Origin of the sequence: Bradyrhizobium elkanii WSM2783 (assembly GCF_000472865.1) — a bacterium.
Lineage (GTDB): Bacteria > Pseudomonadota > Alphaproteobacteria > Rhizobiales > Xanthobacteraceae > Bradyrhizobium > Bradyrhizobium elkanii_A.
Genome location: NZ_AXAP01000033.1, coordinates 1 through 57,671, shown reverse-complemented (window position 1 = coordinate 57,671; position 57,671 = coordinate 1). Strand labels below are relative to the sequence as shown.

Sequence of the window (57,671 nt, the reverse complement as noted above, 5' to 3'; positions counted from 1 at the left end):
CACTCGACGAAGCTCGCGCTGTTGCGGCCATTCGGCGTATGCGCGAACGCTTCAAGAAACCGGAAATGACACCCGCGGAGCTCTTGCTCGTGATGGAAGCTGCGGGACTGATTGAGACAGTTGACGTGCTAAGGCCACACGTGGAATCCCTTTAGCTTAGTAATCAACCAGACGGGGTTTTGGCAACACGATCTTGATGCAAACTCGACTTCGGATATTCCATAATCTATGTTATGCGAAATCTAGTTTATGAACAATTTGAGGATTGTACGTGGCCTTTATTCCATAATGTTCTTAGAAACAGGCGTGGTGCTCTAGACACCAGCACGCCATCGGTGCTGCTCCGCTCCCCACCTCTTCGAAGGCATCTCTAACATCATCCAATTTGACGCTATCGCGGCCCCTAGACATCGGGTGCTCCGAGTTCAAAGATGAATTGCACCCCTGTGTGTACCGAAAACCTTATCCGGGTTGATAACGTAATGGAATCGCCTAAGCTGGCGGAATGATCGGGCTCCTCTGTTTCGTGCTGGCCGTCTTGGCTTCGCCCCTCAAGTCGAAGAGCCGACTTGAAGCAGAGAATGAGGCGCTCAGACATCAGTTTGATTGTCTTGAGGCGTAAGGTTCTTCATTCAATCGATCAGATCATCGATGGCCTGTCGGTTCCACGAATGCGAGGAGCACGGCTGCTCGAGCCTGGCGACGGCTATGATGTTCGTGAGTCGGCCCATTAGTCATAATTCGTCTTGCTCCGTCCGGGAATTCGGATCAGCGGCCCCGCGCCTCCCCTCCAGCGCCTGCCGCCGAAAGTCAGACCACTGCAAGAGTTCGTGCAGCGCCGGGCACAGCGCCTTGCCTACCTCTGTCATGCTGTACTCGACCCTCGGAGGAACTACCAGATAGACTCTGCGGTTCAGCACGCCGTCGCGCTCCAGCTCTTTCAATTGCTGAACAAGCATTTTCTGGGAGATGCCCGCAATCGCCCGCCGCAGCTCTGAAAAGCGGAGCGCTGGGCCGCCTGTGATCAGATGGAAGATGATCAGCAGCTTCCATCGTCCCTCGAGTACTCCCAAGGCCTCCTCCGCGGACTCCGCGGCCATATTAGCGCGCTCGCGCGGCGGCCCGCGCTGAGCAGCTGTAGCCGCCCACGCAGTAAGATCATGGTCACCTTTTGGTGTGTATGTCACTTTTTCGTCTGTTCTAGCCAACCCAAGAACTATGCGCCATATCCCCGGATGAAGCCAGACCTTCACCTGGGAGGTGCTCTTTATGGACCACAACCGGGCGATCAGCCCTGAAGACATCGCCGACATGATTGAGATCAGTCAGACGCTCTATCGGGGCCTTCGGTATACCGACGAGAAGAAGTGGGAAGAACGCGTGATGTATTTTACCCACGACCTGACGATCGACTTCGGCGGCGTGAAGCCCTCGCAGATCATCAAAGCCTCTGCTTTGATGGATTGGGCCCGCTTGGCTTATGCACTCGTCGACACGATGCACATTTCTACCAATCTGGACGTTCAGCTGCACGGCGAACGCGCGACCTCCTTCTCGTACGGTCATGCCCGACATCAGCGGACCGATACAGCCGACTATTGGCATATTTATGCGCGCTACGAGCACAGCTACGTGCGGACCTAGGAAGGCTGGAAGATTACAGAGATCAAGATGACTCCCGTATTCCAGGAAGGTAACCCGAAGCTACTCGAAGAAAGCTTTGCCGCTGCGAGCATGCAATGAGTGAGATCCGATCACCTGTCGCTTGCGACGCGGTTGCCCAGAACGGCGCTTTCTTGCGGCACTCCGCATAATGCATCATTTGACGGCAGTCGTCACTATCGGCACCCCTTTGATATGCTCCGATAGTGAGTGACGAAATTTGCACTGGCACGCCGACATCATGGATCGATGCCCGATCGCGTAGAGGGCCAGCATTGGTGCTGGCCCTCCATGGAGCATCGTCACAGGCTGGTTGCGTTAATGCCGTGCCTCCCTTTGTCGGTTTTTTCGTAAAACCTCTTGAGAAGACCAGGCACAGTCGGATTGCTGGCCATCAAAGTGTAGGAAGCATAAGCCTCCTTATAAAGCTGGTCATCGAGGGGTCGCCCGATCATGTCGAGCGTGACCTGTTTGGCGGAGCGCACGGATGCCTGATCATTTCTGAGGATTGTTTTCGCCACCGCCTCCGCAGTTTCCATAAGCTTATCATGCGGCACGACCTTCGACACCAAATTGATTTGAAGGGCTCGATGCGCGTCGATCGGCTCGGCGGTGAGAAGCATCTCTAGCGCGATACCCACGCCACAGAAGTTCACAAGCCTAGCAATACCACCGTCGCCGTGGTGAAACCCCCGGCGGGCCTCAAACGAGCCGAACTGCGCTCGCTCAGATGCGATCCGGATATCCGCCGCGAGCGCAGTCTCGAAGCCTCCCGCGAGCGCCCAGCCATTCACTGCAGCGATCACCGGCTTCGAAAAGCGATGCTTGCCGCGGGTGGTTCCGCCGAGGCCTAGCTTAACCCAGTCGGCCACCTTGCCGGGGGATGCGTTCACGTATGACGAAACGTGTGTCTTCAGATCCATTCCACCACAAAACGCGTCACCGGTACCCGTGATGATGACTACATCGATAGATTCGTCGGTTTCGAGGTCATCCCACGCGGCGCACAACGCATTGTGAAGCTCGAGATTGATCGCATTCTTGGCCTCCGGGCGGTTCATCCGCAAATACGCAATCCGATTGCGCTTTTCGATTTCCAGTACTGCCATTGTTCACTCCAGGTCTGTTGACATTGCTGATTACAGTGGTACGTTTACATAACACTGTTACTTACGCAAGTTGAAACTGAGCGAACTATGAATGACGCTAAGCGAGTGCAACGGAAGATGGCGATTGACGGAGTCAAGCGCGAATTAATTCGATCAGCAGCCAAGACATTATTCGCCGAATTTGGATTACAGGGCGCCTCGGTGCGCGAGATAGCAAAAGCGGCCGGCTACACGACCGGCGCCATATATTTTCACTACGCTAACAAGGAAGAGCTCTACGCCGATATCCTTCGCGAGTCGCTTGACCAACTGTTGAAGAAGATTGAGAACTCGCTGCCGAGAAGTGACGATCCAGTCGCGGCTCTTTCTGCAGCCTTCCGAGCGCTTGTCCGCTTTTATGACGAGAACCCTCGAGATCTCGACTTGAGCCTGTACTTGCTCAATGGAGCGCGTCCTCGCGGGCTTACTCCAGAGCTAAATAAGGAACTCAACGCAAAGTTGCGATCAGTGCTGGACATTTACCGAGTACATCTCGAGCGAGCCGGCGTCGAAAAAGCCAATCTTAGTGTCGAAGTGGGCGTGGTGTTTGATGAGATGATCGGCGCGCTCGTGGCAGCTCATACCGGTCGATTGAAGGTCATAGGGACTACGCTCTCGAGCGTCGTTGATCGCCATACCGCAAATATAGCGCGACGACTCTCGAAAACTAGGGCCCGCTAGACGATAGCGCCGCCGCTCCACCGTTCTGCAGAGGAGAGAGAGTACAATGCTGCAGTCAAGCATCAGTTACGTTCATGGCGCGTGCGACGAACCACTCATCGGCGACACGATCGACGCCCGCTTTGATCGCGCCGCAACTGAGTGGCCAACGCGAGAGGCCCTCATCGTCCCCTATCAAGGAATCCGCTGGACTTACGCTGATCTCGCGAAACGAGTGAACGCTCTTGCCTCAGCCTTGCTTGCCCATGGCCTTATACCGGGAGATCGCGTCGGCATTTGGTCGCCGAACAGCTCCGAGTGGGCAATCACTCAGTTCGCAACGGCGAAAATTGGATTGATACTTGTCACCATAAACCCTGCTTACCGCATTGGGGAAGCCGAATACGCACTCAATAAGGTCGGCTGCAAGGCGCTCATTCTCGCAACAGCACATAAAACCAGCAACTATATTGCTATGCTGAACGAGCTGGCGCCTGAGTTGGCGGAATCCGTCCCTGGGCATTTGGTGTCAGAGCGGCTCCCTGAGCTTCGAGTGGTCACTCAGATCGGAGGTTGCACCCCAGGAGCGCTTTCGTTTGACCGGCTGGTAGAGTCTGGTATGGGCTTGGCGCCAGACGAACGCGCTGCCGCCGCGCAGCGCCTAAATTTTGACGACGCGATCAACATTCAGTTCACGAGCGGAACGACCGGTTCGCCAAAAGGCGCTACGCGTACTCACCACAACATCCTCAACAATGCATATTTCAGCGGCAAAGCATTAAGACTTTGCGCCGACGACCGACTCTGTCTACCAGTTCCGCTCTACCATTGTTTCGGAATGGTTCTCGGCAACTTGATGGCCATGCAGTATGGGGCAGCGCTCGTATATCCTAGTGATGCCTTCGATCCGCTTGCTGTCCTGCAGAGCGTCGAGAAAGAACGTTGCACGGTACTTTACGGCGTGCCGACCATGTTCATCGCGGAGATGGAGCATCCCGAATTCCATAATTTCGATCTGAGTTGTTTACGAACGGGTATTATGGCGGGTAGTCCCTGTCCCATCGAGGTGATGCGTCGCGTGATCGATAGTATGCATCTGCAAGAGATTACAATCGGCTACGGCATGACTGAAACAAGTCCGCTGAGCTGCCAAGGCTCACCAGACGATCCTATCGAGCGGCGCGTTGCTACAGTCGGACGAGTGCACCCTCATGTAGAAATCAAAATTGTGTGCAAGGATGGCGAAACAGCTCCGCGCGGAACACCCGGCGAATTACTCGTACGCGGATATTCGGTCATGCAGCGTTACTGGGATGATCCGGCCAAGACGGCGGATGCCATCGATGGCGCTGGCTGGCTGCACACTGGCGATCTCGCTACTCTCGACAAGCAAGGCTACTGTAATATTGTTGGTCGGGTGAAAGACATGGTGATCCGCGGGAGAGAGAACATCTATCCACGCGAGATCGAGGATGCTCTATACGAACACCCGGAAATCGAAGAGGTCCAAGCGTTCGGGGTACCAGATCCGAAGTTCGGCGAGCAGGTTTGCGTCTGGGTCCGCTGCCGCATCGGCGCTCACCTCTCCGAAGAGGATATCCGGCAGCATTGCAGGCAGCGCCTGGCGCACTTCAAGGTTCCTCACTACGTCAAATTCGTCAACACTTTCCCGATGACCGTTACCGGTAAGGTCAGGAAGTTTGAGATGCGCACCCAGGCGAGCCAGGAGCTCGGCCTAAGTGAAATCAAGACTGCCTAAGGACATCGAGGTGATGGCTACTAGCGCATCTGAGCAGCTGAAAGGCGTGGATGAGATCCTGCGCCTATTGGGAAATCCGACAGCGAACCCTTACGGAGTTCGGGTAGAGCGGCTCTCAGCCGGGCTTGCAGAACTTTGCCTGCCGTTTGACAAACCGACGCTTGGCTGCGATGGGACGCATTCGAGATATTCTTTGATTGCAGCGACCGATTTCGCCATGCGCGCGGCAGTTTCGGCGAACACTCGCAGCCACCGACACGGCGAACCGCTCTTGTCCTTACTATGGTAGCGTGAGTGCCTGGCATGGTGGCGGAGGTTCGCTGCGTCGCGGAATCGCCGGAGCCCCCTTTTGTTATTGGCGCAGCCAGAGGCGCAAGACCCGATTTCTGCGAAATGGCGCCCAAAACCTGAAGAGCGACCCATCGCCGACCAGTAGCCTTCAGGCAACGAGCGAGGTAGAATTGGACGCTGGGGGTTGGGGGACGGCAGGGATGTTGGAGGAAGTCGCCTACGAGGCACGGCTTGTCGAAAGCTTTACGCCGCCGCCGCTACGCCTCGCCGCTTCTGGCGCCACGACAGCCGCGGATGGCGACATGGCGCTGCTGTGGCTGGACGTCGTCGGCTTCACACGTATCACCGGCCATCTCGTGGAAACCGGGCCGGCCGGTATCGAACAGATGGCCGTCGTGCTGGAGCGGCATTTCCATAAGCTGCTCGGCAACATCGTTGCCCATGGCGGCGAGCCATTCATGTTTGCGGGTGATGGCCTGCTCTCCGGCTGGCGATGCAGCGAAGGTACGCCACGTGAGGCGGTGTTGCGCGCCGCCGCTTGCGGCCAGGCAATCCTGTCCTCTCCAGGCGCCGCATTGCCTTCGGGCGACACGCTGCAATTACATGCGGTCCTAGCGCTCGGCCCCTCTCGCACGACCGAGGTCGGCCGCGCCTCGGACCGCTTTCACGTGACGGTCGGGGGCGGGCTCGCCGATCTTCAGGCAACGAGCGTTAGGCGTGCCGCCGGCCGTCTGTTGCTATCGCCGGCCGCGCGCGCGGCGCTGGGAGATGCGGCCGAAACAGTGGAGGACGAGACTGGCGCCGTCATCCTCGCCGCGCTGAACAGCGCGCCGGAACCGGTGCCGCTGGTCATACCGCCGCTCTCGCCTTCGAACCGTGAACACTTCGCACCGCTCGTCCCGCTGCCGATCCGTAGTCACCTGGGGGAGCGCTATCTCGATTGGGCGGCCGAGCTTCGCCGCGTCACCGCCGTGTTCATCGCTCTCTCCAACTTCGATCAGGCCTCACCCGACAGCCTGCAACAGCTCGAGTCGGTCGCAGCGACGGTCGGCCCGGTCGTGCGACGGCACGATGGCTTCATGCATCAACTCCGGGTCGATGAGAGCGGCGCGAACCTTTTCGTGCTGTTCGGCATCCCTCCCGTCGCCCATGCCGACGATCCCGTCCGCGCCGTGCGCTGCGCCATCGATCTCAGGGACGCCCTGCGCGGAATGGGCCACCGCTGCAGTCTCGGCGTCGCCACAGGGCGCGTTTTCTGCGGCTTGATCGGCAACGACATATTCCGGGCGTGGACGACCTATGGCGAGGCGATCAACCTCGCGGCGCGGCTGAGAAGTTCTGACATCATCCAGTGCGATCATGCCACCTATCGCGCCGCGCACGAAGCCATCGCCTTCGGCCCGGTCGGCCTGCGCGGCCTGCGCGGTCTGAAGCCTGCCGTTCAGGTGTGGACGCCGCAGCGCTCCTATCGCGCCGAGGCGAGTGTCCCCATGCAAGGCAGGGAGCGGGAGCTCGCCGAGCTGTTGACTGCAATCGATGCCGCCGGTGAAGGCGCCGCGCGGCTTGTGACGGTCGAAGCGGAAAGCGGCATGGGCAAATCCCGCCTTCTCGCCGAATTCCACCAGCGCACGCTCGCCTCGGGCGTCGTCCTGCTCAACGGCTACGCCGATCGGATCGAGCGCGACGTACCCTATCGCGGCTGGCGCGATGTTCTGGCGCGTCTTTTGGATGTTGATCTGGCCGCGTCGGATACGGCGCAGCGTGAAGCCGTGTTGTCCGCTCTCGGCCCGGAGTTCGTGGCACAGGCCGCGCTCCTCAACGTCGTATTTCCGCTCAACCTGCCTGAGACGAGCGATCTGCAGGCGGTCCCGCTTCCACAGCGGGCTCAGTTGCGCCTCGCTTTGCTGGTCGATCTCCTGCGTCGCGCCAGCGCCGGGCGGCCGCTCCTGGTCTCGATCGATGATGCGCACTGGCTGGACGAGGAGAGCTGGCTACTGGTCGAGGCCGCGATCCGCGACGTGCGCGGGCTTTGCCTGGTGCTGGCTATGCAGCCGCTCGAGGACGACAGCCGGCTGGAGCGACTTGCGGATGAGGGAGCGCAGCGGCTTCACCTAAGCGAACTGTCGGACGAGGATCAGGAGCGCCTCGTGCTGGCCCGGCTCGGCGCGGATCGGCTCACCGAGGAACTTTCAGCGCAGGTGCGCAGCCGCGCCCGCGGCCATCCGTTCTTTTGCCTGGAGCTGGCACAGGCACTGCGCGACGATGGGCTGATCGAAGTGGTGGAAGGCATCTGCCACATCGTGCCCAGCGGCAGTACGACCGACCTGCCCATGCCGGACTCGGTCCAGGGCACCGTGATGCGTCGTATCGATCGCCTCGCCCCCGAAAGCCAGGTCACGCTAAAGGTGGCGAGCGCGGCAGGCCTTCGCTTCCCGACCCTGCTCGTCTCCGAAGTCCATCCGACCGCACGTGGCGAGCAGATGACGGTCGCGCGTCATCTCGCGCTGCACGACCGCGTCGGTTTCTTGCTGCCCGAGCAGGTCGACGAGCGGGAGGGCTACGCCTTTCGTCACGGCATCATCCGCGACGTCGCCTACGAGTCGATGCTCTATGCCCAGCGTCGGCAATTGCATCGTGAGATCGCGCTTTGGAACGAGGATGCCTCCGCCTCCAATAGGTCCCGCGTCTATGCGCTGCTGGCCTATCATTGGGAGGCCGCTGGCGAGACCGCACGGGCCACGGACTATCTGCGGCTCGAAGCGGAGCGCGTATTTGGCGCGGGCCTCGTTGGCCAGTCGATCGAGATCGGCTTGCGGGGCGCGCGGCTGCTCGGCAGCGACCTGCCCACCGACAGAGCGGCGCTGCACGCGGCCATCGGCCAGGAATTGGAAACAATCGGAAGATTGCTGGACGGCCGGCGGCCCGATGAGCTGGCTAGACTGCCGCCGCTCACCGATCAGCGGGCTGGTCAGCTCATTCACCTCCTGCTCGTCCTTGCGCCCTTCGCCCATCAAAGCGAGCAGGTCGAGCTGTTTGCGCTGATGGGATGCAGGTGTCTTCGCCTCACCCTCGAATACGGCAACGGCCCGCTCGCCCCCGATGTCTACTCCATGTACTCGGTCGTCTATGGTGCGCTGAGCGGAGACCGCGATACCGCCGCCATCTGGAGCCGTGTCGGACTGGCCTTGTTGAAGGAAGAGCGCGGTGCCGGCTTCGCCCGGTGCAGCTTCATTCATGCATGGTTCCACAACCACTGGGTCGCGCCACTCGGTGAAGGCATCGCATTGGCAGATGCCGGCAGCGAGGCAGGGCTCGGCGACAACGAGGTGATCTACGGCTGCTTCAACCTGTCGGCATCCCTCGTGCTGCTGGCTGCCGCCGGCCGGCCGCTCGCCGAGATCATAGAGCAGGCGCGAATCCGCATCGAGCGCAACGGGCGGCGTGTCCTCAATGCGCATTATCATCTGGTATTCGAGCTGCAATTCGCCAAAGCGCTGGCCGGCTTGACCTCTGCCCTGCCCGTGCTCGGTGATGCCGAATTCGATGAAGTCCGCGATATCGACTCTGTCGCCGACACCAATCTCAGCAACCAGATCGGCTACTATTTCGTCACGAGGATGAAGCTGCACCTGCATGCCTGCGACTGGTCGGGCGCTCTGGAATGGGCGGCGCGCGCGCATCCGATGCTTCCCTATTTCGGCGGACAGGCGGCCGAGTTCGAGCTCTCGCAATATCGCGGCCTCGCCGCGGTGGCCGCCGCAGCATTTGGCGCCGCAAAGGAAGGGACAACGCTCCTCCAGCAGGGACGCGATTGTCTCGAGCAGCTCCGCGGATGGGAAGCGCGCAATCCGGCCGTGTTTCGTCACAAGGCCGATCTGCTCGATGGCCTGGTGCAGGCCGCGATGGGCCGGGAGGGCGATGCCGCGCGCCTGCTCGGCCGAGCGGGCGAAGGCGCTGCCGCCGGAGGCTTTCTTCAGGATGCCGGTCTCGCGCACGAATATCTCGCCCGCTGTCGACGCCTGGTCGCCGACAGGGCCGGCGCTACCGCATCGGCACTCGCGGCGCGCGAGATGTTTCGCTGCTGGGGCGCGGACGCGAAGGTCCGTCTTCTCGAAAAGGAATTCGAACTGCCGCCCACCTAGCTGCCGATTTTTCGCACTTAATTTTCACGCCGGGCACCCGACCTGTGTCATCGACCTGTCTGGATAAGAAAATATTTTGATTGTCGGAACGAACAGGGCTGGTTTCCATAGGGACTTACTTAGTAAACTTAACATAGCCTGAATGACAAATACAATTATTAGTTGTTGACCGGGGACGCGGCTGAACCGCAGAAGCGGGCTCTGCGAAATGGGGGAAACGATGCCAGCATCAACGAAGCCTAGCGTTGCGGATCAGCTCCTGGACTATCTGGCGCTCGAGGACGCCAAGACAATTTTTGGCGTTCCCGGCGCCGGCGTCATGCATCTGCTCAAGCGCATCCATGACCGCGACGAATTCAGATACATCATCACCCGGCACGAGACCGGCGCCGCCTACATGGCGGACGGATACTACCGAGCGACCGGAAAACCCGGCGTGGTGCTGGTCACCAGCGGCCCGGGCGCGACCAACGCGCTGACCGGTACCATGAACGCGCAATTCGACGGCTCGGCCGTGCTGACGCTCACCGGCGAAGTGCCGGAGCAGTTCTTCGGCCGCGGCTATCTGCAGGAAGGCACCGATTGTGGGCTCAATGTGCGCGACATCTATGCCGCCGCCACGCGCTACAGTGCCGATATCCCCGATGCCTCGAGTATGCCGATCCTGGTCGAGCAAGCGCTGCGATCCATGCTGTCGATCCCCCGTCGTGCCGTGCACCTTAGTATCGCCGACAACATTGCCGCCGCCGAAGCTCAAACGGGTCTCTACGTCTCCGCGCGGCCGCCGAAGAGCCCGGAAGCCTATCGTTGCCTGCCGGTAGGCGCGCCCCAGCATGGGGTCCGCCGTGCACTCGAGGTGTTGAGCTCGGCGAAGCGCCCGCTCATTCTGCTTGGCAATGGCTGCTGGGAGGCGCTGCGCGATCCGGCGACCGCGCGGGCGCTGCGGTGCCTGGTCGAATGGTGGAACATCCCGGTCATCACCACCTCGGACGGCAAGGGCGTATTTCCCGAGACGCATCGGCTTTCGCTGCGTGCCTACGGCTTCGCCGGCTGCCTCTGGCCGCAATACTGGATGATCGACTCGGCAACCAACAGCGCGGCGCATGACGCCTTGCTGGTGATCGGCTCCTCCCTCGGCGAACTCGCTACCTACAAATGGAATCCGATGCTGGTGCCCAAAGGGCCGTTCCTGCAGGTCGACCTCGACCAGTCGGTGATCGGCCGGGGCTTTCCAGTCACCGATGGCATCGTTGCGGAAGCAGGCGCCTTCATTCGCGCGCTATGGAATCAAGCTCCGGCCTTCCCGCACGATCCCGCCGCCGTCGCGGCGCGCGGCAAGGAGATCGCGGAGATCAAGAAAAATCATTCGCCGGTCGTTTCACTCCCGGACGCCGCACAGACGCCGGGAACGCTCCATCCGGCGGCGCTCTGTCAGTTGCTGAACGGCCATCTTCTACAAAACGAAGAGCTTCCCGGCGTGATGGTATTCATCGACAGCGGCAACTGTGTCGGTTGGGCGATGCACTACATGGTCGTGCCTGAGGGGCGGGAAATGCATAGCGCACTCGCGATGGGCCCAATGGGCTTTGCGGTCTGCGCTGTGATCGGTGCGCGCTGTGGCAGACCTGATCGGCTCTGTGTCGCACTGGTCGGCGATGGCGCGCTGCTCATGCATCTCGGTGAAATCAGCACAGCCGCTGAGAACAAGATTGGCGCCATCTGGGTCGTGCTCAACGACAACGACCTCAACATGGTTTCCCAGGGCATGAACGCATTCCTTCCTGATCCCGTTCCGTTTTCGTATCCCCTGGGCAACCCCAACCTACGCAAGGTTGCGAAAGGTCTTGGCGCCGACGCGTATGACGTCGAAAAGCCGGCCGATTTTGCGCCGGCCTGGGAAGCGGCGCTGCGCGGTGCCGCTGCCGGACGGCCACAGGTGATCGTCGCGAAAGTGGATCCGAAGGCGGCGCCGCCGTATTGGACCAAGCCTTATTGGCCCACGACGGCGATCATCGATTGAATTTACGGCTTCGAGGGGGCGAACCAAATGCAGCAACAACCGGATCTCGATATTGCGATCGTCGGCGGTGGGGTCGGCGGCATCTATACCGGCTGGCGATTGATGACGTCGACGCTTGGCGACGGCCTGGCGGCGAACTGGGCAAGGGCGCGCGGTGGCACTCTCAAGGTGAAGCTGTTCGAGGGCAGTGATCGCATCGGCGGCCGGCTGCTCTCCGCCCGCTCACCGCATATGCCCGACACCACTGCCGAGATCGGCGGCATGCGCTACGTCAGCCCCGCGCAAACGCGGATGAAAGACCTAGTCGAGAACGTACTCAAGCTGCCGACCCATCAGCAGGTCGTGGACGTCGCAAACAACATTGCGTTCCTGCGCGGCCATCTTCTGCGCACCTCACAGCTTGGCAACCCGGACGTGCTCCCCTACTGGTTCGACCCGGCCGAGGCCAAGTGGCTCGCGGCCCAAACGGGTGCCAGTCCGGCGGAGCTGATCACGCGGGAATTGATCAACCTCATGCCGGAGATCCCCGACAAGCTCAAAAGCGGCCAGCTACGGCAATACCTGCTGGACCAGAAGATCGACGGCCTGCCGCTGTGGCAGCACGCATTCTGGAACCTGCTGGCCAAGTATATCAGTCCGGACGGCTACAACGCTGCGCGCACGACCGTCGGCTATGACTGCCTGGGCGGCAACACCAACGCGCTCGACCTCATCACCGAATATTTCGATTTTGCGCAGGGTGTCGAGTACCGGATGGTGAACGAGGGCTACGAGGCGGTGCCCTGGCGATTGCAGCAGAGATTCCACGACGCCGGAGGCGAAATCGAATGCAACTGCTGGCTGGATGGCTTTGTTGGCGTCGAGCTCGCCGACGGATCGAAGGGCGTACAGCTTGATTTGCGCGATGGCCGCAAAATTACCGCACGCGCCATCGTGCTTGCCATGCCCCGTCGCGCGATCGAATTGTTGCGGCCGGAGGGCGAGGTACTTGACCCAAGGAACACCCAATTCCGACACGACCTCGCCTCGGTCCGCGCGATTCCGCTGTTCAAGTGTTTTCTGCTGTATCCCGAGAGCTGGTGGCAGGCGGCAGGGGTTTCTAGCGGCCGATCGCTCACCGACCTGCCGTTGCGGCAGTGCTATTATTGGCCCGTCGGGTCGGACGGTGATGGCGTGCCCAAGCCCGGCGAGCCCGGCCTCGCGATGGCTTATGATGACCTCCTGAACGTCGACTTCTGGGCTGGCCTCGACACCATCGCGGACGTGCAAAGAGCCGGCCTGCAATTGGGCGCGCCAGTGCTGCGCGCGCTGCCGACATTCAACCGAGCCCCAAGTCCGCTTGCGTCGTCACTTCAGACGGACGAGTTCTCCAAGCGGCTGCAGGCGAATTGGGAGGCGCACAAGGCCACTCAGCCGATGGTGGACGAACTGCACCGCCAGCTCTTGCAGATGCACGGCATCGAGAGCGCGCCGAAGCCGACCGATGCCGCCTATATGGACTGGTCGCGCGATCCGTATGGCGGCGGCGTGCATCTCTGGAACGTGAACTACAACTCGGCAGAGATGCTCGAACACATGACCCAGCCTGTCGCGAACTTTCCCTGTTACATCTGCGGTGAAGCGTACTCGACCAACCAGACATGGGCCGAGGGCGCGCTGGAGACTGCCGATATCGTCCTGCATCGTCTCGGCTTAGCCTGATCCGGAGTGGCCCGCATGACTGAAAACCGCATCGGCATTATCGGCATGGCCCAAAATCTGCCAACTGACATCCGCACCAACGATGACAAGATCTTCGATTGGCTGCGCGAGCACCATCCTGACGGACAGGGGCTATTCACGGGTTATGACAAGCGCCATGTGCTGGCCGAGGGCCAGACCGTGCTCGATATCCTCGTGCCGGCTGCACGCGCAGCGATTGCCGATGCCGGCTTGGACATCAGCCAGATCGACATCGTCATGGGCTGCCTCTCTCCGAATACCTATTTCGTACCGCCGGATCTGTTCGCGCTGACGAGAGATCTGAAGCTCTCGGAAAGGACGCTGACGATTCCGTTGGCGAATGATTTCAGCAATTTCAATGTCGGAGTGGCACTGGCCGACGCCATGATCCGCGCCGGGCGTGCGCGCAACATCCTGGTCGCGATCGGCGGCGGCTGGACAACCATTATGGATTACCACACGCCGCAGTCGGTGAGCGCGGCCGACGGCGCGGCCGCTGCGGTGGTGGGCGTGGCGGCGCCGGGGCAGCAACCGCGCTGGCGTCTGGTGGATACCGAGGTGATCGCCCAGGAGCAGAATTTCGGCGATATGTTTCTGATCGGCGACCGTCGCCAAGTGCGGTTTGAACCCGGTGCTTCGGACCCGAGTCCGCAGGCCCAGAACTGGACCGGTCCCTACTACCACGTCACCGAATCGGGTCTGAAGCATTTTGGCACCTTCGGTGGCCAGACGGCGCCGCACGCCGTGAGCCGCCTCCTGCAACGCCAGGGCATCTCTTCCAAGGACGTTACCCTGACCGGCCACCAGGCCTCGCAGACATTGCTGGATGTCTGGCAAAAGACGCTGGAGCCCGGCGCGACGTTCTTTACGCTCGCCGAAAACGCCAACATGACAGTCGCAAACATCCCCGTGAATCTGTGCCTGATGCGGGGCAAGGTGAGCACACCATGGGTCGTGGCACTCAGCCTCGCCGGCGACATGCACGCCCACGCCATGCTGCTGCGGGCGCCGGAGAAGTGAGACGGTTTCAGAAGGAGTTCGCTCGCTTTCTCCAAGCGCGAAGACGTCGCGTCGCCTAACATGAAAAAGCGCGCCGAGCGCATTCTACGAGCGCCCTGGTTTCCTTGCGCGAGACGCAGAAGAGACAGGAATGCCCCATCCGAAATGGGCAAAGACCATGACCCTGCCAAACCAGCAGCAACATCACAAGCTGATCGAAGATTGACCGGGCTGGCCACAACGTGTGTGGAGGCGCGGTGATACAGCGACTGTGCATCCCGCACTTGCGACCTCAGTCGAGACTCAACTTCTTCGATCAAAATCGACGACGATCGTGATGCTCATCTCCTTTGGCGGCGGATCGAACGGCGCGCTTGCGCGAATGGTTTGCAGCGCGCTCGCGTCGACCTTGGATTGCCCGCTGTTTGTTACAATCTTCAGACTGTCGGGACGAATCCGCCCGTTGGACAGGATGAAGAACGTGACGGTAGCGGAACTGGCGTGCCCGCCGCCAGGATTGACCAGATGGGCTCGCACCTTCTTTGACAACAGTTTGGCGTTGTGTGTACCGAAAACCTTATCCGGGTGATGACGTAATGGAATCGCCTAAGCTGGCGGAATGATCGGGCTGCTCTGTTTCGTACTGGCCGTCTTGGCTTCGCCCCTCAAGTCGAAGAGCCGACTTGAAGCAGAGAATGCGGCGCTCAGACATCAGTTGATTGTCTTGAGGCGTAAGATGCGGGGTCGCGTCCGGCTCACCAACGATGATCGCTGGTTCTTCATTCAGCTGTATCGCTGGTTTCCATCGATCTTGCAGGTCCTCACGATCATCCGGCCCGAGACGGTCGTGCGTTGGCACCGCGCCGGCTTTCGCGGCTATTGGCGTTGGAAGTCGCGCCCGATCGGAGGGGCGGCCGCCGATCGACACGAGGCTGCGCGCGTTGATCCGGCGGATCAGCGTCGAAAATCCGCTTTGGGGCGCGCCACGCATCCACGGCGAACTGCTCAAGCTCGGGTTCGAGGTCGCGCAGTCCAGCGTCGCCAAGTACATGGTGAAGCGACGCGGGCCACCCAGCCAGGGATGGCGGATCTTCTCGCGTAATCACGCGCCGGACATTGCCGCCATGGACTTGTTCGTTGTTCCCACCGTCAGTTTCGATCTGCTCTATGCTTTTGTGATCGTCCGGCTCGACCGCAGAGACCTGGTCTGGATCAACGTCACAGCAAATCCGACGGCGGAACGGGTTGCACGTCAAATCACGGAGGCATTTCCTTGGGATGAGGCTCCGCACTACCTCATCCGCGATCGCGACCGGATCTATGGCAGCGTCGTCACGCGCCGATTGCGCGCCATGGGCATCCGGGACAAGCCTACCGCACCAACCTCGCCTTGGCAGAATGGGTTTGCCGAACGGCTGATCGGATCGATCCGGCGTGAGTGTTTGGACCACGTCATTGTTTTGGGCGAGGCGCATCTGCGTCGGGTCCTGCAATCCTACGCCGACTATTACAATAACGTCAGAACGCATCGATCCTTGAACAAGGACGCGCCGATTTCTCGCCCGGTTCAGCGAACCGGTGCGATCAGTTCACGCCCCATCCTGGGCGGACTTCATCACCACTACGCCCGAGCTTAAGTTTTCGGTACACACAGGTATCTACGTCGTGATTGATGGGCGACGTCGTCGAGACGCGCCAAGGAAACCTCAAGGCCTTCGTTGAAAAGCTGTAGACCGGCCTGATTTTGTAAGGTACCTAGCTAATATGCTAGGTACCGAACAAATGGAATTGCGTATGAGAAAACCAACCCGGCAGGCTGACGCCTTGGGAGCATGGGCCAAGCGGTGTTATTTCGCCGGAAGGGCCGTGATGGACGCGACTCTGCGGCCCTACGATCTGGGCTCCACCCAATGGTACGTCCTGCACCGCCTCGCGAACGAAGGGCCAACTAAGCAGCGAGATCTTGTGAGGATACTCCAGATCGAGAGAGCAACGTTGAGCGGGATCGTGGCGACGCTGCTGCGAAAGCAGCTCGTGGAGCAGACACCAGACGCCGGTGACCAGCGCCAGAAACTCCTCCGACTGACGCCAACGGGTGACAAGCTTTGGAGGGAGTTACCGGACCTTACCTTTATCCGACGTGCCGCCTTTGGCGATCTCGACAGCTCCGACATCGCAACGGCTGTTCGGGTGCTTCAAGCCGCAACAGAGAGGCTTGAGACCATTGCAGCAAGCAAAGGAGTCCGCAAATGACGATCTTGATAACCGGAGCAACCGGTCTGGTGGGAGAGCGCCTCGTCCCGCGCCTTGTGGCGGCTGGAGAAGCCTGCCGTGTCCTTCTTCGCGGCGACGCTCGTGCTGCAGACGGAGTTTCCGCAGTAAATGGCGACCTGCTGGATCGCACGTCCCTTGCCAAAGCGGTCGACGGTGTCTCGGCGATCTTACATCTAGCCGCAACCTTTCGTACGCCAGATACCGATTTGATTTGGAGGGTCAACCTTGAGGGAACGCAGAACCTGATCGCGGCCGCAAAGACATATGCTCCCGGCGCGCGTTTCATTATGGCAAGCACCGGCCACGTTTACGGCACCGACACGCCTCATCCCGGACGCGAAGACGATGTTTCCAACCCACAGCACGCTTACCCGGCAAGCAAGCTCGCAGCAGAAAAGGCCTTGCAGGAGAGCGGGCTCAATTGGACTATTCAGCGTTTCGCTTTCGTGTACGGTGATGGAGATGGACACCTGGAGGCGCTGCCGAAGCACGCAGCCGACGCGTCCTTTCACCCTGCCATGAGAATGAGCATGGTTCATCACCGTGACATTGCGACCGCGATGAAGCTGGCGTTGACTGGTGCCATGGACCGCCGCGTGGTCAACATCGCGGACGACGCGCCCACCTCGCTCTACGAGCTCGCCGGCCTGGTCAATGCGCCCATCTCAGGGTCGGCAGAAGCTCTGGCGACACCTTGGCGCCTCCACATGGATACCACCCTCGCTCGCCAGCTTGGCTTTCAGGCCTCTATCCGAACGGTGCACCAAGCCCTCGCGGAAAAGCTGCTATAGCGTGAGTTGACGTTGCAGGCCGTAGCGAATCTTCGCTTACCCGCATGGAGCGGACTGGTCCCGCATCTCGACCGGCACCTCTGCCACGTACTTTTGGATGGTCTCTGGCGTAAGTCGGAAATGCTCGTGGGATCGAGCCGCGATGAGCCTTCGCATAACCCATCGCGCGAAGCGCTCGGGGCGTAACCGCCCTTCGAAGCTCGCGTATCCGACCCGGTCGCTCGACTGAGAGCCGCGAGCGCCGCCGGCAACATTAGACCGGCGTTGGCGAAATAAGCTTGAAGAAATGCGATCCGCGCGACCTCTAGATCGAGGGCATACGGCATGTCGTCCATGACGTCACCTGCGGCGAACATAAATAGGCCACGCAGGAGGAGAGAACAAACTACGTCGTATCGCATCAGCAGTGCTCATTTAATCTTCAGGCACTATCAACGACAATCGACGCTGGTTTTGGGCCGGGATATTTCCTTTTATTTCGATCACGCTGGCCGATAGCAAGCTGCAATGGGGCCGGCTTAGGCAACTTGAGCGACAGCCGTCGGCCGCGCCTCACGCTCTCCCGCGACACTCGATGCTCGGCAATTCTGAGAGAACCACGCTTCCCGTTTCGCAACTGGAAGAGAGATGATCTGTCGGAGCCCCGTCGGGGATATGTTCTCGATCTGTAGTTTTCCGGCTGACCTTTCTATAATTTCTTTGGCTATTGCCAGTCCCAAGCCTGCGCCAGGCACATGTTGTCTGCGCGCGCAATCAACCCGAAAGAATGGCTCAAAAACACTAGCCATAAGCGTTTCAGGGATTCCGGTGCCGTTATCCTCGATAAAAATAGCGCAATACGAGCCGACGACGTCGACCCGAACCCTCGCGCCCTCGCCATGGGTCGCTGCATTGATGATGAGATTCCGCAAAGCACGCACGAGCGCCAGCGGTGCGACCGACACTTTTGCAGTGTCTGACGGGACCCATTCGACTGCATATTTCAGAGCGGACAAATCGTCGCAAACTCGCTTTACAGCCTCGTCGATTTTAATTGTCTCACGCGGGTCCGCGGAGATTTCTTCTCGAACGAGCTGAATAGCGCTATCTGCGATGCGATCCATCTCTTCCAGGTCGCTCAGCCACTCGGCCCTGTCATTCTCCGGCAGGAATTCGGCGCGCAACCTCATCCTAGTCATCGGCGTCCGCAGATCATGGCTGGCTCCTGCAACAAGCCGCATCCTGCTCTCCACCGCAGCTCTGAGGCTTGCACCGAGTTTGTTTAGCGCCCTCGCGGTCGCTCTGACCTCATCAGGCCCTTCTTCGGGGATATCTTCGAAGGCGCCCCTCGCATTCAGATTGGTGGCTAAACGTTCCAAAATGCTCAGCTTGCGGGTGATATGGTGAGCGGCAACGAGAGCGACAGCCGTCGTACCGATTGTGATGATCGCCATCCACGCGAGCGCGGCATACCAAACAACCGACGGCGGACCATGAGCGGGACCAGGGAACACCAGCCAACCGGGACCCAGATTGATCGATACGGTTGGTTTACTGGTGCCTTCCTGCTGGCTCACCACAACATCGTAACTGATACTTTCTTGAGAAAAAGCTGCCTTCAAGGACGCCGACGCTCCCTGGAGGACCTGCCCCCTTCCCGGCATCGGCGACAGACGAAGTTCGCTTTCAGGCTCGGCCCGCGCGAGGGAAGGCGCGATCATGTGCACCCGATCGATGACGGCCTCGGCAAATTTCTTTTCACCGATCGCGCATAAGGAATAGTGGATAAGGAGCGTCGAAAAACCGACGACACACGCGATCGACAGGATCAACGTCATGGCCATACGGGCGCGCAACGTATTCATTGATTTTCATCCACAGCATCAACTCGCGCAGCGAACATATATCCGCCGTTCCGGATCGTTTTGATCATCCGAAAGTCCTCGCCATCGCCCAGCTTCTTTCGTATGCGGCTCATCAGGACGTCAATGGAGCGGTCGAACACGTCGTCCTGTCCTCGGTTCGTGATCTCGAGCAGCTTGTCACGGGATAGAAGCAAGCCAGGCCGCATCGCCAGCGCGTGAAGCAGATCGAACTCCGCCTCTGTCAGGTCGAGCGGAGTTCCCGTCTCGTCGAGCAGCAGCCGATTGCCCGGTTGTAGAGTAAACCGGCCGAACCGGCTATCACGCGCCTGAGACAGTCGGCGAGCCTGTTCACCCTGCCGCCACAGAACAGCGCGAATCCGTGCCAGGAGCTCGCGTGGATTGAATGGCTTGCCGAGATAGTCGTCGGCGCCGATCTCAAGCCCGATGATGCGGTCCACATCCTCTTTGAGTGCAGTCAGGAGAATGACGGGAATTTGAACGTCCAGCCGTCTCAGATCCCTGCATATGTCAAGTCCGGACCCGTCGGGCAGCATGACATCGAGAACGATCAAGCTTATCTCGTAGACGCCTAAGGCGTCATCCATCGCTTTACGATCCGACGCCAGTGAGACCCGAAAGTCCTGTTCGAGGAGATACCGCCCCAGCAGCTTTCGTATCGCTAAATCATCATCGACTATAAGAATGTGCGGCTTTCGCAACATGGGCTTTTCCAGCTTCGGCGATTAGCTACAAATGGCAGACGTACAATGTCGTAGGTGCGGCCATTTCCTTTTGTGGACCGATCGGCAATCGATGGTGGTATGCGGCGTCTGCAAGATTTCGCCAAGCGTTTGTGCCTGAGGTTATGCGACCCGTCGCACCGTTATCGTCCCTAGAGAGAGCGGGACTTCGATCCGCGTCGGCAATCGCAGCCCGCCCACCCTCTCGGTCTTGGGAAATGCAATCACCGCGATCGTGGGCCGGTCATTGCCGGATGGCTTATGACCTGCAATCGGCTGGTGTACCGCTCTGCATTCGATCTCGTCAGCTTTTGTACTGCCCGCGATGATGTTCACATCAAAGCGACTGGAGCCGGTAAAAACCTGGGTAACGCCGGCGCATGGGCCGTCGCTCCGGGACATGCGTAAGAGCTGCGAGATCAAGGCGCTCATCGGATCTATCACGTTCTTGCGGTGTAAGGCGTCCAGCGGGACGAGCCCGCGCTTCTCGGATTCTGACAGAGCCGGATCGATGATGACGGCGGCGGTCCGATCAGGAGAAAAATTGACGGTCACCGTCCGATCGATCGTTCCCTCGGTCCGAAGGCGCCCGCAGCGTCAAGAGAAAGCCCATCGGACGATGCCTCGAAACGCGCCGAGAACCCCAGCAATGACACGTCGCCTTTTAGAGTCACGGTGTAAGCGCCGGCCATCACGTCACCGCTCAGGTGCGCGGACCCGATCGATATGCCCGTAAGTCTGATCTGATACCTTGCGTTGAACGTCTCCGCTTGCGTCGGGGCGGACTGACCGGTGAGGGCGAACGCGGTCAGCCAAAAAACCGCAAGACCGGAGAACGGCATCGGCCTGCACTTGTTCGAAATCCTGCGCGAGTTCATCATGCCCCCAAGGTGCGCTACTACAAATAAGCGATTGAATCAGGACGGCGATCGGACGCGGAAAGCATCCCTCGACCGTGCCATTCTTGCCGCAATGAAGGCAGCTTTTGGATACGAATGTCTCTCAATTTTGCTGAAGCGCCTGCGTCGGCGTGCCCAGCGTGGCCAAGCGGATGGCCTCAAACGTTGCCGAACACGCCGAATGTCCGCATCAAGACGTATATCGCCGCGCCCGCTGTCGTCTGGGGAACATCTCCCGCCGAGTCCGTATGATGATTGGCCGGGCCAAAAAACCCGGCTCAGGCTCAAACGTCGCTTCCATCAAAGCGACAAACTGTCTCAGTTCGTCGATCGGGACATTGCGCAGCGCCCCGCTAAGATGGTCGAGCATTTCCGGAGAAAGCGACAGACGGCCGTCTTCGTTCGGCATGGGAACCCCTTTCAAGAATTGACCATTTGATTGGGTGGCAGGTTGAATGCGCCGGCTCCCTGGCAAGGTCCGGCCCGCGGCCGGCGTAAGCCGATGCCGGGCGACAAGAGCCGAATTTTTCGATCAGCGTTTGGCAGGCGACGACTTCGAGGCCGTGCCCGAGGGTGCCGCTGGCGCCTTCTGCAGCACCATGGTTTGCCCCATCGCCGGCGCGCCCAAATAGCCACGCAGATGAAGCTTGCCGTCGGCAATCTCGGCTTTTCCGCTATAGGTTCGGCCGGACGACCCGTCATACAGGCTTCCGCCCGTCCATTCTCCGTTTTGATACACGAGGCCGGTTACCATCGTAATTCCCTGGAGGGAGCGCGATCGAAACGCCGGATCCGGGTTGAGGATGTCCTTCTTGAACGTGACGCCATCGCTTTCGACGATGCGGTTTCCCCAGAGGATACGCGCGTTGTATTCGGCGCCAGCCTTGAAGAATTCAAGTTTAACCGTCTCGGACTGCCAGGTCCCCAGGATGTCGTCGGGCTGAGCCGCTTGCGCAAAGCTTGCCGGCACCCCCAGGATAAGGGCGGTTACGATCGCAGCCGCAGAGAAGGTCTTCCAGATCATGAGTGCCTTTCCTTCCGTATGGGCGTGGCTATGCATTGGGCATTCCACAAGGGGACTACGTGGGTATTGCTGGCGATGTTGAGTGCGCGGCTCTCTAAAACGGCGGGTCGCCTGGCGCGCAGAAGGTGTTGCGACCGTCATACGATCGAGCGCGGGGCTTGCTGAAACACGATCTCCGCCTGCTTCGCCCGGCCTTCATCCCGCAGCAGGACGTCATATTGCAACCGGATGTCGGCGTGCGAGGAGTGCAAGTCCAACGCCCGACGGCTGCATTGGAGCGCCAGATGTTCGTGCAGTGCACCTTGGTAAGCGCACCCGAGCTTACGCCAAAGCCAGCAGTCATCAGGCTGCATCGATACCGCTGCGAGAAAGACGTCGACGGCTAGCTCATAATTCTCGGCACGCAGACACATCGCTCCAAATTCGCGGAGTGCCGTGGACAAGCCGCCTGTGCGCAGCTGGAGCGTCAGGAATATCGGATACTCCTTGCCCCACTCAGAAACTTTGCCGATGACATCTCGCAGCTTCATCAACGAAACGTCCTGATCGCCACAAGCGATCTTTGAAGCCTGATCGGCCAGGATCGATTTTTCGGGCTGATTCATCACATCGCCTCCAATCGTTGATCGAGGTATGGGAGCGCCCGGCTCTTCCCCATGGCACGCGGCAGGCGGACCGCCCTGCGGGTGAGCCTGTAGACCGCGGCCGGGGGGACGTTCAGCATTGCCCGATCAACGAGGGTTGCCTTCAAGCCAAGGCGATCGAGGATGGGGCGGCGGACCGGGCATCTCACTCCATATGTGAACTGATAGAACGCTCCTCCCTCTCGCAGCACCGAGAACGCGCTATCGAGAATTGCGATGACCTTCCGCGGCGACATATTGAGAAGCGGCAATCCGCTGACGACCGCTCCGACATCTTTCGCCGCGAAAAGACCGGACGACCCAATCCGCGCGGCATCCATCCAGAGCACGCGCGCGCCCGGGAAACGCAGCTGCAGCGTTTTAATGAACTCGGACCCGTATTCGACGAGGCTAAGGTCAGCGGGGCGGACGCCCCGGTTCAGCAGCTTGTAAGTGAACGTTCCGGTACCAGGCCCAAGTTCGACGACAGGCCCCGTCGCCGATCCGATTTCTCTCGTGATCAGTTCGGCAAGCGCGTCGCCTGAGGGTGCTATTGCGCCAACCCGACCAGGGGCTGCCAGCCACGCGAGGAAGAACGATAGAAGATCATGTGACATCATGTGATCCTGTATTGGTTCTGATCGCCGGGGCTTCATGATACGAATGGCAGGCTTGTTGTAGGTTCGCCTGTCAGGACCAGCAGGGCGTTTGCAACCGCGGGCGCGATCGGGGGCACTCCCGGTTCGCCAACGCCCGATGGATCCCGTCGTGACGGGACGATGTGCGTTTCCACGACCGGCGCATCAGGGTGTCGCAGGACTTCGTATGTATCGAAATTGTTCTGGGCAGGCGTTCCGCCGTCGCCCAGCGTAATCTTGCCACACAGAGCAGCGCTCAAGCCGAAGCAGATGCCGCCCTCCATCTGTGCAGCGATCTGATCCGGAACCACGGCGATTCCGCAATCCACGGCACACACAACCCGGCGGACGCGTGGGCGTCCGTCGAGAATAGCGACTTCGGCGACTTGAGCGACGACGGTGCCGAACGCCTCATGGACAGCCAACCCTCGCGCCCAGCCATCCTGCATCGAGTGGCCCCAACCAGCGCGTTCGCACACCAGCTCCAGGGCGGCGAGCCGCCTTTCGTCCCCTGCTTTGCGGTAGATCGCACGGCGGTACTCGGCCGGGTCGACTCCCCCCATATGGGCGAGTTGATCGATCGTATGCTCCAGGACCATCGCTGTGTGGGAGTTGCCAACCGATCGCCAGAAACCGACAGGCACGCCAACGGTCGGCGTGAAGACGCGGCAATCCGCAACGCTGCAACCCGTGACATAGGAAGACGTTTCAATGCCTTCCACTTCGGTCGAGTTAGGACCGATTGGCAACAAGGATTGAGCGATCGTGTGGTGACGCCACGCGGCGGGAAGGCCGTCGGCGTCCCGGTTGATCCAGAGCCTGTGATGCGCCATCGGGCGGTAGAAGCCGCTGATTGTGTCGTCTTCACGCGTCCAGACAAGCTTGACAGGCTTTCCCCCACCGACGTGGCGGGCAATCCGCACGCATTCCACGATATAGTCGGAGGAGAAAAGCCCGCGGCGACCAAATGAACCGCCAGTAGGGAGCGTCTCGATCTGCACCGAGCCCGGGAGTGTAATGGCTGCGAGAGCTGTGTTTATCTGGTCGATCGTCTGGAGCTGCGAGGCGACTGTCAACTTGACTTGGCGGCCATCGACCTGCGCGACGCAGTTCATCGGCTCCATGGGCGCATGTGCAAGATACGGAAAATCGTAACTCGCCTGAAATTCGGCCTCATTGAACGCCTTCGCCGGATCGCCCTTGGAGAAATAAGACCTGCCGCTATCATTGGTTTTAAGCTCTCCGATCTGCTGGAAGAGCTGTCGGAGCTCGACCGACGACCGCTTCTCGACGGCTTCTTCGTCCCAGCTGACCGATAGTGCGTCCCTGCCCTTCCGCGCCGACCAAGTGTCCTGCGCGACGACCGCGACACCGCTCGGGACTGCAAATACATCCACGACGCCCTTGATGCTTCGCGCCGCGGCGGCATCGAAGTCGCGCATCTTGGCGCCAAACCGAGGCGGATGCGCCACCATCGCGACAAGCATACCCGGGAGTTGAACGTCCTGCGTATAGATCGGCCCGCCGGTCACCTTCGAAACGCCGTCCTTGCGTCCGATCCGCCGCGAACCCACGAGCTCGAATTTGTCAGGAGATTTGAGGAGCGGAGCCGCTGGCGCCTGCTGCTTCGCCGCGAGCGTGAGTAGACTGCCGAAGCTCTCCTGAAGTTTCGACGCGGTATCGATGACCATTCCGTTCCGAACGGTGATCGTACCAGCCTGCACGCCCCATTTCTGGGCCGCGGCCTGCACGAACATCTCGCGCGCGGCCGCACCCGCAGTCCGCAGCCGATGCCAGGCACCAGCGATCGCGCTGGATCCGGCAGTTACCTGCATGCCCATGGCACCGTTCTTGTACACGGCCGTGTTTGCCGGGGCGGCTACGACCCTGATCTTGCCCCAGTCTGCGTCGAGTTCTTCCGCGACGATGGCGGCAATGCCTGCATGCACGCCCTGCCCCATCTCCTGAAAGGCGTTGACCACGGTGACCCAGCCATCGGCGTCAATCCTGATGAAAGGGCCGAAAGGGCTTGCGGCCGGCTGTTCGGCGCCGATGCTGAGGGCGCCAGCTGCGACGGAGCCAAAATTCATGGCGGTGTAACCTATGATCAGAGCACCTCCAACGAGGCTGCCTCCGAGCACCAATTTGCGCCGCGTAAGACTGAGTGGTCCGGCCTTCCCATTGCGCGACTTCATCACACCGCCCCCGCTGCTTCTTTGATTGCCGCTTTGATCCGCTGGTAGGTGCCGCAGCGGCAGATATTGCCGGCCATCGCGAGTTCGATGTCCTCTTCAGTCGGCTTTGGATTTGCCGCAAGCAAAGCCGCGGCCTGCATGATCTGCCCGGACTGGCAATATCCGCATTGGGCGACCTGGAGTTTGAGCCACGCGACCTGGAGCGGGTGATCTCCGCCCAAACCTTCAATCCTGGTGATTTGGGAACCTTGGGCGTCCGCAACCGACATCGAGCAGGAGCGGACGGCGTGACCATCCACAAGAACAGTACAGGCGCCGCATTGAGCGATGCCGCACCCGTACTTGGTGCCCGGTAGGTGAAGATGGTCGCGGATCGCCCACAGCAGGGGCATGTCGGGATCAACATCAGCCATCCGGCCTTTGCCGTTGACATTGAGCTTCATGGATACCTTCTAACTTCAGGCGGCGCTCGCATAATATCCGCACTGGGTGTAATTTTTATTCGCACTCAGTGTAGATTTTCAAGCGCTCTGTCAGTGTCATTCTGTCGCGGTGGGAGAAACCGGAGATGCACGGCCGTCACCGTGGCGATGACCGCGAGCACGCGCTTTTTCTTGGGTCTGGCGGCATTGTGATGTCCCGAATATTTCCGAGTTTGTCTTTGATCGTTCGGGACAGTGAAGTTCAGGGCCGCTTGCGCGGTGCGACCAGTTCGAGAGGACGCCGTCGGACGATCGCGATCGCATCGGCCCAGGTCGCGTTCGCCTTAGACTGACCTTACGAGCGCCTCGCCTTATCGATCGCGGAGCTATGGCCGGGACGTTCCGAAGGTAAGGCCTGCCAACCGCTCAGACACGTCAAACAGGCGCGTCGCATTCTCCTGGTTTAGCGCTTGCTGCGGGACTTTCGCGGGCGCGGTGTCGCCGCGCACCTCACCCAATCTGCTGGGCCCATAATAACCTCCAGGCTTGGCGGATGGCGAGTTGGCCGCAAACAGAACGTGTCGCGCGCCCTGAGCCGGAGATTGAGAGAGAGGCAACATCAGCTGCCGCAATACGAAGGCGACACTGACCTTGCCGGCGCCGTTTGGAATCAGATCCGTGCGCGCCAAGCCGGGATGAGCAGCGATACTCGCAAGGCCCCACCCCCCAGCAAGGCTCCTGCGCTGCAATTCGAAAGCGAACACGAGCTGCGCGAGCTTCGACTGACCATACGCCTCAAACGCCTTGTACGCCGTTTCGCTCTGCAGATCTCCAAAGTTCAGAGCTGCGCTGCGGTTTGCGATGCTGGAGACGTTCACCACTCGTGGTTCAGTTCCTCTGCGCAGCGGAGGAAGCATATGTGATGTAAGCGCAAAATGTCCGAGATAGTTGACGCCGAATTGCAGTTCAAAGCCGTCGGCGGTGACGCGGCGGCGGGGCGGCGTCATGACCGCGGCGTTGTTTATCAAGACGTCAAAGCCAGCGTAGGAGCTGTTCATACGGCGGCCGAACGCTTCGATAGAGAGCAAGCTGGCAAGATCGACTTTCTCGAACGCAACAGTTGCCCGCGCCACCTGGTCCTGGATTTTCCGGACCGCGCGCCCCCTTCTCTACATCCCGCCCTGCGATAACCACCTGCCAGCCCATCCTCGACAGGGCGAGCGCGGTCTCGAACCCCAGTCCGCCGGTTCCCGTGACCACCGCCCGGCGCGAGTGTTTCGATTCGCCTGCCTCGACGCTCATATGACCTCATTGCATAAGATTACACTCTGTGTAACAATTAATATTACACTCAGTGCAGAATTACAAGCGGGGCCGCCGGAAGCGCGATGATTAAAAACGACACCAAAGAGACCGGCCTGCGCGAGCGGAAACGTCTTGAAACGATGGCTCGCATTGCCGAGACCGGCCTCCGATTGTTCATTACGAAGGGATATGAGAGCACGACGCTAGAGGAAATCGCTGAAGAAGCAGGCATCTCACGGCGAACATTCTTTTATTATTTCAAGTCTAAAGAAGACATCATCCTGGTCTGGCAAAGCAACTTTACGGATCTTATCCGCGCGGCTGTGATCGCGGAGCCGACCGGCCAAAAACCAATCGAAGCGGTCAAAAACGCCCTGGTAAGTCTGACCAGCAAGTATCATTCGGATCAAAGCATCGTGCTTGATCGGGTGATCCGCTCAAGCGCTGCTCTGATGGCTGCGAGCCATGCGAAGTATATCGCTCAAGAACAGGCGATATTCGAGGCGCTCTGTACAAAATGGCCTCAGGCCAAGCTTCGAAAGTCGTTGAGAATCGTCGCAATGGTGACGGTCGGCGCGTTTCGTCTCGCAGTTGAAGCTTGGAGCAACGACGGCGGGAAGCGTCCCCCTTCCGCTTATCTCCGAGAGACGTTTGCCAGCCTTGAGAACTCGCTCTAAAGCGCAGGTCAGACTTTTCGGCGATCTTGGGCTGACCTCTACCGGGCGCCGCATCGCAACTCGAAATGCTCGGCCATCACTTGCGCCCTGTCGTCTCGTGGTCTGGTCGGCTACCGGGTTTTCGCTGCTGACCGCGTGCACCGACAAGGAGATCCGCAGCCTGTGCACGCGCACCAACGCGGAAGCCGCCCTCGACATATCGCGCATCGACATCAATCAGGTGCTCGAGAACGTCGAGCGCACGCGCCGTGACGGNTTCTTCTTCTCGGCGGGTCTGGTCACCCCTGGCGCCGGGTCGATTGCCGTGCCGTTACCCGAGGGTATCGACGGATGGAACCGCGCGCTTGCCGTCGCGGTATCGGGTCCTTTCCACGATATCACGCGGCGACGGACGGAGATCGTCGCGCTGCTCAACGATGTCGTGCAGCGCTATCTTCGTCCGTCGTCCTCGACCTAGACGGCGCCGGCGGTTGCCGGTCGGTCGACGAGCAGCGGTTTCCGGCGTGGACTGACGATAGGGCTATAGCCGGGAATGCCTGCCTAACACACTCGTTGTCAGGTATTGGAGGGGTGAGACACGAAAGACTGCAGCAAAGAAGTTCGCCAATGGCGCTGGCACGAGTGGCGAGAGGCGTAGTCCGAGCAAAGTCAGCCAAATCTTGACAGCGGAGTAGTGATCTAAGCGAGCGCTGAGACGTTGCTGAATCTGCTTCCGGTAAAACAAAAACGCGCTCAAACCGCCAAAGGTACTGCCGAGCAACACCGTTGCACCTCCGGCGAATCCATCCATGTAAAAGCCTGCCGCCAGGTAAACCACTCCGCAAACGGGCGCTGGATGAACCGCTGGGCGCCCCACGCCGTCAGGATCAAAGCAAGCAGGGCGCTCATGACAATTCGTACCTCGCGCAGGCGCCGTCGAGACATCGCACGCGCCGTCGACCCCTGGCCGTTGCTCACCAGTTCGCATCCAATCCAAGCAGCCCCAGAATGTTGCTCGGTAACTCCGCCAGCTTGGGATCGCCGCGATGCCTGGGGAAGGGACGATCGACCGTCACGTCGGCCTTGATACGCGCGGGGCGATCGCTGAATACGATGACGCGGTTCGCCATGAAGACCGCCTCTTCAACATCGTGCGTCACCATCAGCGCGGTGAAGCCGCTGCGCTGCCAGAGCCTGGCGATTTCCGCCTGCATGGAGATGCGTGTCAGCGAATCGAGCTTGCCGAGCGGCTCATCCAGAATAAGTATTCTGGGCTTGTTCACCAGCGCTCGTGCCAGCGCGACGCGCTGGGCCATTCCTCCCGAAAGCTGATGCGGGTAGGCGTTGCGAAACGCAGAAAGTCCGACGAGGTCGAGCGCCGCATCGACGCGGGGGCGTTGGCCCTTTAAGACACCCTGGGCTTCGAGCCCGAGCGCAACGTTTTTCCAAACGGTTCGCCACGGAAACAGCGTCGGGTCCTGAAACACCACCACCCGCGAGGGGAATGGCCGTTTGATCGGACGACCATCTTCGAACAACGCGCCCGATCGCGGCGGTTCAAGCCCAGCCACCAGACGCAGCAAGGTCGATTTTCCGCATCCCGAGGGACCGAGCAGCGCGACGAATTCGTCCGGTCTTACGTTGAAGCTAACGTCATTCAGTACCGGCAGCGCGGCGCCATCGATGTCAAAGGCGTGGCTGACGCCCTCGACATTCAGCGACGCGCCGACGGCAGCCGGCCGATCAGTTTCAGCGATAGCAACCGCTACCATTTGATGACGGCTTTCTGCCAGACCAGCAGCCGGTCGCGCGTCCTGAACAGCAGAGTGATCGCGCCGGAGCACAACAACGACATCACGATCAGCGCGGCATACATGTTTGCGTAAGCGGCCCAGCCCTGCGCCCATTGCAAATACCACCCGAGCCTGGCCTTGACGCCGATCATTTCGGCAACGACCAGAACGGCAAAGGACGATCCAAGACCCATAAACAGGCCTACGAACACGTGCGGCAGCGCCGCCGGAATCGCGACCTTATCGGTCTTGCCCATAGCGATGCACTCCAGAAGCTGGTCGGTCGGTGAGCTCATATTGATGCACATGCGGTAGCCGCGTCTTTCGGCATCTTCGATCAACCGGTCACGTCGACGACCACGCGGTTGGCGAGCTTTTGGGGATCCGTACTCTGCCTGATGATCGACGCCCGTTTGAGGTCGCTCGTGATCTTGACGACTTCCCGACGCAACGCATCGCGGTCGGGATGGTGTCCATGCGTGTGGCTGCGCAGCATCGCCGCAAGGTCTGCGACCGGCACTTTCGGTGTGTATGGTGCGAAGACCTCAGCGGCGTCATCGGGGTTGGTGGCGACATGGACCGCCGCATCGTGGATGGCATTCGTCAAGGCGGCGACAGTCGCGGGATCTTTTGCCCACAGAGAAGCACGGACGCCCATTGTGCAGCAGGACAGGTTAGCGTAGTCGCCGGAAAGATTCGAGGCGATCTCCACCAGCTCGCCGTTGCTGCGTTGCTGTATTAGCCCCGCTGTCGGATCGGCGTCGGCGATCGCCTGGACTTCTCCGCGCTTTAGCGCGATCGGCAGCAGGTCCGCCGGAAACTCGCGCCATTGAATGTCGCTTTCCGGGTTGATGCCATTGTCTGACAGCAAGATCGCGAAGAAATTGCGCGGCGAGCCCGGAAATGCTGGACACGCAGATGTCCGGCCTTTTGAGTTTCGTGATATCGGTGATGCCCGATGTGTTCCCGGCGAACAGGCGCGTGCAGCGACGTTGCGCGGGTGTGAAGCGGCGCTCGATCGCGTCGATCGTGAAAGTAAACGCCAACTCCAGCGACCCGGGCCGCATCGACACGACGCAACAGCGCTGTAAGCCGACGCGACCACGGTGACGATCAAGCAAAAAATGTGCGCTCTCGGCTTATTGAAACAGTACCAAGATTGATCATTCCAATTGCACCATACCCTGTTGCGCTGGCCCCGACGCACGATGTCGTGATGCGGCACTGCGTGGTCGACATTTGGGCAGACGCGATCTGCCTGGGCTTGCAATCGCCCGAGGAACGACCCGCGCCGCGCGAGACGGAGTGAACCGCTCGACCAGCGATGTCCGCAGTGGGCGAAGTCGAAACTTTCAAGTTCGAAAGTCTGCAGCCGATCTGCGTCACCTCCGCTTTGCTATAGACTCACGATCGCGCGCTTCCGCAAGATTTGATTGTGCGAACCCGTTGAAACAGTTCGGACTGTTGTCTTCTCTCGAAGCCTCAAACCACAGTCTGAAAGGATCTAGGCGACGATGCGAAGTGCTGCTCTTCTCAGGTCACCGGAGTTGAATTACGAACAGTGGCGGGATCTGTTGCGCCCGCTCTTTGGGCTGTACACGGTAGACGATCCTAAAGTCTTTGCCGGCAGAGTTCGGTCGCGGAGCATCTTCGGATTCAATGCGTCGGAAATCAGCAACAATATTCGCCATCGTGAACGGACACACCGTTGCGAACGGACACAAAGGGATATTCGCCTTGATGGCGTTGATCACTGCTATGCCGTATTTCAGGTCGATGGGCGATCAACAATCATTCAGAATGACCAGGCCGTAGAGCTGGCGGTGGGAGATGTCGCATTCATAGATTCTAGCCGCCCAGTGACGTACATTAATGATGGCCACGAAGAGTGGCTTTCTCTGCAGTTGCCTCGCCAGTTTCTGATCTCCGCCCTCGGATTCGAGCCACGCGGTGGCATTCGTGGCCACTCGGGAACGCGTGCATCACGCCTGCTGTACCAACTCGTTCTGGACGCCGTCGACGACGAGCAACCTATGCCAACGTCGGCTGCCAACCATATGCAGTTGGCGGTTTACGATCTGCTCGGAGCAGTATTCGCGCCGGCGGCTCCAGCTCCAGGCTTTCTTCATTCGGATCGGTTGTTTAAGCGCATCTGCGATGTCATCAAGGATCGCTTTGCCGATCCAGATGTCGGTCCGTGTGAGATTGCTGCCGAGGTCGGTATTTCGCTACGTTATCTGCAAAAATTGTTCACGAACCGCGGTCGTACCTGCAGCGGCTTCATTCAATCAGTGCGCCTGGATCAAGCTGCGCGCGCTATCAAACGCGGGGGGTCGACGAAGTCGGGCCAGCCTCTGAGCGCGATAGCCTACGCGTGCGGGTACCGCGATTACACTAATTTCGCCCGTGCATTCCGCCAACGGTTCGGTCACGCACCCAGCGTTCATGTGCAGGGCGACAACATTCAACCCGTGCGTGACGTAAGGCACGAAAGGGCGCGTTAGGCCCACGACGCCGCTTGCTCAGTGGCCTAGCTTTAATGGCACGCTGCCGACAGCTGCATCGCGAGATTTGTCGCCAGCGTGAACCCGCCGGCAGATTCCATTCTGCTCAGCTCACGTCCCCGTGCGCATCATTTGTCTAGGAGTAGCAATGCAAAACATCGTTGGGCTGGTGGCGTTGATCGCCGTCGGCGCGTTATTGACCTGGTCTGGTTTCCGCACTTGGCGTGTGAAAGACCGCATCATCAAGTGGGGGGGCACAGGCCTGTTGGCGCTGCTGTCCGCTGCGGTGTTATCGATCAGCGCGCTCACGTCGCTCGGAATGATCAAGCAGCACAGCCGCTCGGCGCCCGTTCCGGACATCAAGATTGCGGCAACCCCCGAACTCGTTGCGCGTGGCAGGGATATCTCCGACGGTCTGTGTGGCGCCTGCCATTCGCACACTGGCACGCTCACCGGCGGCTACGATCTCGCCGTAGAACTCCAGGTTCCAATTGGGTCCTTCGTGGCTGCCAATCTTACTCCAGCCGGACCGTTGAAGCACTGGTCCGATGGCGAGATCTTCCGCGCCATTCGCAACGGCGTTGACGCGGAGGGTCGGTGGCTGACAATGATGTCCTACGTCAATGCCGGCCGACTGAGCGACGACGACATCAAGGCCGTGATCGCGTATATTCGTAGTGTACCAGCGGCAGGGGATCCGACCCCGGATCCGCCCGATCAGCTCAATATGCTCGGGCTCGCCATGCTTGGCGCAGGCATGCTGTCAACCGGCAAGCCGATCGTCACCGAACACGTCTCAGGGCCATTGAAAGGGCCGACCTTTGAGTTTGGCGAATACATCCTGGCGTATCAGGACTGCCGTGAGTGCCACGGCAAGAACCTGAGCGGTGGCGTGCCTGGACAGTTGGCGCCGCTCGGACCAGACCTGAATCTGGTCAAGGACTGGACGCTGGCCGGCTTCATTGCAGCCATGCGCACCGGCATCGATCCCAACGGTCATCAGATCAGCGAACAAATGCCGTGGCGTTCTGTCGGAAAAATGGATGATGACGAGTTGGCCGCGATTTATCAGTATCTGACGCATATGCCTAACTCATAATGCCGCTTGTATTTGCGAGCATCAGCACACTGCAGCGCGCCGACGGAATCTCGGCCCGCGATCGCGCGGCCGGGCGCATTCATAAGCGCCGTTCTCGACCTGCAGCGCTCTGGATCGAAGCGCTTTCGCCAGCCGGATGCTGACTTGATGATCGTTGCGGGACGTGCAGATAAAGAGAATCGCGCCGCGGCGGCATGACAGAACACCCACCTGTCTTCTCCGAATCGCTCGATAAGGCTTCCCGCAGCTGCTACTCGTGGTTGGCGAGCCCTGTTAATCGTGCATAGCCGCCAACGATGTCAGCGAGCTCTGCGGACGTGATCACGTCTTCCAGGCGGTTGAAGCCGTTCGGTGCGCGCTCGGCCACCAGGTCCAGCACACGCTCGGGCCCGCCTCTACGATTATTGCGCACGACCTCGGCAGTCTTCGGTAGTCTCTCGGCCTCATAAGCGCTGAGCGCCACCTCAGGTGCCAGTTCGGACAGGAGCTTCGCCAGGCACCGCGCATCGAGAACGGCCTGGGCTGAGCCGTTCGAGCCGGTGGGATACATGGGATGCGCCGCATCGCCCAGCAGTGTCACGCGGCCTTGGGTCCACCAGGGAAGCGGATCGCGATCGCACTCCGGGTACTCAAAAAAACGCGGCGTAGCCCGGATCAGCGCCTCGACGTCGAGAAAGGGCAACCGCAGGCGCGTCGCGAAGGGCAGCACCTCCTCAAGCTTGCCGGGGCAAGACCAGTTTTCACGCTGGGGCGGCGGTGATGCGCCATTCGCCACCTTGCCGTTCATCACCCAGTTGGTCAGCCGCGTTCCCGCCGATCCGCCCTGGGCGATCGGATAGACGGTCAGCTTGGCCATCTGGTCGGCGGCGATCAGCATGACATTGCCGCCCTCGAAGACCGGCCAATCCACTACTCCCCGCCATAGCTGACTGCCTTGCCAGCAGATGCCGCCGTCCGCCGGATGCAGCAGAGCGCGTAACGCTGAGTGGATGCCATCAGCACCTACCAGCACGTCGCCCCGCTCCTCCGCTTCGGTGCCGTCGGCCAGCGTGAAGCGTGCCGTGACGCCGTCGTTATCTTGACTGAAATCCTGCAGGCGATGGCCGTTGCGCAAACTGCCGGTTGGCAAGCGGGCCTGCGCCGTTCCCCACAGAATGCGGTGCAACTTGCCACGATGAATAGAGAGCTGGGGCATATCGTGCCCGGCCCAGAGGCCACACGCGCTAGTCCATATCTGTTGTCCGAGATGATTCAGATACCGCAGTTCGCGGGTGCGGATGGCGATATCGTCGAGGTCTCCTAACAAGCCGAGCGACATGAGCACGCGGGCGCTGTGCGGAAGGATGTTGATGCCCACGCCGAGCTCCCCGACTTCCGTAGCCGCCTCGAAGATAGCGCAAGGAACGCCCAACTGATGCAGCGACAATGCCAGCGTCAGTCCGCCGATCCCTCCTCCCGCAATAAGAACGCGCCGGCTGAGAGATCCATCCCGGCACTTGTTTTGCAGGCTGCTGGTCGATGGCTCATGATTCTTGTTCATCGGCATCGTCTTTCACCACAGAATTTGCCGAGCTGTCGCAGCTCGGCCGCCGCCGGCGTATTGCGGATGCAGCAGTTCGATTGCCGACATTGACATCCGATTTAGTCGCGGCCGGCCTCTAGGATGGCCCTCGCTATCCGGTCCGGATGTGTGAAGCATATTTCATGAGACCCCGGAATCTGGATGAGGCGGAAGAGTCCAAGCTTCTCCGAAAGTCTCGGATGCCATGGATGGCTGTGCGACCCCGCAATATCCTCGGTACAGTTAATGTAGGACTTTCCAACGTCCATGTCGGCCGGATTGGTGGATAGACGGATCTTGTCCCTGAAGGTTTGCATCGGGTGCGGATTGAGCACGTTGTAGGCTTTTTGCGCTGTCTCAAGGTCACCATCATTGATGAAAGCTTCACGAAACACAGCGAACGGCAATAGGACCGAGCCATCATTCCGTTCTGCTGCGAGCGCCTCCATCGCGGCGACATGATGTGGTAAAGTCATATCGAGGACAGACTCTCCATCGTTGGGAACGTAGGCATTCCAATAGACCAGGCGCCGGATCCGGTGTAGGACGCGATCGGCCACTCCCGTGATCACCATCCCACCGTAGCTGTGCCCGACGAGTATTGTATCCTCACTGCCGGTCTCTTCCAGATATTCGACGATGGATTCTATGGCTTCTGACAAGCCGACCGCCTTCGAGTTACCCGGTCGATTGCCTTTTATTGTAGGGGTATGGACATCATGTCCCATGGCCTGAATCAGGGAAGCCACAGTTTGGAGGGTGGCACCTGAGTGCCAGGCGCCATGTATAAGCACGTAGTTCGCCATGCAGTTTGCCTTTTCACGATCAAATACTTTTGCACGCCACACCAGTTTGATCGCATTCCGAGGAGAACTATCAACCGTTCAAGGATCGATGGTTACGGTGGATCAGCATCGACCGGTGCTACCGATCACCAAATAGGGCGACGCCTGATCTGGAACAGAACCAAGATTAGCGAATCTCGATGTACCGTTGAGCGATGGTTGCTTTGTATCTACGTTCATTCGCATTGGAATGGCCCTTCTCGAGCTTTCCGCAGAAGCTCAACTGGTTGGACGACGCGGCCACTGATGCTCCGCGTGGCGTTGGCTTTCGAGATGCAATCACCAATCGTCCTGTGACGCCATTCAGCCGCGGAAAGATGGAAGCGGAACGCCTTTGCCGCAACACGTGAGCTCAGTTTCTCCAGGTTTCGTGATAAAAGGTAAAGCCGTAGCCGCGTTCGCGATGTTTGCGGCGATATCACAATCGTTTGCCAGTGATGTTGCCGGTCAAGCCAGCGTCATCGACGGCGAGACGCTATAAATTCACCGGACACGCATACGCTATGAGGAATCGATGCGCCCGAGTCCGATCGGCTTTGCCGGACCAAAAGGTCTGACATCTCTTCAAATCCTTCATTTGGATATCGGAGACCAGATCGCCGATGTGCCGCCCCAAATCGGTGCTGCCGTGGCAAATGTGACGACGCCCCCAGGCTGGCGACGCTCGCCAAGGCCGGTCAGGTCGGTACCGTGGCGGTGTGGCCGAGCGCGCCCAACCGAACCAGACGTCTGCCAAACGAACGCGCCATGCCAGGCGCCGTGAACGAGAAACGGCACGGTGTGCAGCATTCATCGTGATCTCTACCCCAATGGCGACGTGGTCAGTGGACATGCAAGCCTCGCGGCTTGTCGGCTCGCGGCTTCAGTTTTTGGTCTTATTTCTATCAGTGTGATGCGGCCGGGCTACACATCCGCTGTTTCGCGCGGTTGGGCCGACGCTCGGTGGATGATCCGGAGATGAGCCAACTCAGCCATAACAAGCGCAACGACTATTGACGCCGAACCGACCAGACTTAGATAGTGCACGTCGATAACGAGAATGGCGATGCCGCCCAGCAAGCCTGAGCAGGCAAGCCCTGCATATAGTGCGGTGTTGTTGAGGGCCAGCAACAGGGGCGCGACGTGCGGCGCAAGCGTTACCAGCCGGTGTTGCTGCGGAACGTTCAGCCCCCAGCCGGAGATGCCCCAGATCGCGACGCTGACTAGTGCCGTCCCCATATGCGCGGAGGTCCACGGCAGAGCCGCGAAGTTGATCGCAGCGACGATAAGCGCGCCGTTGATGATCTCACGACTACCAAAACGGTCGACAAGCCTGCCTGACAGAAGATTGCCCGCGGTTGCCGCAACGCCCCAAAGAAACAGCATTCCGGCCAGAACACGGATGTCGCCCTTGGTGACGTGATCGAGCGTTAGCCCAATATAGGTGTAGACCATCAACAATCCGCCATAAGCAAACAGAGTGGTCAGCAATGTCAGAGCAATGCGGCTATCATGGAGCGGACGGAGCCTTTCACGCAGGGTGATAGGCGGAGGCGTCGGGATGGCCCGAAGCATTAGTGAGACGCCGATCATCGCTATCAGGCCAAGCCCAGCGACGGACCAGAGTGTGCCACGCCACCCGCCCAGGCCTCCAATAAACGTGCCGATCGGCGCTCCCAGTGCGGTTGCACCGGCAAGTCCCGCTGTGACGATTGCAAGGGCGCGGCCTCTTTTTTCATGCGCAACAAGCGAGGTCGCTGCGCCGAGCGCTGTGGGGGCAAACATCGCCGCGCCGAGTCCGGCCAGCGCGCGGCTGATAAGGACGGTATTGAGGTCGGTCGCAACCGCGCTAAGCGCGTTGCCGACAACAAAGATTCCGAGCGCTGACAGTAGCAAGAATTTGCGTGACCATCCGCCCGCGACAGCGGCGACGACTGGGGCCAGAACTGCGAATGACAACGCGTAAATCGACACCATTTGTCCCGCAGCACTGGCGGAAGTGTTCAGTGAGGTCGAAATGCTTGGTAATATACCAGCGACAACAAAATTGTCCGTTCCTACAGCGAACATTCCAACGGCGAGAACAAGTAGTCGACGATCCATGGTTGGCCTTCTTAGTTTGTTAGCGCCTTGGCATCCCGGCGCAGCGCCGATGCTTCTAGACGCTGCACACGTGGCAAACGGTTATGCTCGTGAGGCAGTTCAGAGCTTTGGACGGATACTCAGTGTTTCCAGTGGGAGCCCATAAAACTGTGGCACAGGCTTGCGCGCCGAAAGTTCGGTTCATCCAAAGCAACAATATCATCGTAGAAGGTGCCAAACGTGCTGTCGGGTCTATGCTTCACGCCCTGATGGAATTCCTCGATGATCTCGCGCTTGAAGTCTTTGCTGGTTGGATAGGCGGCGGTCACTGCCTCGCGTTGCTCGCTCGGGAAATGGTCGGAGCCCCGGCCCACAACATCCATTTCATCTCCTTGCTGAAGCAGGGCGATCTCGGGATGCATGTATTCCGGGATGTCCAAAGTCGTGTGAAGGGCCACAGCTGTCCAAACTTTCTGGATATCTCTTTTGGAGATACTATAGTTCTGAAGAAATTCGCGCGCGGCATTCGCGCCGTCCACTTCAAAGGGAAGCTGGCTCTCCCGATAGCTCTCGGTAAGGCCGATGTCGTGGAACATAGCTGCTGTGTAGAGAAGTTCCGGATCAAACGTTAGGCGCTTCCGCCTCCCAATCAGTGCGCCCCAAAAATAAACCCGAGTGGAATGGTAAAACAGAAGGTCGCCCTCTGCGTTGCGAATGAGCTGCGTTACTTCGCGCGCCATTTTGCTGTCGGGAATCTTTACGCCGAAAATCTTTTTAGTCATCTGCGTTCTCCTCAGGAAGCATCGAGGCTCGGCCGAGCGGCGCCTTCCGCTTTGGACAATGCTGCCACGAGAGATTGAAGCTGCATCGGAGCGGCTCAGGCCGGAGGTCATGGCGAGGAGATGCGCACGGTCCGAGCCATAAAGCAGCACCATGATTTGCAATTCTGAGTGTACCATCGCGCGATCGCCGCGCTCCCCATCGACCGCGTTTTATGGCGCGGCCGCCGCGGCTCAGCGCCGGGAATGGTTGAACAGACCTACGCGGGCTGCCTCATGCCGCCGCAGGAACCATCAACTGCATTATGCGATCACTGCCCCAGGATCCTGAGACTCTCCGTGCGAGTGTCGATCCGCGCGAACGACTTGGGTCAATGAGCGATGCACCCGCATGATAGCTCTGTATATCGAGGACGCGCCTAACCGCATTTCGCGGCGCCTGCATCGTTCGCGCGCTCGTCTCACATTGATCCCGACCCGCGACCATACCAAACGCGCGTTTACGTCGGCCTTGTCTTCAGTCCCGCGGAGACCAGACATTGGACTTTCTATTCAGTAGAGAGACAATTCGGCGCACGGACCCGGATACGCGATCGGCGCTGCCGCAGCAGCACAGCACGGTGCAATCAGAATTGGCAATCTTGGTACTGTCAAACGATCTGACGGGCCACATCTCTCTCCTTGATGGCGCTTCTGCATCGCGGCGCGGCGTTGAGATGTTTCCGGCTCCCGCTCCTGCCGAGAACCAGATCGGCTCTTACTGTTAGAGTTCTCCAAACGAGAAACGTCATGCAGAGAGACATATGGACGGTCAATGGATCAAATCAGCAACCGCTCGGAGATTGGAAGGTCACTCGGCTCCTCGACCACGCAACGATGGTGGAAGTTCTTGAGCACAGGCGCGGCTCTTGTAGCCCTAGCGCTCGGATACTTCGCATCTTCTCGCTACAAAGATGATCACGCGGCGCCGCGGCAAGCGGGAGCACTTCCGGTAACAGTAAGCGAACCCTTGCGGCGAGACGTAGATTCCCGGCTCGGATTTCTTGGACAGTTCTCGGCCATCGACCGCGTGGAGTTGCGCGCTCAGGTTGGAGGTGTCCTCACCGAAATTCATTTCAAAGATGGGCAAATCGTACACAAGGGCGACCTGCTTTTCGTGATCGACCCGCGTCCATACGAAATCAGACTTGCGCAGGCGAATGCGCAGCTCCACACCGCAGTGGCGCGCCTCGCACTGGCGAACAATCAGCTCTCACGCTCACAATCGCTCCGGCGCGATGACTTTGCGACCCAGGAAACGGTCGACCAACGCACCAATGAGCAGCATGCCTCCGAGGCAGCGGTGGAAGACGCCAGAGCCCGCATTCGAGATGCTCAGCTCGACCTCGAATACTGCCGGGTCACGGCGCCTTTTACCGGACGAATCGGCGCCCGCCAGGTTTCAATCGGCGACCTGATCGCCGGCAGCCGAGCGGCCGTCAGCCCGACCACATTGCTCGCAACGCTGGTTTCGCTCGATCCGCTCTATCTCGATTTTGACATGAGTGAATCCGACTACCTGGCGTTTTCACGCGAACGTGCGCACATTGCCGGCCCACTCGCCGACACGATCGCGTTTGGCCTGAGCGACGAGACCAATTTAAAAAGGCACGGCACCCTCGATTTCGTCGACAACGCTCTTGATCGCTCGAGCGGAACGATCCACGCCCGAGCTACCGTGCCAAATCCGGATCTGTTTCTCGCGCCTGGCCAATTCGCGCGGCTTCGTGTGGCTGTTGCGGCGCCGACGCCGGCTCTCCTGCTGCCCGATTCGGCGCTGGTGCTCGATCAGTCGCAACATCTGGCCATGACGGTTTCTCCGGACGCGACCGTGGTACCGAAGATTGTGCAACCGGGAGATCTTAGAGGCGGCCTCCGGGTGATCCGATCGGGCCTTGAACCGAACGACCGGGTCGTCATCGACGGACTGGTGCGGGCTAGGCCAGGCACGAAAGTCGTGCCGCAGCATGGTGCGATCCATTACGACCCAGCCGCCGATGGCCAAGACTGAGCAAAAGCTGCGACTGGAACGATCCCATGCGCCTCGCACACATTTTCATCGATAGGCCCATATTCGCGACCGTACTGAGCGTCTTCGTCAGTTTGATCGGGCTTGGCGCGCTCGCCATTTTGCCTGTCGCTCAATATCCGGAGATCGTGCCTCCCACGGTTCAGGTAACGACCACCTATCCGGGCGCTTCCGCGGAGACGGTCTCGCGGACCGTTGCGACGCCGCTTGAGCAACAAATCAACGGCGTCGAGAACATGCTCTACTTGACTAGCCAATCGACCGGTGACGGCAAACTCACCGTAACCGTGACGTTCCGGATTGGGACCGACCTCAACGTCGCGCAGATGCTGACGCAAAATCGCGTTCAGGACACCCTCCCTCGGTTGCCGGAAGACGTCCAACGACTTGGGGTGCAGGTGAGAAAGGCGACGCCCAACATTCTTTTGGCAGTTCACCTCTATTCGCCGGACAGTTCGCGTGACACCCTGTATTTGTCGAACTATGCGACGCTGCACGTAAAGGACGTGCTGGCGCGGCTATCCGGCGTGGGCGACGTGCAATTCCACGGCGCGCGCGAATACGCGATGCGCATTTGGCTCGATCCGGACAAGGTCGCAGTTCACAATTTGAGCGCGGGCGAAGTCCTTGCGGCTTTGCGAGCGCAGAACATTCAGGTCTCGGCCGGCATCCTCAACCAGCCGCCGGTCGCCTCAGACCAGGCGTATCAGCTCAACGTGCAGACGCTAGGGCGGCTCGCTACGCCGGAGCAATTCGGCGCCATTGTGCTCAAAGCTGATCATGAGGGGCGCGTTACCCGCATCCGCGACGTAGGCCGTGTTGAAGTCGGTGCGGCGGACTATGGCTCTACGGCCTTCTTGGACCGCGGACCGGGCCTGCCGCTGCTCATTTTCGCCCAGCCTGGCGCCAATTCTCTGACGGTGGAGCACGAGGTCCTATCGAGCATGGAGTCGCTTTCGAAGGAGTTTCCGCCCGGCGTCGCCTATAAAGTTATCTACGATCCGACCATATTTGTCGGCAAATCCGTCGACGAAGTCATCACCACCATCTTCGTTGCGATCCTCTTGGTTGTAGGCGTGGTCTTCCTCTTTCTCCAGAGCTGGCGAGCCGCGATTATTCCGGTGATTGCGATCCCGGTGTCTCTCGTCGGCACCTTCACGGTTCTCTACGCGGTTGGGATCTCCCTCAACAATCTTTCGCTGTTCGGGCTGGTGCTTGCGGTTGGCATCGTCGTCGACGACGCCATTGTTGTGGTCGAAAACGTTGAAAGGAATCTGGAACGCGGGATGACGCCTTCAAAGGCAGCCTATGTCACGATGGACGAGGTGGGCGGCGCGTTGATTTCAATTGCACTGACACTTTGCGCCGTGTTCGTGCCGTCAGCATTCCTGTCGGGCATTTCCGGCCTGTTCTTCCGCCAGTTTGCGGTGACGATCGCCGCGTCGACGTTGATCTCCTGCTTCGTCTCACTGACCTTGAGCCCAGCGCTCTGCGCGGTTCTGTTTAAGGCGCAGGAGCCGGGCCAAAAGGTTCGTCCGTCCGGCATTCGCCGCTTGGTGCGGGCAGGATTTGACATGTTCAATTTTGGATTCGAGTGGCTATCGACGAGGTATGGGCGCGTGACGGGTCGCCTCGTCCAAGTGACCGGCGTAGTACTGTTGGCTTATGCTGCGCTGATCGGTATCGCCGGCGTCCAATTTGCCCGTGCGCCGACGGGGTTCATTCCGGAGCAAGATCAAGGCTATCTGATTTCCGTCGTGCAACTACCGCCGGGTGCGACGCTGGATCGCACCGAAGCTGTCCTTAAGAAGGCGATCGACATCATCTTGACAACGCCAGGCATCGAACATGTCGCGCCTTTTGCCGGGCTGGACGCGACGACCTTCACCGTTGCCTCAAATGCCGGGACGATTTTTTCGGGGTTGCCGTCCCTATATAGCCATCATATCGATGGCGTCACTGCGAGGACCGTTCTGGACGACCTGCGCAAACGCCTTTCCGCGATACAGAATGCCCATGTACTGACCATCCCGCCGCCTCCGGTACAGGGCCTCGGCACTGCCGGCGGTTTCAAGATGATGCTTCAGGATCGCGCGGGGCTTGGTTCTGAGGCACTCGCCCGCGCAGCGCAGGCGCTCGTCGGGGCGGCCAACAAGGATCCGAGCTTCGCGGGGGTCTTTACCTTGTTCGGCACCGGTGCCCCATCGATCTACGCGGATATCGATCGCGAGAGAGCCGAGAAAGTCGGCCTGACCCCGACGGACGTGTTTTCGACGCTGCAGGTTTATCTCGGTTCTCAATACGTCAACGACTTCAATTATCTTGGCAGAACATATGAGGTGATTGCGCAGGCCGACGGAAGCTTTAGACGAGATCCGCAGGATATCGCACGGCTCAAAGCGCGGAACACGTCGGGCGAAATGGTACCCATTGGGACAGTGGCTAGATTCAAATACGAGAACGTTCCGTACCGAGTGCCGCGGTACAATCTTTTCCCCGCGGCCGAAATCATGGGAGTAGCCGGGCCGGGCGTGGCGACAGGCACGGCGCTGCAGAGGATGGAAGAGCTTGCGCGGCAGGTTCTGCCGCCCGGCATCGGGTTCGAGTGGACCGAACTGGCCTTCCAGCAACAGCAACCTGGAACGTCATCTCTGCTCATTTTCGGTGCGGCAGCCCTGTTTGTCTTTCTGGTGCTGGCGGCTCAATATGAGAACTGGAAATTGCCACTCGCAGTGGTCATGATCGTGCCAATGTGCCTGCTCGCATCAGTTACAGGCTTGGCAGCACGTGGCTTGCCCATCGACATCCTGGCGCAGATCGGTTTCGTTGTTTTGGTGGGCCTCGCGGCCAAGAACGCGATTCTGATCGTAGAATTTGCACGACAGGCAGAAGAGCACGGTGCCACCCCAGGTGACGCGGCGGTCAGCGCCGCGCGGACCAGGCTCCGGCCTATTCTTATGACATCGCTCGCATTTATTCTCGGCGTCGCTCCGCTCGTTGTTGCGACCGGCGCAGGCGCAGAGATGCGGCAGTCGCTAGGGACCGCCGTTTTCTCGGGCATGCTGGGCGTAACGGGGTTCGGTCTTCTGTTTACGCCGGCGTTCTACGCCGTGGTTCGCGGGTCTGCTCGAAAAGCAAGCCAACCGGCGGACGTCGTCCATGCGCCAAAGTGAACCGTGGTGTTTTTCGTCGCCTCGCTCCGTTCGGTAGCCGAAGTGTCACTTGCTTTCGCTCGGACGAGATCCGGCCACGGGAAGCGCACCCAAAGCGGGCGCGGTTCATCTGGCCGCGATTGAACCAGCACTCCGAAGAACGGGTTTTAACCCCATGCGTCTAGCTGTTTCCGCAGGGGCAATGATGGTGCGGAGCGCGATCAGTCTTATGAAATTATACCAGCGCGCGAGCCGACTGCGGCTGAGCAGAAGCGGCCCGGCCCAAGGTCGATTGTTTGAGCCGCTCAGATTGCGCAGTCGATCAGCTTCTTCAGCAATCGTTTAAGCTCGCTGACTGAACTAGTGCCGCATCTCTGCACGATCTGCGCTTCCTGACTCATCGCCAGCAAATCGAGTTGGTGACATAGGATCCTGCCGCGGTCGGAGCAGAACATCAGCACTTTTCGACGATCGTTGGGATCCGAGGCCCGACACACCAGAGTATCCGATACCATGCGGTCAATGATTTTCGTCAGCGTTGGATGATTGAGCAGCACAACTTCGGCAAGGTCGCTCATAGAGCGTCCGTTTCCGTCCGAAAGCACCTTCAGAATGCACCATTGCTCAACCAGCATGCCTTCGTTGGCAAGGCGTGATTTAAGCTGCCGGTTGATCGCCCGATTTGCCTGCGCGAGCCGATAGACGAGATATTCGGTGATGGGGGTTTCCTGACCGGACTGCTTGGCCATGGGGCGACAATTTTCAAGCCTTTAATTCGACCGGAACACGAGACTTGGCGCGCCATGGGAGGCCATGCATCATCCGATCACCACACCTTCCCGACTGACGCGCCCGTGGCGCTGCCGAGATAGATGGTCAACCGAACCAGCAGCCCTTTCATTCTCGATGTGCAGCGGGAGAATGGATGCTGTACTGGCGTCATTCACCGGGTCAATCGTTAAATGACTCAACTGCTCCACGGAGCATCATGGATGCGAGCGCATACGCTTGGCTTACGGAATGTAGGATCACGATGTTCGATAAATTCGAAATTGACGGTACCGAACGTCGTTTTAGGCTTCCTTAAGGCCGAGCAAGTCTGAACTTCAATAAACTCTCTCTTGAAATCGCCGCGAGGAAAGGCGGCTATCACCTGGTCCCGTTGCTCTGGCGTGTACTCGTCATATCCTCTGCCGACGACGTCCATGAGGACGCCCGCGTTGGTAAGAGCGATTTCTGGTCGCATGTACTCGGGGATGCCGGGTGTCGTATGCAGGGCGATCGCCTCCCACACCAGATCCGCCTTCGGTTTTGGGATGCCATGGCTTCGGAGAAATTCGCGCGCCGCATCGGCGCCGTCGACTTCAAAGCGCTTATCCTGGGTTTGGTAAGCATCGGCAAGACCCAAGTCATGAAACAGCGCGGCGATGTACAGCAGTTCAGAGTCGAACTTTAGGTTCTGGCGGATTCCCTTCATCGCACCGAACACAAACACGCGAACCGAGTGGTTGAACAGCATCTCGGTTTCATGTTGCCGCACGAGTTCGGCGGCTTCGCGCGCGATCTTGCTATCGGGGATCTTAACGTCAAAAGCAAAATCAGCCATTATCGAACTCCTATCTTCGTTGCTGCAATCTGCGCTGCCTGGGTTGACTTGGCTCCCACGGCGCTGATCCATCGGCATCGCTGCTAGTGGCGAATAGATGCGTTGCGCTTGTTTACTGAACAGTACCAAGTTTGCCGATTCGGACTGTACCATCCTGGGATGATTGCTTTTCCCGTGCACTTGGTGCGCTCGCGCGGACTCGCCTAAAGATTGATGCTGTCCCGTTTTTCGCGACGTTGCCGTTTCACAGTGAATTCCTCGGTCGCGAATTCCACGCGCTTTACGCGATGCACCTCGATACTTTCGGGGACGATGCGAAGACTAGCTTCGCGCCAATCGACGTCCCGCGGGTCAAGAGGCATTGCTTCCGCAATTGCAGTGAAGTCCAGGCGTTCCGGCTCTCGTTCGCTTTTTTGAGTCTCCTTATGCAACGGTGCAATTTTCTCAACCACCTCGTAATCTTCCACCCAGCCATCCTCTGCCCAATAGCCCGTGCTCGCGCTAATCTCTGTTCCCTCCGGAACACTCAGGGCCTCCACACGGGCTGCCTTGTGAAAAAGGACGACGTAAAGATCGTTTCCGACGGCCTGCACTGATGGAGAAATGATGCCGTCAATCGGCACCGAAGCTTCCGTCGCTAGAAAATCGGCTATAGCCTGCGTTGCGAGGCATTCAAACGGATCATCATCGGACATTACCGGCCGCACGATACGCCCACTCAGCAACCGCAGGAACACGGCGCCTTCCATCCTTCCAGCTAACCCGAAATCAGCAAGGCTTTCGGTGACCCGAACGTCACTGAGGGCGGTCAAATCGAGTAGTCGCAGCTTTCTGATGATCTCGAATTGGGCCACCGCGATTTGGCTACCAAGAGGTGGGCGCACCTCGGCAATAGCCGCTTTCTGATTGCTTGCGCCGTAGAAAACCGAGCTATTACGCGCGTTCATGCGACCGGCCGCCGCAAAGGGTGCTGGCGGCACGCCGAGGTGGAGGTCCGGCCTGCCGAGCGCAGCTTCGAGTCTCTCGTCTGATTGAAAGACCCGAGCGCGATAGAGGGTATGAAAATCCGTTCCCGGACCCGCATCCACCACGAGTGGACGGCCCTCGCGCGTTTGCAGCTCGCCCATGCCATGGAAGATTGATGCGAGATGATTTGCTGCCGTCCGATTGAAAAAGCGCGTCTCGGCTTTGGGTGAATTCCCGAAGTTGCGCCAATCCGTACCTTGAGTCACTTAGCGTTCTCCTTGTGAGGCACCAAGCCTCGGCTGAGAAGGCCTTCTTTGGACAACTCTGCCACAAAAGATTGAGTTGCATCGAAGCCGCTTAGGCCGTTGGTCATAGCGAATAGATCGGTTTGCCCCGATCATAAAACAGTACCAAGATCGCCAATTTTGACTGTACCATCGCGCCATGGCTGTCTTCCCCATCCAACTTGATCGTGCCAGAAGGACCCCGCTGGCTGCCCAGATCTATTGCGCGATCCGAGACGGCATCGAGAACGGGCGGCTCGCCTCGGGCGCGCGGTTGCCCTCGTGGCGCGATCTCGCCGCTCAGCTCGGCGTCTCCCGCGGCACCGTGCGTGTGGCCTACGAACGTCTCATCACGGAGCAATTCGCGATCGGTCTCGGGCCGGCAGGCACTCGTGTGGCCGAGCGCCCTTCCCGATCCTCAATGCCCGACGGGTCGCAGGAAGTCCCGCTTCTACCGGACCTGTTCTACGAGTTTGGAAGCGCACCGCGGGCATTTCAGATGGGCGTCCCCTCTCAGGACGCCTTCCCGTTCAAGCTGTGGTCGCGCATCCTGACTCGTCAGACCCGACTGGTTGCGGCAGCGCCGGTGACGTATCCGGATCCGCGTGGCGATCCGGAGCTGCGCAAGCAGGTCGCGGCTTACCTGGGGCTGGCCCGCGGCATTCGGTGCAGTGCCTCCCAGGTGCTCATAACGGGCGGATTCTCCGGCGCGCTCGGCCTGGCGATCCAAGGGCTTCAGCTTGGAAGGACGGGAGCTTGGATCGAGGATCCCGGTTTTCCGCTCACTCGCACTGCGCTGGTCCTGGCTGGCATGTCTGTAGCAGCTGTCCCGGTCGATGCGGAAGGACTGGATGTTGCCGCTGGTGTTCGGACTGCGCCGGGCGCGACACTGGCAGTCGTGACACCGGGCCAGCAGGCGCCGCTCGGAATGACGATGTCGCTGCAGCGGCGGCTCGCGCTGATCGCCTGGGCTCGGCAGAACGGCGCCTGGATCATCGAGGACGATTACCTGAGCGAACTGCAACTGAAAGGACGGGCCGCTCCGGCCCTTGCATCCCTCGATCATGCGGGACGGGTGCTGCACATCGGCAGTTTCAGCAAGACGATCAGTCCGGCGCTGCGCCTTGGTTTCATGGTCGTGCCGCAGGAACTGAGTGGTCCATTCGGTGAGCTCGCCGCTTGCTTGGCGCCCGCGCCGGCTGCGGCCGTGCAGCGCGCGGTGGCGGAATTCCTGCGGGAAGGGTGTTATCTTCGCCATCTGCGCCGCACGAAGCGACTTTACGCCGCCCGACGGGAGACCCTGCTTCGTTGCCTGGGAGAGATGGCGTCTGACCCGGTAGAGGTGCAAGCAACCGCCGGTCTGGCAGTGATTCTGTCACTTCCCGATCTTGCGTCAGACGTGGACATCGCTTCGCGCGCCCTACAGTTCGGCTTGGCGCCCGCACCGCTGTCCCCGTGGTACATGCAGCCTTCCCGACAGAAGGGATTATTGCTCGGCGTGACCAATCTCAATGAACGGCGGCTGCCGGCGGACTGTCGCCGGCTATTGGAGTTGGCGCGATAGCACTGCAACTGAACATCGATGCCAACTCTCTTGATGGTACATTGAGAGTTGCCAATCTTGGTACTGCTTCCGGTCAGGCTGCTCCCTATCTCCCGTGAGTAGCACCCACTTGACGCGGATCCACCGCCACCATCGATTCGGACAATGTCTCTTCTGCGCAATCGTTCCGCTTTCGACTGCCCAACCCGCTACCTGGACGGCTAAGGAAAGTCGAACCTGTTAGGGAGGACGTGATGCGAACTTTCTCGGCATTGGCACTATTCGGTGCAGCACTCGTGTTAGCAGCGGTCGAAGTGTCGGCTGCAGGTGCGCAGGAGGACGAAACCGTAAAGCCGGTCTTTCAGCATGCGATTCCAAATATCCCCGGCAAGAATTTGGTCGCCGTTGTCGTGAGCTACCCACCGGGCGGAAAATCCGTGCCGCATCGCCACGCGAAGTCGGCCTTCATCTACGCTTATGTGCTCACCGGCGCCATTCGAAGCGTGGTGGGGAACGAGCCCGCTAAGGTCTACCAGGCGGGCGAGAGCTTCCACGAGGAACCCGGAGCGCATCATAGGGTCAGCGAGAATGCCAGCGCGACTGAACCTGCCACCCTTTTGGCCGTGTTCATCGTCGATGCCGCGGACGAGCCATTGACGATACCGGACTAGAGTTCAGAGTCGCGACAAAGCCTGCGAAGCCGATCATCCTCGTAGGATGTGCGTGGCTTGCGGGAAACGGTCAAGCGCAGGCGCAGTGTTTGAACTCGGCGAGGACCAGAAACTGACTCATGTCCTAGCAAGGAGCCCAGCATGGCAAATACTCCTGTTGGCAATGCGACCCAAGGCCTAGCTCCCCCCTCCATGTTGGCGTGGCGAGTACACGAATTCGGACCGCCGGAAGCGATGATTCTGGAGAAGGTGCCCAGGCCGGTTCCTGGCCCGGGTAAAGTCCTGATCGAAGTTCACGCTGCGGGAGTTGGTCCCTGGGACGGCTGGATCAGGGGCGGCAAAAGTGCGTTGCCGCAGCCTCTTCCGCTTACGCTGGGCTCTGATCTGTCCGGAACAGTCGCGGCTCTGGGCTCGGGTGTTTCCGATATCGCTCTTGGAGAGCAGGTTTTCGGTGTGACCAATAGCCAGTTCGTTGGCGCCTACGCAGAGTACGCGGTGGCCTCTGCTGGGATGCTCGCGAAGAAGCCAAGCTCGCTGACCTACGCGGAAGCGGCTTCAGTTCCCGTTGTCGCAGTCACGGCGTGGCAGGCTTTATTCGATCATGCGCGCCTCCAAGCGGGTCAGACGGTCGTCATTCACGGAGCTGGGGGAAACGTCGGCGCCTACGCGGTTCAGCTCGCTCGTCGCGCTCGGCTGCGCTCCATTGCGACGGCGGGGACCAAAGACATCGAGTATGTACGGTCTCTCGGTGCGGACAAGATATTGGACTATCATGCCCAACGTTTCGAAGATGCGGTGAAGGATGCCGACGCGGTACTCGATCTGGTTGGGGGTGAGACGCAAGACCGTTCATTTCAGGTCCTTCGCCCGGGCGGCAAGCTGATTTCTGCGGTATCCCAGCCTGACCAAGCCCGCGCAAAACACCACGGTGTCAGCGCAGCGTTTTTTCTCGTAGAAGTGACCACCGAGCGGCTGCGTGGCATTGCCGACCTTATCGATCGCGGTGAACTGAAGACCCATGTCGGTATGGTTCTTCCTTTTGCCGGTGCGCGAGACGCTCACATGATGTTGGAAGGTCAGCTGCGGCCGCCAAAAGGGAAGATCATCCTCAACGTAGAAGCGGCAGGCGACGTCCCCGCGTCCGCTTGAATTTGGCTTAACATGAGCTTGGCCGGCAAGCAGGCGTGAAGGCCGCCGGGGGGCCCCACGCAGGTCGGGAATACATGTCCCAAGGAGCGCGGATCCGAACGTCACGCACTTCGTCTGTCAGGATCAAAGCATCGCCTCGGATAGATTGGCGCGACGACTGCGTTCGGCAGTAGTCCAAGCAAGCCATAAGCGAGATGCGGTTTAATATCGGCTTGGTGCCGCTTCTTTTTGAACGAAGCTAAGCTAACTCGCTGCGGTCTGGCAGTGATCGTTTCGCTTCCCGAGTTTTGCGTCGGACGTGGATCTCGCGTTCCGCGCCAGTGCCCCTGTTACCATGGCACATGCAGCCGCCCCGGCAACAGGGATTGCCGCTCGGCGTGAAATGCGCCGATATTTTCGTCCCTGCCTAATCATCGCCTTTCTGCAGCACAGAACGCAGACTTTGAGCTAGCTCGGATCGGCTGAACGGCTTTTGAATAATTGGAAACTCTTCGACCGCTGCGTGACGATCGAGCACATCTTCCGCGTAGCCCGAAGTAAGCAGTACCTTGATCTCGCTGCTCCGTCGCTTTGCTTCGCGGGCGAGCTCAACACCATTCGGCCCGTTCGGCATTACGATATCGCTGAAGAGTAGGTCAAATTCCTGGCCACTCTCGATAATCCGGATGGCTTCGGTGCTATTCCGGGCACAGAGAACCCGATAGCCGAAGGTGGTCAGCGTTGCTGATGTGACCTCCAATAGATCGTCATCGTCGTCGACCAAGAGAATTCGCTCGGAGCCTCCGCACACGCGTTGAGATTGATCGGTTTCCACCTCGGCATGATGCACTTGTGGGGCTTTCGGCAGGTACAGCGCGATCGTGGTGCCGACATTGGGCGCGCTTTCGACGGTAACATACCCGTTGGATTGCCGAACAAAGCCATAGACCATGCTAAGACCGAGGCCGGTGCCTTTGCCGACTTCCTTGGTCGTGAAGAAAGGCTCAAAAATCCGCTCCCGAATTTCGGGAGCCATCCCGTGGCCAGTGTCGGCGACCGCCAGCCTCACATATGGTCCGGGTGGGCACCCGGCTACGGCTCCCTCATCGAGGACAACGTTCCGCGTCTCGATCTCGAGCACGCCCCCATCCGGCATCGCATCGCGACCGTTTAGCGCGAGATTCAGGAGGGCTGTCTCCAGCAGGGACGGATCGACCTGGCACAGCCATAACTGTTTATCAGTCCGCATTCTGACCTCGCATCCTCCTCCGACCGCCTGACGGACGAGCCCCTGGAATTCAGAGATCAGTTCGTTCGCGTTTACCAGTTTGGGCTTGAGTTTTTGCCGGCGTGAGAAGGCGAGGAGCTGTGCGGTGAGCTTCGCTCCCCGATCACTGGCGCGCCGCGCGGTTGCGGCGAACCGACGGATATTGCCGTCATCCGCCGCGCCCTCGATGAGCTCGAGGCTTCCCGATACGACCGCAAGCAGGTTGTTGAAGTCGTGAGCAACTCCGCCCGTGAGTTGTCCGACGGACTCCATCTTCTGACTCTGATGCAGTTGCTCCTCAATGAGCTTGCGCGCTTCCACAGCATGCTTCTCCTCCGTGATATCTCGGAAGAAGATCGCGAGACCCTCGCCCGAAGGGAACGCGTTGACTGCATACCATAAGCCCCGCCGAGAGCAGAGTACTTCGAACGAAACCGGACAGCGGCCCGACATGGCGTCTCGAAACTGCCTGAGGATTTCGGTGTTGGAGGCATCCAAAAGGACCTCCTGTAACTTCATGCCGATGAGTTCCCGCCCTTCGGCGATCTGTGTCCAGGCCCTTTGGTTGAAGAAGCTGATGCGCCAGTCGCGATCGAGGATGACGACGCTGTCGCTCGTGCTTTCGAAGACCGCCGCGAGCCGGGCCGCGGCGTCTTCCGCTCTCTCCTTCGCGTCTGACAATTCCCGCTCACGATGTTCCAGTGCGTCGGCCATGGTATTAAAAGCTTTGGCGACCCGCGAGATTTCGGACTTGTCGCGGATGTTCACGCGCCGGGCGTAGTCGCCGAGCCGCCATTGGTTCGCGGCGTCGACCAATAATCCAAGCGGGCGATGAATGAACTGCCGGGCCCCAAGCAGGGTCAGAACTAACACCATCACCGCACTTAAGGTGATGAGCAGGATATCGTGTCGCGTGCGACGCTGGATCTCGGCAAACGCCTTCATCTTGTCGAGCCCAAAGCTGACGCGCAGTCCTTCGGTGTCGGGCCCGAGAGCGGAGAAACCAACAATCCGCTCGACGCCGTCGACGTCAATCAAATCCGCGGTGGGACCGTGGCCCAGCATCGGTTCTTTCTTGCCAACAAAGCTTCCGTTATCGGGATAACGGGCAAGGTATGTGCCGTTGCGATCGGTGACGGCCAGCGCATCTCCCGCTGGAACATCCATCTGTGCAATGTAGTCTGCCAGCCAATCAAGGCCGAGCGGTGCGATAACAACGCCACCTATTCGACCGTCATCTCCATAGAAGGGCAGCGCAAAATGAATGAGCTTCCGGTGAATTGAAAGACCGGTGGAGAATTCTCCGACAGTAAACGCACCGGTTTTCAACGCGTCCGCGAAGTAGGACCGCCCGGAGACATTGACCGGCTCGCGATCACGGTCTGTATCGCAGAACGGTTGGCCATTCTGGTCGGTAACCAGGAAAGTGAGGAACGCCGGAAACCGCGATTTCATCCCTCCCAGCGCCGCATTGCATGCTTTGCTGTCCTTCGCCTTGATCGCGGGAAGTTCGGACAACGCAATTAACACTTGCCGAATGCCCTGAACGATCTGCAGCTGCTCCTTGGCGGCGAGCCGTGCCAAGTTGAGCGCCTGGTTCTGTACTTCGAGCTGTCGCGCGCGGCGCAGCTCAACTTCGTTGTACGCCTGGATCGCGATCGCGGGCAACAATGCGACCGCAACAAGCGTCAATAGGCGCGAAAAGATTGTCATTCGAGGACATCCCGATGAAAGCCAGGATGCGGACGCATTGGCCATCCTGCGAATTGGTCGGTGCAACTCAACCGCGCGAAACACTCACCAGCGAGAAGTTCAGGACTGCGTACTCCCGGCTCAGTGGCACCGGCACCTGGCTTCGATGCCGGGCATGCGGGTTGCTATGAGGGCGGCGAACACTGCGGCGAAACCGGATGAAACGGTTGCCGGCAAGTTGATGTGGACGTCGAACAGTCCTGCGGTAGCTGGACGCGCCCGCTTTGACAACGAAGTGCGTGTGGTTCATCGCCTCCGCCCACACGCGCGATGCGATCGGGGCTGAACCGATGCGATTTGGCTTGCCGGAGAGCCGAAGCCGGGAATCGAAGGCCTGGCATTGTGGACTGCGTCCTCCACACATCCGCCATCGCCTGCGGCGTCACGGTTTCGCCGACGCCGTGGACAGCGGCGGGATTTGTAATGGTAACGGCACAGGTGCAACGGCTTCACCCATCATAGATCGCATTTTCATGACAGCGTTCTCCTTGCTGCGTCCCCTGGCCCGGATAAATGCCCTCGCTGTGGTTCGAAAAGCACCAAGAACATACAAACGTCGTGTACCGTCGAGGCCGCCAGATTCAAATCCACTAGCGCTTCTCAGCTTGCACCGCGGGAATTGCTTTGGTCGAGCGCCGTCGCAGCCAATCCGCCCGCAGCCGATAGCCCTCCAAGGGCCGTGCTGCGAGGATAGGTTCGACATGATAGGTGGTCCGCTCGTTCGGACTTATCACCGGCTACAAAAATGGATCTCGGGCCTAAGCGCGAACTACGGCGCGGACGTCCTCGAATTCGACGGGGTATCCCAGCGACAACACGGATTCCGTCAACGCGCGGGATATGCTCTGGATGCACCTCCTCCAGGCGGGGCTGGTTGTGTAAAGCTGCCAATCAAGATTGAGGAAGGCGATTATTGGCCGGGAGAAGTCCGACCGAGCTCGCACGTCAGGCGAGCGCGCGAACCATAATCGTCGGAACTTCCCGCCAACTTCGGGCTGTAGATTGGCCGCGAAGTGCTCGCCTCGTGGGATTTGTCAGCATCTCGCCGTGTGAAACTCCGAGCCCTCTTCGAACTGAAACCGCTCCGTGTTGGAGTACCGACCGCTGACGGGGCCCTTCGGCAATTCTCCAGTAGCTCAGCGCGACTTCCGCATCAGGTCGCTGAAGTTCCTACGACGGAAACTAGGGTCCTTGTAGGCCATCACATCAGCCAAACCGGTGCCTTGGGTGGTCTCAGGACGGTGCTTGAGGCTGTCGTAAAGGGCTTGGAGGAAACCTTCCGCGAATTGTGGTGGACGCGGATAGGCTGCCTCGACAGCGCTCCGCTGCGCTGCGGTGAAGTCCTCATAGCCGGCGCCGACAAGATCCATGTTGGCTCCTTCGGTAAGAAGTAAAGCGATTGGGTACAGATGCGGAGAAATTCCATTTGTGGTATGCAGTGCGATCGCAAGCCAGACTCTCTGGTCATCAGCTTCCGGAACGCCGTGACTCCGCAAAAAATCGCGCGCGGCGTTCGCGCCATCGACTTCATAGCGCAGGTGACCTGCCCCATAACCTGCCGTCAAGCCATAATCATGGAACATTATCATGGAACATGGCCGCTACGTAGAGAAGTTCCGGGTCAAAGGTCAGACCCTTGCGTTTTCCTGCCAGGGCAGCCGAATAGTAAACGCGCATGGAATGCTGAAACAGCAAGTCGCCTTCGGTATGGCAAACGACCTGAGCTGCGTTGCGCGCCAATTTGCTCTCGGGAACTCTTATCCCGAATCCTCATCGATCGCGTTTGGAATCGCTTCATCGACTTTAGGCGTGACCCGTTTCGGTGCCTGACCATTTTGTGCCAAGGCGGATCCGTCGACCACTAATGCGAGCGCCGCCCAGGTAAGAGTGGTCTGAATCTTCATGGCGTTCTCCCTCTCTAGCCGGAGATGGTGCTTATTGGGCCGGATGTGGCCGAAGCCCCTCTCGTTATGGAGAAGCACTGCAGCTGTCTCCTCGAACAGCTGATGCAGCCTGTTCAACTAGCCCCACAACGGCGTCGGCGTGCGACATCATGACTGCGTGTGAGGCACCTTCAATCGTGACAGTCTTCTTCGATCCGGCGCGTTCGGCCATAAATACCAGCAGGTTAGCGGGAATGCTGTTGTCGAGCGTTCCAAAGATGAACCAAGAGGGGATCGCTTTCCAGGCGGCGCCATGGGACACCTCCGTCATGGCGCGTTCCGCCATCGGGCGCTGTGTCAGGGCCAGCAGCCTCGCTTCAGTTTCGGAGAGGTCAGCCGCATATTGTGCTCTGAACTTGTCAGGTTGAAAGTACAGGTCCCGGGTACCGTCCGGCAGCAGAATAGGGTCCGCCGTGTTCGCCTCGACGGTGCTGCCGGGAAAGCGGCGCAACAGCGTGGCCACGCTCTCTCCTGTATCCGGCGCAAAGGCCGCCACATACACGAGCGCTTTCACCCGTTGGTTGCCGTTGGCCGCGTTGGTGATGACCGCGCCGCCGTAGGAATGACCGACGAGAATGATAGGGCCGTCAATCGTATTGAGAAAGGAAGATACGTAGGCGGCATCGTTGCTCACCCCGCGCAATGGGTTCGGGGCTGCGACCACNTTGTATCCCTTGGCGAGCAGCAATTCGAGGACAGATTTCCAGTTGGACAGCGACTCAGCGAATGCGCCATGCACGAGAACTATGGTCGTCATCCGCTGTTCGGCCATGGATTGGGCTCCGTCGACCGGTTGACGTCCGCCTCCGACTACACGATGCACCGGGCGTAGATCGCCGCAGTATCAGTTTTGCTGTGGGAGTTTTTTAACCCCACGGAATATCGCACGGATTCCGCGCCTTAACGCCACCGCCCTTTGCTCGTTCCAAAGACGCGCATTATTTTTGTAAGGGCCGCATCCCTGTGTGTACCGAAAACCTTGTCCGAGTTGATGATGTGACGGATTCGGCCAAGTTGGCGGGATAATCGGGCTCCTTTGTTTCGTGCGGGCCGTCGTACCTCGCCGTTCAAGTCGAGGTTGCAGCTTTAAGCTGAGAACGCGGCGCTTCGACATCAGTTGATGGTCTTGCGGCGGAGGCTGCAGGGTCGCGTCCGGCTCACGAACCATGATCGCTGGTTCTTTGTCCAGCTGTATCGCTGGTTTCCATCAATCTCGTCCGTTCTCTCCATCGTCCGGCCCGAGACCCTCGTGCGTTGGCACAGGACTGGTTTTCGCTGCTACTGGCGTTGGAAATCACGATCTTCGGGAGGCCGACCGCAGATCGACACCGAGCTGCGCGTGTTGATCCGGCGGAGCAGCATCGAAAATCCGCTTTGGGGCGCGCCGCGCATCCACGGCGAACCGCTAAAGCTCGGGTTTGAGGTCGCGCAGTCGAGCGTCGCTAAGTACATGATCAGGCGACGCCGGCCGCCCAGCCAGGGATGGCGGACGTTCTTGCGCAGCCACGCGCCGGACATTGCCGCCATGGACTTGTACGTCGTTCCAACGATCGGTTTCGAGCTGCTCTATGCTCTCGTCATCGTCCGGCTCGATCGCAGAACCCTCGTTTGGATCAACGTCACAGCACATCCGACGGCCGAATGGGTTGCACGTCAAATCACGAAGGCATTTCCCTGGGATGAGGCTCCGCGCTACCTCATCCGGGATCACGACCGGATCTATGGCAGCGTCGTCACGCGCCGAATGCGCGCCATGGGCATCCGCGACAGGCCTACTGCACCGGCCCCGCCGTGACAGAATGGAGTTGCCGAACGGTTGATCGGATCGATCCGCCGCGAGTGTTTGGACCACGTCATTTTTTTGGGCGAGGCGCATCTGCGTCGGGTTCTGCAATCCTACGTCGACTATTACAATAACGTCAGAACGCATCGATCCTTCAACAAGGACGCGCCGATTTCTCGCCCGGTTCGGCGAACCGGTGCGATCAGTTCACGCCCCATCCTGGGCGGACCTCATCACCACTACGCCAGAGCTTAAGTTTTCGGTACACACAGCCCGACTGAACCATATAGCGCCTCAAAGCCGTCCCGAGATCCGCCCATGAGGCCCCGAGGCAGCGCTGGACCAGTTCGGCCGGATAGACCGGCGGTCGCTTTAATACGTCTGCGAAAGATACTCGACGATCTTGCCGACGTCCGCTTCGTCGATCGGTGCGCCGTACACCTTGATCATCTTCATGACCTCGGCCTGCCAGAAATCCTTCTTGAACTTTGGGCCCTGTGGCTGAGTTTTGATGTAGTCGGCCGAATGACACGCGGTGCAATTGCCTTGCACCACCTCAAGGTTTGGCCCCGGCTTGAACGCGGCGGTTTCCGGAGGGAGCTCGTAAGAGACCGGTTTNGCCCGAACTGCGACGCNGATGCCAGCGATCGCAGCAACACTCGCCATCATCGATACTGCTCTCAACGCANTCCNGTGCAAGGTCATGACCAGGCTCCTCAGGCTGCTGTAACAGACGTTGTTTCAATCACGTTGCGCATGTAGCCGGGNGGATTCCATGTTGCGGTTTCGGGCTGTGTCTGCCCGGCCTGGTTGGTGGCNCGAACCTTGAGGTCATGCGCGCCGGGCGGCAACCGGACCGAGAGCTGCCATTCACGGAACGAATACTTGCCAAGGTCCTTGCCGAGCTTGGCCGCCTGCCAGGTCTTGCCGCCNTCGGGCGACAGGCTGACGTCCTTGATACCAGTTCCGCCATCGAAGGCGATGCCTTTGACAATTGTCGGGCCGCCGGCCTTCACCTTGGCGCCGTTGGTCAGGTTGGTGATGAAAGAACG

49 protein-coding genes and 4 pseudogenes (1 of these 53 running past the window's edge) are annotated in these 57,671 nt (G+C 59.6%); 22 read left to right on the top strand and 31 right to left on the bottom strand.

Annotation, left to right across the window (positions count from 1 at the left end):
• Positions 1 to 155, top strand: the 3' end of a protein-coding gene (locus tag YY7_RS0126030) for a PIN domain-containing protein (RefSeq protein ID WP_028165791.1). 436 nt of this gene lie to the left of the window's left edge; 155 of the gene's 591 nt are visible here — the last part of the coding sequence; its start codon lies beyond the left edge, outside the window; its stop codon occupies positions 153 to 155.
• A gap of 579 nt (positions 156 to 734) precedes the next feature.
• On the opposite strand, the gene YY7_RS63405 is transcribed toward YY7_RS0126030, so the two are convergent.
• Positions 735 to 1,073, bottom strand: a complete 339-nt coding sequence (locus YY7_RS63405) for a winged helix-turn-helix transcriptional regulator (protein WP_349642680.1) — start codon at positions 1,071 to 1,073, stop codon at positions 735 to 737.
• A 196-nt stretch (positions 1,074 to 1,269) separates the two neighbouring features.
• On the opposite strand from YY7_RS63405, the gene YY7_RS0126010 reads away from it, so the two are divergent.
• Positions 1,270 to 1,644 carry a nuclear transport factor 2 family protein gene (locus YY7_RS0126010; RefSeq protein ID WP_080663848.1) on the top strand — a complete coding sequence of 125 codons (375 nt, stop codon included), beginning with the start codon at positions 1,270 to 1,272 and terminating at the stop codon, positions 1,642 to 1,644.
• Positions 1,645 to 1,964: 320 nt separating this feature from the next.
• Here YY7_RS0126010 and YY7_RS52800 read toward each other — a convergent pair whose 3' ends face one another.
• Entirely contained in the window at positions 1,965 to 2,771 is an 807-nt protein-coding gene (locus tag YY7_RS52800; RefSeq protein ID WP_063623402.1) for an enoyl-CoA hydratase/isomerase family protein, read from the bottom strand.
• Positions 2,772 to 2,858: 87 nt separating this feature from the next.
• Between YY7_RS52800 and YY7_RS0126000 the strand changes: the two genes are divergently transcribed.
• The 6 genes from YY7_RS0126000 (at position 2,859) to YY7_RS0125975 (ending at position 14,424) form a co-directional block, all read left to right on the top strand.
• Positions 2,859 to 3,491, top strand: a complete 633-nt coding sequence (locus YY7_RS0126000) for a TetR/AcrR family transcriptional regulator (RefSeq protein WP_063623401.1) — start codon at positions 2,859 to 2,861, stop codon at positions 3,489 to 3,491.
• Positions 3,492 to 3,537: 46 nt separating this feature from the next.
• A complete protein-coding gene (locus tag YY7_RS0125995; RefSeq protein ID WP_028165788.1) occupies positions 3,538 to 5,229 on the top strand; it encodes an AMP-binding protein in 1,692 nt (563 codons plus the stop codon).
• A gap of 491 nt (positions 5,230 to 5,720) precedes the next feature.
• Positions 5,721 to 9,662 (top strand): AAA and adenylate/guanylate cyclase domain-containing protein, encoded by a 3,942-nt coding sequence (locus tag YY7_RS0125990; RefSeq protein ID WP_028165787.1) that lies wholly within the window; start codon positions 5,721 to 5,723, stop codon positions 9,660 to 9,662.
• Positions 9,663 to 9,882: 220 nt separating this feature from the next.
• Entirely contained in the window at positions 9,883 to 11,682 is a 1,800-nt protein-coding gene (locus tag YY7_RS0125985) for a thiamine pyrophosphate-binding protein (protein ID WP_028165786.1), read from the top strand.
• Between the two features lie 27 nt (positions 11,683 to 11,709).
• Positions 11,710 to 13,383: a flavin monoamine oxidase family protein gene (locus YY7_RS0125980; protein WP_028165785.1), complete on the top strand. Its 1,674-nt coding sequence runs from the start codon at positions 11,710 to 11,712 to the stop codon at positions 13,381 to 13,383.
• 15 nt (positions 13,384 to 13,398) lie between these two features.
• Complete coding sequence (locus YY7_RS0125975) at positions 13,399 to 14,424, top strand: hypothetical protein (RefSeq protein ID WP_028165784.1); 1,026 nt, start codon at positions 13,399 to 13,401, stop codon at positions 14,422 to 14,424.
• 282 nt (positions 14,425 to 14,706) lie between these two features.
• Here YY7_RS0125975 and YY7_RS65150 read toward each other — a convergent pair whose 3' ends face one another.
• On the bottom strand, positions 14,707 to 14,940 hold the full coding sequence (locus YY7_RS65150; RefSeq protein ID WP_433994527.1) for an energy transducer TonB family protein: 234 nt from the start codon (positions 14,938 to 14,940) through the stop codon (positions 14,707 to 14,709).
• 404 nt (positions 14,941 to 15,344) lie between these two features.
• On the opposite strand from YY7_RS65150, the gene YY7_RS62575 reads away from it, so the two are divergent.
• The 3 genes from YY7_RS62575 (at position 15,345) to YY7_RS0125955 (ending at position 17,468) form a co-directional block, all read left to right on the top strand.
• The gene (locus YY7_RS62575; RefSeq protein ID WP_245287399.1) at positions 15,345 to 16,040 is read left to right on the top strand and encodes an integrase core domain-containing protein; all 696 of its coding nucleotides are present in this window, start codon (positions 15,345 to 15,347) and stop codon (positions 16,038 to 16,040) included.
• A 232-nt stretch (positions 16,041 to 16,272) separates the two neighbouring features.
• Positions 16,273 to 16,656: a MarR family winged helix-turn-helix transcriptional regulator gene (locus YY7_RS0125960; protein ID WP_210164710.1), complete on the top strand. Its 384-nt coding sequence runs from the start codon at positions 16,273 to 16,275 to the stop codon at positions 16,654 to 16,656.
• Positions 16,653 to 17,468, top strand: coding sequence for an NAD-dependent epimerase/dehydratase family protein (locus YY7_RS0125955; protein ID WP_028165780.1), 816 nt, complete (start codon positions 16,653 to 16,655; stop codon positions 17,466 to 17,468). Before YY7_RS0125960 ends, YY7_RS0125955 begins: the two co-directional genes overlap by 4 nt.
• A gap of 518 nt (positions 17,469 to 17,986) precedes the next feature.
• Here YY7_RS0125955 and YY7_RS52795 read toward each other — a convergent pair.
• The 11 genes from YY7_RS52795 to YY7_RS52780 all read right to left on the bottom strand — a co-directional run bounded on the left by YY7_RS52795 (position 17,987) and on the right by YY7_RS52780 (position 26,986).
• Positions 17,987 to 19,312: a sensor histidine kinase gene (locus YY7_RS52795; RefSeq protein ID WP_051396914.1), complete on the bottom strand. Its 1,326-nt coding sequence runs from the start codon at positions 19,310 to 19,312 to the stop codon at positions 17,987 to 17,989.
• Positions 19,309 to 20,034 carry a response regulator gene (locus YY7_RS0125945; RefSeq protein WP_028165779.1) on the bottom strand — a complete coding sequence of 242 codons (726 nt, stop codon included), beginning with the start codon at positions 20,032 to 20,034 and terminating at the stop codon, positions 19,309 to 19,311. The genes YY7_RS52795 and YY7_RS0125945 overlap by 4 nt, the downstream gene beginning before the upstream one ends.
• A gap of 141 nt (positions 20,035 to 20,175) precedes the next feature.
• Positions 20,176 to 20,607 carry a hypothetical protein gene (locus YY7_RS0125940; protein WP_028165778.1) on the bottom strand — a complete coding sequence of 144 codons (432 nt, stop codon included), beginning with the start codon at positions 20,605 to 20,607 and terminating at the stop codon, positions 20,176 to 20,178.
• Positions 20,604 to 20,894, bottom strand: coding sequence for a hypothetical protein (locus tag YY7_RS0125935; RefSeq protein WP_155255318.1), 291 nt, complete (start codon positions 20,892 to 20,894; stop codon positions 20,604 to 20,606). The genes YY7_RS0125940 and YY7_RS0125935 overlap by 4 nt, the downstream gene beginning before the upstream one ends.
• A 247-nt stretch (positions 20,895 to 21,141) precedes the next feature.
• Positions 21,142 to 21,360 (bottom strand): hypothetical protein, encoded by a 219-nt coding sequence (locus YY7_RS0125930; protein WP_028165776.1) that lies wholly within the window; start codon positions 21,358 to 21,360, stop codon positions 21,142 to 21,144.
• Positions 21,361 to 21,483: 123 nt separating this feature from the next.
• The gene (locus tag YY7_RS52790; protein ID WP_051396913.1) at positions 21,484 to 21,975 is read right to left on the bottom strand and encodes a DUF2147 domain-containing protein; all 492 of its coding nucleotides are present in this window, start codon (positions 21,973 to 21,975) and stop codon (positions 21,484 to 21,486) included.
• Positions 21,976 to 22,112: 137 nt separating this feature from the next.
• Entirely contained in the window at positions 22,113 to 22,580 is a 468-nt protein-coding gene (locus YY7_RS0125920; RefSeq protein ID WP_028165775.1) for a tetratricopeptide repeat protein, read from the bottom strand.
• Positions 22,580 to 23,215, bottom strand: coding sequence for a class I SAM-dependent methyltransferase (locus tag YY7_RS52785; protein ID WP_051396922.1), 636 nt, complete (start codon positions 23,213 to 23,215; stop codon positions 22,580 to 22,582). The genes YY7_RS0125920 and YY7_RS52785 overlap by 1 nt, the downstream gene beginning before the upstream one ends.
• Before the next feature lie 35 nt (positions 23,216 to 23,250).
• Positions 23,251 to 25,326: a xanthine dehydrogenase family protein molybdopterin-binding subunit gene (locus YY7_RS0125910; protein WP_245287398.1), complete on the bottom strand. Its 2,076-nt coding sequence runs from the start codon at positions 25,324 to 25,326 to the stop codon at positions 23,251 to 23,253.
• Positions 25,327 to 25,430: 104 nt separating this feature from the next.
• A complete protein-coding gene (locus tag YY7_RS0125905) occupies positions 25,431 to 25,874 on the bottom strand; it encodes a (2Fe-2S)-binding protein (RefSeq protein ID WP_028165773.1) in 444 nt (147 codons plus the stop codon).
• 365 nt (positions 25,875 to 26,239) lie between these two features.
• Positions 26,240 to 26,986 (bottom strand): SDR family NAD(P)-dependent oxidoreductase, encoded by a 747-nt coding sequence (locus tag YY7_RS52780; RefSeq protein WP_349642679.1) that lies wholly within the window; start codon positions 26,984 to 26,986, stop codon positions 26,240 to 26,242.
• A 255-nt stretch (positions 26,987 to 27,241) separates the two neighbouring features.
• On the opposite strand from YY7_RS52780, the gene YY7_RS0125895 reads away from it, so the two are divergent.
• Positions 27,242 to 27,835: a TetR/AcrR family transcriptional regulator gene (locus YY7_RS0125895; RefSeq protein ID WP_028165772.1), complete on the top strand. Its 594-nt coding sequence runs from the start codon at positions 27,242 to 27,244 to the stop codon at positions 27,833 to 27,835.
• Positions 27,836 to 28,355: 520 nt separating this feature from the next.
• Here the strand turns inward: YY7_RS0125895 and YY7_RS65145 are convergent.
• The 4 genes and pseudogenes from YY7_RS65145 to YY7_RS62010 form a co-directional block, all read right to left on the bottom strand.
• On the bottom strand, positions 28,356 to 28,802 hold the full coding sequence (locus YY7_RS65145; RefSeq protein WP_080663845.1) for a TVP38/TMEM64 family protein: 447 nt from the start codon (positions 28,800 to 28,802) through the stop codon (positions 28,356 to 28,358).
• The gene (locus YY7_RS0125880; protein WP_028165771.1) at positions 28,789 to 29,586 is read right to left on the bottom strand and encodes an ABC transporter ATP-binding protein; all 798 of its coding nucleotides are present in this window, start codon (positions 29,584 to 29,586) and stop codon (positions 28,789 to 28,791) included. The genes YY7_RS65145 and YY7_RS0125880 overlap by 14 nt, the downstream gene beginning before the upstream one ends.
• Positions 29,580 to 29,849 (bottom strand): annotated as a pseudogene (locus YY7_RS0125875) (ABC transporter permease subunit); the annotation flags it as partial. The pseudogene YY7_RS0125875 and the gene YY7_RS0125880, both read right to left, overlap by 7 nt.
• A 95-nt stretch (positions 29,850 to 29,944) precedes the next feature.
• Positions 29,945 to 30,478, bottom strand: coding sequence for an ABC transporter substrate-binding protein (locus YY7_RS62010; protein WP_051396912.1), 534 nt, complete (start codon positions 30,476 to 30,478; stop codon positions 29,945 to 29,947).
• Positions 30,479 to 30,510: 32 nt separating this feature from the next.
• Between YY7_RS62010 and YY7_RS62005 the strand changes: the two genes are divergently transcribed.
• The 3 genes from YY7_RS62005 (at position 30,511) to YY7_RS0125860 (ending at position 33,210) form a co-directional block, all read left to right on the top strand.
• Positions 30,511 to 30,717 carry a hypothetical protein gene (locus YY7_RS62005; protein WP_051396911.1) on the top strand — a complete coding sequence of 69 codons (207 nt, stop codon included), beginning with the start codon at positions 30,511 to 30,513 and terminating at the stop codon, positions 30,715 to 30,717.
• Between the two features lie 437 nt (positions 30,718 to 31,154).
• Positions 31,155 to 32,111, top strand: a complete 957-nt coding sequence (locus YY7_RS0125865) for a helix-turn-helix domain-containing protein (RefSeq protein ID WP_196237323.1) — start codon at positions 31,155 to 31,157, stop codon at positions 32,109 to 32,111.
• A 148-nt stretch (positions 32,112 to 32,259) separates the two neighbouring features.
• Positions 32,260 to 33,210, top strand: a complete 951-nt coding sequence (locus tag YY7_RS0125860; protein WP_028165768.1) for a c-type cytochrome — start codon at positions 32,260 to 32,262, stop codon at positions 33,208 to 33,210.
• Between the two features lie 250 nt (positions 33,211 to 33,460).
• Here the strand turns inward: YY7_RS0125860 and YY7_RS0125850 are convergent, their stop codons facing one another.
• The 4 genes from YY7_RS0125850 to YY7_RS0125830 form a co-directional block, all read right to left on the bottom strand.
• Positions 33,461 to 34,756, bottom strand: a complete 1,296-nt coding sequence (locus YY7_RS0125850) for a flavin-dependent oxidoreductase (protein ID WP_245287397.1) — start codon at positions 34,754 to 34,756, stop codon at positions 33,461 to 33,463.
• 95 nt (positions 34,757 to 34,851) lie between these two features.
• The gene (locus tag YY7_RS0125845) at positions 34,852 to 35,577 is read right to left on the bottom strand and encodes an alpha/beta hydrolase (RefSeq protein ID WP_028165766.1); all 726 of its coding nucleotides are present in this window, start codon (positions 35,575 to 35,577) and stop codon (positions 34,852 to 34,854) included.
• A gap of 942 nt (positions 35,578 to 36,519) precedes the next feature.
• Entirely contained in the window at positions 36,520 to 37,698 is a 1,179-nt protein-coding gene (locus tag YY7_RS52760) for an MFS transporter (protein WP_035690898.1), read from the bottom strand.
• A 119-nt stretch (positions 37,699 to 37,817) separates the two neighbouring features.
• Positions 37,818 to 38,459: an HD domain-containing protein gene (locus tag YY7_RS0125830; protein WP_028165764.1), complete on the bottom strand. Its 642-nt coding sequence runs from the start codon at positions 38,457 to 38,459 to the stop codon at positions 37,818 to 37,820.
• 811 nt (positions 38,460 to 39,270) lie between these two features.
• Here YY7_RS0125830 and YY7_RS0125825 point away from each other — a divergent pair.
• Both YY7_RS0125825 and YY7_RS0125820 read left to right on the top strand, forming a co-directional pair.
• Entirely contained in the window at positions 39,271 to 40,506 is a 1,236-nt protein-coding gene (locus tag YY7_RS0125825; RefSeq protein WP_028165763.1) for an efflux RND transporter periplasmic adaptor subunit, read from the top strand.
• 26 nt (positions 40,507 to 40,532) lie between these two features.
• Positions 40,533 to 43,697, top strand: a complete 3,165-nt coding sequence (locus YY7_RS0125820) for an efflux RND transporter permease subunit (protein WP_028165762.1) — start codon at positions 40,533 to 40,535, stop codon at positions 43,695 to 43,697.
• 284 nt (positions 43,698 to 43,981) lie between these two features.
• Here YY7_RS0125820 and YY7_RS0125815 read toward each other — a convergent pair whose 3' ends face one another.
• The 3 genes from YY7_RS0125815 to YY7_RS52755 all read right to left on the bottom strand — a co-directional run bounded on the left by YY7_RS0125815 (position 43,982) and on the right by YY7_RS52755 (position 46,514).
• Positions 43,982 to 44,425, bottom strand: a complete 444-nt coding sequence (locus YY7_RS0125815) for a MarR family winged helix-turn-helix transcriptional regulator (RefSeq protein ID WP_028165761.1) — start codon at positions 44,423 to 44,425, stop codon at positions 43,982 to 43,984.
• A gap of 218 nt (positions 44,426 to 44,643) precedes the next feature.
• A complete protein-coding gene (locus YY7_RS0125810; protein ID WP_035690895.1) occupies positions 44,644 to 45,282 on the bottom strand; it encodes an HD domain-containing protein in 639 nt (212 codons plus the stop codon).
• Between the two features lie 203 nt (positions 45,283 to 45,485).
• Positions 45,486 to 46,514, bottom strand: a complete 1,029-nt coding sequence (locus YY7_RS52755; protein ID WP_155255317.1) for an RES family NAD+ phosphorylase — start codon at positions 46,512 to 46,514, stop codon at positions 45,486 to 45,488.
• A 178-nt stretch (positions 46,515 to 46,692) separates the two neighbouring features.
• Here YY7_RS52755 and YY7_RS0125800 point away from each other — a divergent pair, with 178 nt between their 5' ends.
• The 3 genes from YY7_RS0125800 (at position 46,693) to YY7_RS0125790 (ending at position 49,895) form a co-directional block, all read left to right on the top strand.
• Positions 46,693 to 48,096: a PLP-dependent aminotransferase family protein gene (locus YY7_RS0125800; protein WP_028165759.1), complete on the top strand. Its 1,404-nt coding sequence runs from the start codon at positions 46,693 to 46,695 to the stop codon at positions 48,094 to 48,096.
• A 233-nt stretch (positions 48,097 to 48,329) separates the two neighbouring features.
• On the top strand, positions 48,330 to 48,746 hold the full coding sequence (locus YY7_RS0125795) for a cupin domain-containing protein (protein ID WP_028165758.1): 417 nt from the start codon (positions 48,330 to 48,332) through the stop codon (positions 48,744 to 48,746).
• A gap of 192 nt (positions 48,747 to 48,938) precedes the next feature.
• Positions 48,939 to 49,895: an NADP-dependent oxidoreductase gene (locus YY7_RS0125790; RefSeq protein WP_028165757.1), complete on the top strand. Its 957-nt coding sequence runs from the start codon at positions 48,939 to 48,941 to the stop codon at positions 49,893 to 49,895.
• Positions 49,896 to 50,301: 406 nt separating this feature from the next.
• Here the strand turns inward: YY7_RS0125790 and YY7_RS0125785 are convergent, their stop codons facing one another.
• The 4 genes and pseudogenes from YY7_RS0125785 to YY7_RS52745 all read right to left on the bottom strand — a co-directional run bounded on the left by YY7_RS0125785 (position 50,302) and on the right by YY7_RS52745 (position 55,593).
• Positions 50,302 to 52,854 (bottom strand): ATP-binding protein, encoded by a 2,553-nt coding sequence (locus tag YY7_RS0125785; protein WP_028165756.1) that lies wholly within the window; start codon positions 52,852 to 52,854, stop codon positions 50,302 to 50,304.
• Positions 52,855 to 54,029: 1,175 nt separating this feature from the next.
• Positions 54,030 to 54,654, bottom strand: a pseudogene (locus YY7_RS52750) (HD domain-containing protein).
• On the bottom strand, positions 54,651 to 54,797 hold the full coding sequence (locus YY7_RS60660; protein ID WP_155255316.1) for a hypothetical protein: 147 nt from the start codon (positions 54,795 to 54,797) through the stop codon (positions 54,651 to 54,653). The pseudogene YY7_RS52750 and the gene YY7_RS60660 overlap by 4 nt, the downstream one beginning before the upstream one ends.
• A 64-nt stretch (positions 54,798 to 54,861) precedes the next feature.
• A complete protein-coding gene (locus tag YY7_RS52745; RefSeq protein ID WP_433994526.1) occupies positions 54,862 to 55,593 on the bottom strand; it encodes an alpha/beta fold hydrolase in 732 nt (243 codons plus the stop codon).
• 363 nt (positions 55,594 to 55,956) lie between these two features.
• Between YY7_RS52745 and YY7_RS62570 the strand changes: the two genes are divergently transcribed.
• Entirely contained in the window at positions 55,957 to 56,631 is a 675-nt protein-coding gene (locus YY7_RS62570) for a hypothetical protein (protein WP_051396908.1), read from the top strand.
• 12 nt (positions 56,632 to 56,643) lie between these two features.
• Positions 56,644 to 56,874: pseudogene (locus YY7_RS65140) on the top strand (integrase core domain-containing protein); the annotation flags it as partial.
• 117 nt (positions 56,875 to 56,991) lie between these two features.
• On the opposite strand, the gene YY7_RS0125760 reads toward YY7_RS65140, so the two are convergent.
• Both YY7_RS0125760 and YY7_RS52735 read right to left on the bottom strand, forming a co-directional pair.
• The gene (locus tag YY7_RS0125760; RefSeq protein ID WP_080663842.1) at positions 56,992 to 57,288 is read right to left on the bottom strand and encodes a sulfite:cytochrome C oxidoreductase subunit B; all 297 of its coding nucleotides are present in this window, start codon (positions 57,286 to 57,288) and stop codon (positions 56,992 to 56,994) included.
• A 47-nt stretch (positions 57,289 to 57,335) separates the two neighbouring features.
• Positions 57,336 to 57,671 (bottom strand): annotated as a pseudogene (locus tag YY7_RS52735) (Ig-like domain-containing protein); the annotation flags it as partial.

Coding starts and splice junctions, on each gene's coding strand:
- YY7_RS0125995 (WP_028165788.1), top strand. CDS start 3,538: ATGCTGCAGTCAAGCATCAGTTACGTTCATGGCGCGTGCGACGAACCA.
- YY7_RS0125945 (WP_028165779.1), bottom strand. CDS start 20,034: ATGTTGCGAAAGCCGCACATTCTTATAGTCGATGATGATTTAGCGATA.
- YY7_RS62570 (WP_051396908.1), top strand. CDS start 55,957: ATGGTCTTGCGGCGGAGGCTGCAGGGTCGCGTCCGGCTCACGAACCAT.
- YY7_RS0125975 (WP_028165784.1), top strand. CDS start 13,399: ATGACTGAAAACCGCATCGGCATTATCGGCATGGCCCAAAATCTGCCA.
- YY7_RS52800 (WP_063623402.1), bottom strand. CDS start 2,771: ATGGCAGTACTGGAAATCGAAAAGCGCAATCGGATTGCGTATTTGCGG.
- YY7_RS62005 (WP_051396911.1), top strand. CDS start 30,511: ATGCTGGACACGCAGATGTCCGGCCTTTTGAGTTTCGTGATATCGGTG.
- YY7_RS0125815 (WP_028165761.1), bottom strand. CDS start 44,425: ATGGCCAAGCAGTCCGGTCAGGAAACCCCCATCACCGAATATCTCGTC.
- YY7_RS0125985 (WP_028165786.1), top strand. CDS start 9,883: ATGCCAGCATCAACGAAGCCTAGCGTTGCGGATCAGCTCCTGGACTAT.
- YY7_RS52785 (WP_051396922.1), bottom strand. CDS start 23,215: ATGTCACATGATCTTCTATCGTTCTTCCTCGCGTGGCTGGCAGCCCCT.
- YY7_RS52760 (WP_035690898.1), bottom strand. CDS start 37,698: ATGGATCGTCGACTACTTGTTCTCGCCGTTGGAATGTTCGCTGTAGGA.
- YY7_RS52795 (WP_051396914.1), bottom strand. CDS start 19,312: ATGAATACGTTGCGCGCCCGTATGGCCATGACGTTGATCCTGTCGATC.
- YY7_RS0125820 (WP_028165762.1), top strand. CDS start 40,533: ATGCGCCTCGCACACATTTTCATCGATAGGCCCATATTCGCGACCGTA.
- YY7_RS0125960 (WP_210164710.1), top strand. CDS start 16,273: ATGGACGCGACTCTGCGGCCCTACGATCTGGGCTCCACCCAATGGTAC.
- YY7_RS0125905 (WP_028165773.1), bottom strand. CDS start 25,874: ATGAAGCTCAATGTCAACGGCAAAGGCCGGATGGCTGATGTTGATCCC.
- YY7_RS0125785 (WP_028165756.1), bottom strand. CDS start 52,854: ATGACAATCTTTTCGCGCCTATTGACGCTTGTTGCGGTCGCATTGTTG.
- YY7_RS0125800 (WP_028165759.1), top strand. CDS start 46,693: ATGGCTGTCTTCCCCATCCAACTTGATCGTGCCAGAAGGACCCCGCTG.
- YY7_RS0125845 (WP_028165766.1), bottom strand. CDS start 35,577: ATGGCGAACTACGTGCTTATACATGGCGCCTGGCACTCAGGTGCCACC.
- YY7_RS0125795 (WP_028165758.1), top strand. CDS start 48,330: ATGCGAACTTTCTCGGCATTGGCACTATTCGGTGCAGCACTCGTGTTA.
- YY7_RS0125790 (WP_028165757.1), top strand. CDS start 48,939: ATGTTGGCGTGGCGAGTACACGAATTCGGACCGCCGGAAGCGATGATT.
- YY7_RS0125990 (WP_028165787.1), top strand. CDS start 5,721: ATGTTGGAGGAAGTCGCCTACGAGGCACGGCTTGTCGAAAGCTTTACG.
- YY7_RS0125830 (WP_028165764.1), bottom strand. CDS start 38,459: ATGACTAAAAAGATTTTCGGCGTAAAGATTCCCGACAGCAAAATGGCG.
- YY7_RS65145 (WP_080663845.1), bottom strand. CDS start 28,802: ATGCGAACTGGTGAGCAACGGCCAGGGGTCGACGGCGCGTGCGATGTC.
- YY7_RS0126000 (WP_063623401.1), top strand. CDS start 2,859: ATGAATGACGCTAAGCGAGTGCAACGGAAGATGGCGATTGACGGAGTC.
- YY7_RS52790 (WP_051396913.1), bottom strand. CDS start 21,975: ATGATCTGGAAGACCTTCTCTGCGGCTGCGATCGTAACCGCCCTTATC.
- YY7_RS0125930 (WP_028165776.1), bottom strand. CDS start 21,360: ATGCCGAACGAAGACGGCCGTCTGTCGCTTTCTCCGGAAATGCTCGAC.
- YY7_RS0126010 (WP_080663848.1), top strand. CDS start 1,270: ATGGACCACAACCGGGCGATCAGCCCTGAAGACATCGCCGACATGATT.
- YY7_RS0125910 (WP_245287398.1), bottom strand. CDS start 25,326: ATGAATTTTGGCTCCGTCGCAGCTGGCGCCCTCAGCATCGGCGCCGAA.
- YY7_RS0125980 (WP_028165785.1), top strand. CDS start 11,710: ATGCAGCAACAACCGGATCTCGATATTGCGATCGTCGGCGGTGGGGTC.
- YY7_RS0125920 (WP_028165775.1), bottom strand. CDS start 22,580: ATGAATCAGCCCGAAAAATCGATCCTGGCCGATCAGGCTTCAAAGATC.
- YY7_RS0125880 (WP_028165771.1), bottom strand. CDS start 29,586: ATGGTAGCGGTTGCTATCGCTGAAACTGATCGGCCGGCTGCCGTCGGC.
- YY7_RS0125955 (WP_028165780.1), top strand. CDS start 16,653: ATGACGATCTTGATAACCGGAGCAACCGGTCTGGTGGGAGAGCGCCTC.
- YY7_RS0125825 (WP_028165763.1), top strand. CDS start 39,271: ATGGATCAAATCAGCAACCGCTCGGAGATTGGAAGGTCACTCGGCTCC.
- YY7_RS0125935 (WP_155255318.1), bottom strand. CDS start 20,894: ATGCCGTTCTCCGGTCTTGCGGTTTTTTGGCTGACCGCGTTCGCCCTC.
- YY7_RS60660 (WP_155255316.1), bottom strand. CDS start 54,797: ATGAAGATTCAGACCACTCTTACCTGGGCGGCGCTCGCATTAGTGGTC.
- YY7_RS0125860 (WP_028165768.1), top strand. CDS start 32,260: ATGCAAAACATCGTTGGGCTGGTGGCGTTGATCGCCGTCGGCGCGTTA.
- YY7_RS0125810 (WP_035690895.1), bottom strand. CDS start 45,282: ATGGCTGATTTTGCTTTTGACGTTAAGATCCCCGATAGCAAGATCGCG.
- YY7_RS0125895 (WP_028165772.1), top strand. CDS start 27,242: ATGATTAAAAACGACACCAAAGAGACCGGCCTGCGCGAGCGGAAACGT.
- YY7_RS0125850 (WP_245287397.1), bottom strand. CDS start 34,756: ATGCCGATGAACAAGAATCATGAGCCATCGACCAGCAGCCTGCAAAAC.